Source organism: Polymorphobacter multimanifer (assembly GCF_014205635.1).
GTDB classification, from domain to species: domain Bacteria; phylum Pseudomonadota; class Alphaproteobacteria; order Sphingomonadales; family Sphingomonadaceae; genus Sandarakinorhabdus; species Sandarakinorhabdus multimanifer.
The window spans coordinates 110,736-167,106 of record NZ_JACIIV010000005.1 but is presented as its reverse complement, the minus strand read 5'-3'; the positions used below and the strand labels follow the sequence as shown (position 1 = coordinate 167,106).

Genomic DNA, 56,371 nt, shown 5'->3' with positions numbered 1-56,371 from the left:
CTCGGCCTGGCGCAGCTGCGCCTCGATGCCCTTGGCGTGCATCGCGAGCGTATCGCCGAACACGGTGGGGACGACGCCGACGGGGGTGCGATCGAACAGCCGCACGCCGAGCTCGTCTTCGAGGCTGCGCAGGCTTTTGGACAGGGCGGGCTGGGTGAGCAACAGCTTGTCGGCGGCCTGGCCGATGCTGCCGAGCTCGTAAACTGCCAGGAATTGCCGCAGACGCCGCGATTCAATCACACTTGCTCCCCTTTCGCCCAAGACTAGCGACGAGTTGCGGGCATAACAACAAGTCGCCCCGCAGTGTTGGCTATCTATGTGCGGCGCGCGCGTCGGCTGCGGCATGGTGGGCGCATGAAGATCGCACCCTATCAGTTCGAGGATGGCGTGCGCCTTGCGCGCATCGACGGCGAGCGGGCAATCGACACCGGCGTTGCTGCAGCGGGCTTCCCCGATCTTGCTGCGATTTCGCGCACATCGGGGCCGGCACATGCGCTCGACTTGGCACGGTTGCGGGCGTTTGTGCCGCCGCTGCTGCTGGGTGTGGGCCTCAACTATGCCGACCATGCGCGTGAGCAGGGGCGCGCGGTGCCGGAGACGCCGGCGCTGTTCGTGAAGCCGGCGACGAGCATTGCAGCGCCGTTCGGCACGGCGAGCAGCCCGCATCCGAGCTTCGATTATGAGGGCGAGCTGGCGGTGATGATCGGGCAGCGTTGCTGGCAGGTGGCTGAAGCCGATGCCGTGGCGCATGTGGCCGGCTATCTGATCGTCAACGACCTGACCGTGCGGACGGCGCTCAAGCCCGACAGCCTGATGCTGGGCAAGGGCGGGCCGGGCCATGCGCCGCTGGGGCCGTGGTTGACGACGGCGGACGAAATTGCCGATCCGCATGCGCTGGCGATCACCACGCATGTGAATGGCGTGGTGCGGCAGAATGGGAGCACGGCGGCGATGGTGCGGCGTGTGCCGTGGCTGATCGCCTGGCTGTCGAGCCATATGGTGCTGGAGCCGGGAACGGTGATTGCCACCGGATCGCCGCCGGGGGCCGGGGCGGGGATGGTGCCGCCGGAGTTTCTGGTGGCCGGCGATGAGGTGCGCGTGGGCATCGAAGGGCTGGGGCATATCGAGACGCGGATCGTGGCGGCATGATCGACGATTTCGTCAAGCGGCACCTGCCGGCGGTGGCGGCGCAGCCCGAGTTCCTGCTCGATTGTCTGGATTATCCCGAACAGCTGAATGCAGCCGTGGCGCTGATCGATGTGGCGGTGGCGACCGGGCATGGCGCGCAGACGGCGGTGCGCACCCAGGCCGGCGGTGCGATCAGCTATGCCGACCTCAAGGACAGGTCGGACCGGATCGCGCGGCTGCTGGTGGAAACGCACGGGCTGGTGGCTGGCAACCGCGTTCTGCTGTTCGGCGCCAATGGGATGATGCTGACCGCGGCGTGGCTCGGCATTTTGAAGGCCGGCGGGGTGGTGGTGTCGGCGATGCCGATCTTGCGCGGGGGCGAGATTGCGACGCTCATCGCCAAGGCGGCGATCAGCCATGCGATTGTCGATGCGGCGTGCCGGGCGGCGTTCGAGTCGGCGGCCAAGCCGGCGATGGCGGCGCTGTTCTTCGACGGTGATGCTGCGGACTGCCGCTTTGCGGCTGCGCTGGAGGAAATCGCTTCCGGGTTTGCAGCGGTGACGACCCGGGCCGATGACCCGGCGCTGATCGCCTTCACCAGCGGCACCACCGGGGCGCCCAAGGGCACTGTGCATTGTCATCGGGACATTCTCGCGGTTGCGGACACGTTTGCCGCGACCATCCTGGTACCTCGCACCGGGGAAGTCTGGTGCGGCACGCCGCCGATTGCCTTCACCTTCGGGCTGGGGGCGCTCGTCATCTTTCCGCTGCGCTTCCTGGGCACGGCGGTGACGCTGCACGACACCAGCCCGGCCGCCATGCTTGCAGCCATTGCCGAGCAGCGGGTCACGCACCTCTTCACCGCCCCGACCGCCTACAAGGCGCTGCTCGCGCACGGGGTGGCGGGTGCCGACATGTCGAGCCTGCGCAACTGCGTGTCGGCGGGCGAGCATCTGCCCGAAGCGATCTTTCATGGCTGGGAGGCGGCGACCGGGCTGCGGCTCGTCAACGGCATCGGCGCGACCGAAATGATGCACATCTTCATCAGCGCCAGTGGCGATGCGATCCGTCCCGGCAGCACCGGAAAGGTGGTGCCGGGCTACCGCGCCTGTGTGCTGGGCGAGGACGGCGTGCCGCTGGCGGAGGGGACCGGGCGGCTTGCGGTCAAGGGGCCGACCGGCTGCCGCTATCTCGATGATCCGCGGCAGGCGAGCTATGTGGTGAACGGCTGGAACGTGACCGGGGACACCTACCGCCTCGATGGCGAGGGCTATTTCTGGTATCTGGCGCGCGCCGACGACATGATCGTTTCGTCGGGCTACAATATTGCTCCGCCCGAAGTGGAAGCGGCACTGCTCGGCCATCCAGCGGTGGCCGAATGCGGCGTCATCGGCGTGGCCGATGATGCGCGCGGCATGATCGTATGCGCGCATGTGGTGCCCGCTTCCGGCCATGCGCCGTGCGAGAGCCTGGCCAAGGCGCTGCAGGAGCATGTGAAGGCCAGCATCGCGCCGTACAAATACCCCCGCCAGATCGTCTTTGCCGACAGCCTGCCGCGCACTGCGACCGGCAAGCTGCAACGCCACCGTCTTCGCTCCTGAAAGGTCTTGCCATGCGTATCCTGTTGCTTGCCGCACTTGTTGCCGCCCCGGCTGCTGCCGAGGACCTGACGGTCAATCTCGAAAGCCTGCGGGTACCGAAGGGCAAGATCGTGCTTTGCCTGTGGAACAGCGCCACCAAATTCCCCGATTGCGACGCCGGGCAGCCGGCGCAGCGGGTGACGATCGACGCTGCCGATGCCGACAAGCCGGTGGTGTTCAAGGATGTGCCGCCGGGCGTGATTGCGGTGTCGGCGTTCCATGATGAGAACGGCAATGGCAAGTTCGATACCAATTTCATCGGCTTGCCGCTCGAGGGGACGGCGGCTTCCAACAATGCCAAGCCGCGCATGGGGCCGCCGAGCTATAAGGCGGCAAGCTTTCGATTTGCCAGCAGCACGTCCATTCGCCTGCGCTTCTTCTATCTGTGAAGCCCTAACCTCGGGATATGCCTGCAGCCCCGCTTTTGCGCTTCAAGAAATGTTTCAAGCTTGTAGCGTTTGACTGAGCGGAAATTTCCGCACGGGGAATTGCATGATCCTGGTCACTGGCCCCAACGGCAATGTCGGCACCGAGCTGGTGGCGCAGCTGGCTGGCCAGTCGGCGCTGGCGTTCCGGGTGGCGGCACATTCGCCGGAAAAGATCGCGGCGAAATACGGCGATGCGGCACCGCATGTGCGGTTCGATTTCAATGATCGCAGCACATGGGGTGCAGCACTCGATGGCGTGACGGTGCTGTTCCTGCTGTTCCCGCTGCCGCACCCGCGCACGGCGAAGCAATGGATGGTGCCGTTCGTGGCGGCCGCCGCTGCGGCCGGCGTGCGCCATATCGTCTATCTGTCGGTGCCCGGCGCCGATACGACCAAGGCCGTGCCGCATCATGCGGTGGAGAAGGCCATTCGCGCCTCGGGGGTGCCCTTCACGATTTTGCGCGCCAGCTTCTTTTCGCAGAACATGTGCCGGGACATCACCACCCATGCCGTCGATGTGGCGAAGCATGACGAGATTTATGTGCCTGCTGGGCGTGGGCGCACCAGCTTCATCGACAGCCGCGATGTGGCCGAGGCGGCGATCCGGATCATGGCCGATCCAGCACCGCATGCGGGCCGGGCGTATCTGCTCAGCGGGCCGGAAGTGCTCGACTATTTCGAGGTGGCCGAGATCTTCGGCCAAGAGCTGGGCCGGCCGATCCGCTACGCCAACCCCTCGCTGATCGGCTTCTGGCGGCGTGTCGGCCCGCGGGTGACCTGGGACACACTGCTGTTCATGACAATCGTCTATTCGCTCACGCGGTTCGGCAGGAACGCGCCGATGTCCGACGATCTGCCCCGGCTTCTCGGCCGACCGGCACGGACGATGCGCGATTTCGTGGCGGACCATAAGGCCCGCTTCACCGGCGCCGATGCGGCGCGGAGCGTGAAGGTCGCCACGCCCGGGATTTCCAAAGCCATTGCCTGAACACTGCCGCGCCGGGGGGCGCGAGAACCACAAACGGGAGGGATATCCATGCTCGCACGCCACACCATCCTCGCCTCGCTGCTGCTCGGCAGCGCCAGTGCGGCACTCGCGCAAGCGCCGGTCGATGAGGGCGAGATCATCGTGACCGCACAGCGGCGCCAGCAGAATATCCAGGAGGTGCCGATTTCGGTGACGGCAATCAGCGCCGACACGCTGCGCGCGCGCTCGGCGAACAATGTGTCCGACGCGGTGCAATTTGCGCCCAATGTGTCGGTGACCGCGGGGCCGAACGGCGGCGACGATGGCGGTTTCTTCATTCGCGGCGTCGGCCAGCTCGACAACAGCATTGCCGTCGATCCCGGAGTCGGCGTCTATGTCGATGATGTCTACATCGCGCGGTTGCAGGCTTCGTCGGTCGAGCTGCTCGACCTGGCGCGGATCGAGGTGTTGCGCGGGCCGCAGGGGACGCTGTTCGGGCGCAACACCATCGGCGGCGCCATCAGCCTCGTCACCGCCCAGCCGAGCCTCGAGGCAATCGGCGTGCAGGCGCGCGCCATCTATGGCTCGCGTGACCGGATCGACGCTGCTGCGGCGATCAACGTGCCGCTCGGCGATACGGTGGCGCTCCGGGCCAGTGCGAGCACGCGCAACCAGCGCGGCTGGGGGCGCAACGTCTATACGGGCGACACATTCGGAGACATCGAGGACCTGTCGGGCCGCTTCAAGCTGCTGTTCCAGCCCAATGAAACCTTCAGTGCAACGCTGTCGGGCGATTATCTGCGCGGGCGGGGGTCGCCGTCGCACCAGGTGCTGCTCGGCTTCAACCCGGCCGCCGGAATCACCGTGCCGCGCCCGCCGTTTCTTGGCGGGCCGTTCTTCCGCCCCGGCGTGGGCCCCACCGGCGTGCCGTTTCCGGTCGGCGTGGGGGCCGATCGCTCGACCGACCGCAGCCTCAATTTCGCCTCCACGCCTGCGATCAACGATGTCGACAATGGCGGGGTGAGCCTCAACATCACCGGCGATCTCGGCGGGGTGACGCTCAAGTCCATCTCGGCGTGGCGGCGCTATGTCGAGACGACGTTCAACGATTTCGACGGCACCGGCTTCGTGCTCTATGACAATGCCAGCCGGCTGCGCCAGCAGCAGCTCAGCCAGGAGCTGCAGCTTTCGGGGAGCATCGGCAGCCGTGGCGAGTTTCTGGTCGGCGCCTTCTACTTCACCGAGGATGCCTTCAACGCTGTCGATCTTTGCGTCGGCTCGAATGCGCCGCGACTGGTCGATCGATGCATCCGCAGCCGCAACCAGATCTGGCTCGATGTGAGCAGCTTCGCCGGCTTCGGCCAGGCGAGCTACGACATCACCGATGCGATTTCGCTGGTGCTGGGAGCGCGCTGGACAACCGAAACCAAGCGCCAGGCGAACACCTCGGTGCTCGACAACCGCGATGGCATCATGTCGGTGCTGCCGCCCGTTGCCATTCCCGCCCCCGGCACGGCGCGCGACGCGCTGCCGTTCACGCAGGTGGAGCAGACCTTCACCGCCTTCACCCCGCGGGTGGGGGTGAATGTGCAGCTCGCTCCCCGCGTGCTGGCCTATGCGAGCTATGCCGAGGGTTTCAAATCGGGGGGCTTCAATGGGCGGCCATCGTCGGCGGCGATCATCGGCTATGATCCCGAGACGGTGCAGAGCTATGAGCTGGGGCTGAAGACCGAGTTCTTCGACCGGCTGCTGCGCATCAATGCCTCGGTGTTCCAGTCGGATTACACGAACCAGCAGCTGCTGGTGTTCACGGCGATCAGCGGCCTGTTCGAGACGCGCAATGCCGGTGACTCGCGCATCCGTGGCTTCGAGGTGGAGGCCGATGCCAATATCTCCGAGCGGCTGGCGTTGCGAGCGGCGGTGGGCCACCTCGATGCCGGCTACCGCACGCTGTCGCCGCAGGTGGCGGGCATCACGCTCGACACGCCGCTGCCGCTGACGCCGCGCTGGACCTATTCGCTTTCGGGAGAATATCGGCAGCCGCTGGGAGACCGGCTCGGCCAGCTGCGGCTGCGTGCCGATTGGCAATATCGGTCGAGGCTCTCCTACCAGCTCGAGGCGGATCCGCTCGAGGTGCAGCCGGGCTATGGGCTGCTCAACCTGCGCGCGACCTGGGCGCTGCCCGATGACCGCTGGCAGATTGCGGTGTTCGGCACCAACGTGACCGACACCGAATATCTGACCAATGCGCAGGACACGCTGGCGGGCAACGGCACGGCCTTCGGCGGCATCGGGCGCCCGGCCGAATGGGGCATCGAAGTGGGAGTGAAATTCTGATGACCAAGGCACCTGCCCGCTACCACCCCGCACTGGTGATGCTGCACTGGGTTGCCGGCCTCGGCCTGATCGGCATGCTGGCATTCGGCAAGCTGGTGCTGGAGGGGGTGGCGAATGCCGACCCTGCCAAGGCGGAGCTGCTGCGGCTGCACATGGCGGGCGGGCTGGGGCTGCTGCTGATCATGCTGGTGCGGCTGTTGGTGCGCTTCACCACGCGCCGCCCTGCCCCTGCACATGCCGGCGGGCCGCTTCGGCTGGCAGCGCGCGCCAGCCATCTGGGGCTTTATCTGTTCAGCTTCGCGATGCTGGTGACGGGGCTCGGCATGGCGCAATTGGGCGGGCTGTTCCCGCTGCTGCAGGGCCAGCCGGTGGCGCTGCCGGACTTCGACACGCTGCCGCCGCACGCCGGGCATGTGCTGTTCTCGTCGCTGCTGATCACGCTCATCGCCGTCCATGCCGGGGCAGCACTCTGGCATCATTTTGCAAGGCGCGACGGCGTGCTGGGCCGCATGGGCTTCGGCGCGCGCTGAAACGTTACCAGTGCGATTCCGGCGGGATGTGCGCCATGTAGGGCACGCCGAGGCGCGCGAAGCCGGCCTCGGTGCCATAGACGACATCGATCGCATCGGCGCGGATGACGAAATAGGCGAGGCCCGCCGGAGGCCCCGCCCAACCGGCGGGATCGGGGCCGGCGGCGATCTCGCCGACAAGGGCTGCGGCCTGGCCGGCATCGAGGGCGGCGAAATCGACGTCGTGGCGGATGCGCGCCAGGCCATCCACCGCTGCAAGCGCGCCGCTGTAGAAGCCGTCCCAGGGGGGTGGCACGTCGAGGTAGCGGATCATCAGCAGGTTTTCCGCCTGCCGCTTGGCGAGCTGGTCATCGACATAATGCGCGAGACCGAGTGCTGCGGCGCCGGACACCAGCGCCTCGCCGAAGGCGGCGAGGGTACGCGCCTGTGCCGGGGTGAGCCGCTTGAGCGGCAGCGCGGCGGCCTGCGCCTGCGCCGGCGTGAGCAGACGTTCGACGCCGCCGACCGTGGCGGCGATGAGCGCCAGACCCTTCAACAGCGTTCGCCGGTCGGTCATGCTGCAAATCTCCCGCGCTCGTCGATCATCGCCGCTGCCGTGCGGGCCGCGAGCGCCAGGACGGTGAACGTGGGGCTGACCGCGCCGATGCTCGGGAACAGCCCGCCGCCCGCCACCACGACATTCGCGGCGCCATGGATCTGGCCGATGTCGTTGGTGACGCTGGTGACCGGGTCACGCCCCATGATCGTGCCGCCCGAGACATGGCCGAGTGCGCGCTGGCGGCCGGACCAGACTTGTGTGGCACCAGCGGCGCGCAGGATCGTCTCGCCGTCCTGCAGCGCATGCTCCCAGAGTGCAGCGGAATCGGGGTGCAGCGTGTGGACGATCCGCGCCAGTGGCACGCCGAAGCGATCGGTTTCGGTCGCCAGCTCGATGCGGTTGTCGGCAACCGGCAGGTTTTCGCAGATGGCGTTGATGATGCCGATGTGGCGCGCGGCTTTTGCCATGAAGGCATGGAGGGCCGGGCCGAACAGATCGGCGCGGGTCATCGCCAGCCCGAGGAGATCATTGGGTTTGACCGCCGGCGCGATGCCCCAGGTGATGCTACCGCGCGGGCCGCTCTCGCGCTGTTTTCCATAATCGGCGAAGCTCATCAGCCCGCCGGCTGCGAGGCCCATGTGCGGCTCGGTCTGCTCGGTGAAAAGTCCGTGGACATTGCCGATGCTGTGGCAGTTGAACCAGCGTCCGACCTGGGCATGCGCGTTGCCGAAGCCGAGTGGATGCGCCGTGCTGCGGCTGGCGAGGAGAAGCCGGGCGTTCTGCACCGCTGCCCCTGCCAGCACGATCCGCGCCGCCGGTTGATGGGCGCGCTCGCCGGCGGCATCGACATAATCGAGCCCGGTGGCGCGGCCGGCGGCATCGGTTGCTATGGCCAATACATTTGCACGGGTGCGCAGAACTGCCCCCGCGGCGAGCGCGCGCGGCCAGTGGACCACGAGTGGGTTGGCGAGCGTGCCGGTGGGGCAGCCGGCGTCGCACCAGCCATCGTAGAGGCATTCAGGCCGGTCATCACGGTCCTCGGTCATCACCGCCATCGGGTTGGGGCAGACCGCGAACCCACGCGCCGCAAAGCCGCGCGCCAGCAGCCGGGCTTGCGCGAAGACCTTGACCGGCGGCAGCGGATAGGGCGCACCGTCCCGCCCTTCGGCTGCGGCATCGCCACTGATGAGCATTTCTGCCTGCACCCGGTCGTACCAGGGGGCGAGGGTGGCGGCGTCGATCGGCCAGTCCTGCCCGAGCCCTAGCGTGCTGCCGAGGCGGAAGTCTTGCGCCCGGAGCCGCGGCCAGCTCGCATAATGGTGGATCGCCGAGCCGCCCATGCCGCTGCCGACGGCGAAATTGTGCCCGAACGGGTGCGCACCGCCGGGAAGCACTGGTGCCCCGCCCCATTTCAGCCGCCGCGCCCAGATCTGCGACGACACAAGGTCCGAAAGCGCCCAGCCCTCGCCGGCTTCGAGCACGACGACCCGTTGGCCCGCGGCAGTGAGCCGGTCCGCAAACAGGGCGCCGGCCGCCCCTGCCCCCATGATGACGACATCGGCGGGGGCATCGCTGCGCATCAGCCGGAATCGCGCAAGGCGGCGCGCACGACGATCGGGGTCACCACCCATCCGAGCAGCACGCCATAGCCGATCTTGAAGACGAGCACCGTGGCGAACGACCAGTCGGCGCCCCAGACCAGCGCCAGTAACGCCACGCTGACCGGCACGAACAGCACCAGCATCAGCGCCCCCAGCATGAGCCCGCGCAGCAGCGGGTGGCGCGGCAGCCAGTTGCTGCCGTGCGCCGGCGGCGATCCCCTGCGGCGACGGTGGCGGACGAGCAGCGTCAGGCCGATCGTGGTCATCAGTGTGAGCATCAAGGTCGTGGGCAGCAGGTCGACCGCCAGCCCGGCCGGCCCCCAGAGCGGCACCGTCGGCTGGCCACCGAACAGCAGCCAGACGAACAGCGCAGAGATGACGGCGTTGGGGAGGGTGGAGACGAGCGTCTCCTTGCGCACCATGGCGCGCTCTTCGTCCAAGGTCATTCCGGCCTTCCTCCCCTGCATCGGGGCAGGATTGTCGAGGGCGGCGGGGCGGCGCTCATGCAAAGCCCGGCGCAAGCCCCAACCGGCGGGAATGAGGGTCAGTAGACCGAGAAGAACGCGTCCCACGCCTTTTCGTCGAGCGCCATGTGCCAGACTTCGGCGAGCTTGCCCGCTGCGTCGACGCGCCAGAGCAGGCATTCGAGGCAATCGAGCACCTTGTCTCCGCGCCGGGCATGGACCTTGGCGACGAGGACGACATGATCGTCCGACCCGAAATAGTCGAGCGGCCAGGCCCAATAGGCGTCGACGTTGGATTGGAGCGCGGCGAAGCTTCCGAGGATGGCGTCGCGGCCGATGAAATCGCCCGACAGCGCGTTGTTGCCGGGCATGTGCCACGCCATGTCATCGGCCATCAGCCCGAACAGCGCTTCGATATCGCCCTTCTGGAAGTTTTCGTGCGCATCCTTGAGCATTTTCGCGTTGGGATGGTCGCGGTCGGTGAAGGGGCGGAGCTTGGGCGCCTCGCCCTCCTGGGCCAGGGCGGCAGTGTAGGTCATGCAGCCCCCTTGACGTCGAAATCGACGTCGATGTTGCCGCGCGTCGCGTTGGAATAGGGGCAGACGGCGTGTGCCTTGGCGACGAGCGCTTCGGCCTCGGCTTGCGGCAGCCCGGGGAGGTGGACGCTGTGGCGGACGGCCAGCTTGAAGCCGGGGCCGGCGTCGTTCATTCCGATCGCGACATGGCCTTCCACGCTCGATCCGCCCGTATCGAGCTTGGCCTCGCGCGCCACGAACAGCATCGCCGAGTGGAAGCAGGCGGCATAGCCGGCGGCGAAGAGCTGCTCGGGGTTGGTGCCGGCGCCCGAGCCGCCCATCGCCTTGGGCGGAGCGAGTGCGAGATCGACATGGCCATCCTCGGACCAGACGCGGCCCTCGCGCCCGGCTTCGGCGCGCGCCTGCGCTTCGTACATTGTCTTCATGCCTTGCTCCTTTCCAAAAGTGCGGCAGCGAAATCGATATGACGGGTCGGCGGGCGACCGATGATCGCGGCACTCGCAGCCACCTCAGCCGGCGTGGCAACGCAACCGAGCGCCTGCGTTACCCGGAACATCTGCCCCAGATCGTCGCGCACCCAGCCCGCCGGCAGGCCGGTGGCGGTGAGGAAGGGCTCGACATCATCGCCGCCATAGACGACCGGCCGGCCGGTCACCGCCGCCCAATTGGCGGCGAGGCTGGCTCCGGTATGGCGCTCGGGACCGCACAGCGGCACATTCTGGCCGTCCCAGTCGCGCCGCGTGAGGGCGTTGGCCGCCGCCTCGCCGATATCGGCAGCGGCGATGCTCCACACGCCTACGTTGCCGACCGGCAGCGGATAGACGCCGGCACGCACGATGGCGCCGAGCAGCATCGCATCGTTGTCCATGAAGAAATTGGCACCGAGAACGACCGAGCGGCCATCGGCGAGCACTTCAGCCGCCACCGGGATCTTCGTCTCGAAATGCGGGATGGCGCGCATCGGCACGAGGTTCTGGATGGCGAGATAGACGATCTTCCCCACCCCCACACGGCGCAAGGCGCGGACGGCATCGACGCCGACCTCGCTTTCGTCGGGCCCCAGCGGCGTGAGCAGATAGACGGCCTCGAAGCCTGCCGCAGCCGCCTCGACGCTGGCGGGATCGCGCACATCGAGCGCCACGCCACCCTTGCCCCCGGCTCTATCGGGCGAGCGAGCGCCGACAACCGCGCCCACGCCCCGGGACCGCAGCGCCGTCACCGCCGCCGATCCGGTCTTGCCGGTGCCCCCGATCACGAGAATTCTCATGGGGCGGAGGCTAACCCGCCGCCATGGGCGCGTCACGCCCATTGTCTTGCAAGTTATCGCGACGCTTGCACTCGTCATGCCCCGGAGCGGAACCGCTGCGGCACTCTCCTGCCATGCCGATGCTGCTGCCCCCCGATGTCCGCGCCCGCCTGATCCCTGCCGAGCGACTGGCGCCGCTGCCGGTGCCGCCCCGGATCGTGTCGAATGGCGAATATCTGCCCCCGCGCCAATCGGCTGCGCTCAAGGGCTATGAGACGCGGATGCGAGCGCGCGCCGAGGCCGAGAGCCGCCGCCATGCGCTCAGCCCTGCCGCCTGGCTCGGCACACCGATGGCGATGGCGAGCGCCTTTGCCGAGCTGAACAAGAGTTTTGGCAGTGGCTTCACCGTCAGCCGCGACACGCCGCGCGACGCGGGTGCCGCCGATGCCGAGCGCAGCGCGCAGGCGGCGCAGTTCGTGTTCGACGACCAGGTGCATTTCCTGAAAGACGATGCCGACCCCGCGCTGTTCGTGCCGTTGACCGGACTCATCGAGCTTTCCGCCGAGATCCTCGGGCTTCCGCACGCCGGATGCTTCACCATCGAGCACATCAAGTTCGCGGCCTTCCTGCGCGATATCTTCCTCGCTTCGGACACGCGGGTGGCGCTGCTCTCCGGCGCCCCGTCGGACACCGACCAGGGCTGGATGCTGAGCAACAACCAGATGGCGGCGGCGCGGGCGGCGGTGAACGCGGTGGCGGGCGGGCGGCGGCTGTTGAGCCATGCCGTGATTGCACCCGGCCATGCCGGCTGGCTCGACGAGATCGACCGGGTGCATGCCGAGCTCAAGCCCGATGGCTGGAAGGGCTATACGGTGGGGGAGCCCTTCGGCCCCTCGGCGCATCGCTGGCGGCTCGATGATGAGGCGCTGATGTATCCGGCGTATGAGCGGCTGGTGAAGGCGGGGGTGCGCAACCTGTGCATCCACAAGGGGCTGCTGCCGGCCGACCCGAGCCTGATGCCGGGTGCCGAGCCCTTTGCGCGAATCGACGACCTGCCGCGTGCGGCGAAGGATTGGCCGCAGCTCAACTTCATCATCTATCACGCCGCCTATCGCACCATTCCGCAGCCGACCGATGCCGAACTGGCGCGCTTTGAAGCCGAGGGGAGGATCGACTGGGTGAGCGATCTCGCCGAGATTCCCGCACTTCACAGCGTGTCGAATGTCTATGCCGATATCGGCGCGAGCTTTGCCTTCACCGTGCTGACCCAGCCGCGGCTGGCAGCGGCGATGGTGGCGACGCTGGTCAGCGGGCTGGGAGCCGACAAGGTGCTGTGGGGCACCGACAGCGTCTGGTACGGCAGCCCGCAATGGCAGATCGAGGCGTTCCGGCGGCTGGAAACGCCGCCCGACCTGATCCAGCGCTTCGGCCTGCCCGACCTTGGCGGGTGGGACAGCCCGACCAAGGCGGCGATCCTCGGGCTCAACAGCGCGCGGCTGCACGGACTCGATCCGGCGGCCTATGGCGCGCAGGGGATAGAGGCAGGGCAGATCGAGGCGATCAACAGCGATTGGCGCGCACGTGGAGGGCTGCCGAGCAACCTCGCCTATGGCTGGGCAGCGGCGTGATGATGCTCGGCGGCAAGCATATTCTGGTGACGGGGGCGGCGAGCGGCATCGGGGCGGCGGCGGCGCGGGTGTTTACCGCGCATGGCGCGCGGGTGGCTTGCCTTGATATCAATGCGGATGGTGCGGCAGAGGTGGCAGCCGTACTGCCGGGTGCGATTTCGGCGCGGTGCGATGTGTCGGACCCTACCTCGGTCGCGGCGGCGATCGATGCGGTGATCGCGGCGTTCGGCCGGCTCGACGGCGCGTTCAACAATGCCGGCATCGAGCAATCGCGCGGACGGATGATGCCGCTCGAAACCATCCCGCTCGTCGATTTCGATGCGGTGATGGCGGTCAATTTGCGCGGGCTGTTCATCTGCCTGCAGGCCGAGCTGCCACGGCTGTCCCGGCCGGGGGCCATCGTCAACACCGGCAGCGTGATGTCGGCGGTCGCAGCACCGGGGCTGGCCGCCTATGCCGCCTCCAAGCATGGCGTGATGGGGCTGACGCGCGTTGCCGCCGTCGATCATGCGGCGCTTGGCATCCGGGTGAATGCCGTGCTGCCGGGGGCGGTGGCGACGCCGATGATCTTGGAGCGCGCCGAGGCGCATGCGCCGGGCTATGCGGCGGCAGCGGCAGGCTTCCATCCCATGGGGCGGGTGGCGGCGCCCGAGGAGATTGCCGAGGCGGCGGCGTGGCTGATTTCGGACCGGGCAAGTTTTGTGACGGGGGCGGCCCTGGCGGTGGATGGCGGGCTGACGGCGGTTTGAAGGCGAAAGAAGGGAAGGCCGCGGCAAAGCCGCGGCTGACGTCGGATCGGATCAGTCGGCATCCGCCGGCCGGGCACGGCGGCGAGTCTCGAAACAGCTTCGCTGTTTCTCGCCGCCTTGGCCTTGGCCTAGAATTTGAAGCCTGCCGTCACCCCGAACTCGCGCGGGCGGCCGATGTAGTTATAGGCAACCCCCTGCGCCTGCAGCGCGTTCTGGCCGAAGGTGAAGTATTTGGCGTCTGCCAGGTTCTCGCCATAGACCGCCAGGCTGAAGCGATCATCGGCGTCGGTGAGCGTGATGCGCGCGGCGAGCAGCCCATAGGGGTCCTGCTGTTCGAGCGGCAGGTTGAAGGCGGTGAAGAAGGTGCGGCTCTGGAAGCGCCAGTCGACGCGCGGGGTGAGCGCGAAATTGCCGAGGTCGACGCGATATTCGCCGCCGAGTGCCACCGTCCACTCCGGGCTGAACGGCAGGCGGTTGCCGTTGATGGGGCCGACATTGACGGGCACATCCTCGAAGCTGCTCGAGGTGTAGCCGATGCCGGCGTTGAAGCGCAGCCCGCGCACCGGGTTGAGCGCCACTTCCGCCTCGAAGCCGTAAAGCTCGGCATTGCCGGCGTTGGCGACCCGGAACTGCACCGCCGGATCGGAGATGGTCTGCTGGATGCCCTTGTATTTGCTGTAGAACGCCGTGATGTTGGTGCGCAGCACGCCGGGGACGATATCCGATTTGAAGCCAAGCTCGAAGGTGTCGTTGGTGTCGGGTGCATAGCTCGGCACGCTTGCCTGCGGGGCAATGATGCGGCCGTTGAAGCCGCCCGAGCGGAAGCCCTTGGCATAGCTTGCGAACACCAGCAGATCGCGGTTCGGGGCATATTCGAGCCCGATCTTGGGGGTGAATTTGCGGAAGCTGAGCGAGGACGCAAGATCGGTGACGATCGGCGCCGGGAAGCCCGGCACCACCATGCCAGGGGCCGCTTCGAAGCCGGCGGGGCGGAAATCGAACAGCTGGTTCGACACGATGTCCTTGTCTTCCCAGGTGTAGCGGCCGCCCAGCGTCAGCGAAAAGCCGCCTTCGGTCTTGTAGCGCGCCTGGCCGAAGACGGCATAGCTGTTGGTGATCTGCGCGTTGCCCTGCGTCCAGGTGTTGCACGCGTTGCCGCGTGCGGTGGGCAGCGGGGTGATCGGCGCGAAGCAGAGAAACAAGGTCTGATCGGCGTCTTCCCGGAAATAATAGGCGCCGAGCAGATATTCGAGCTTGTCGTCGAGAAGCGAGCCGGAAAGCTGCAGTTCCTGGCTGAACTGGTTTTGCACCGTGGTCGCCTGCTGATCGTAGAGGCGATAGCCGGTGCCGTCGGGATCCGAGGTCGAGAAGCTGTCGAGGTTGCGATAGGCAGTGATCGATTTCAGCGTGGCGCCGCCGAAATCATAGGCGATGGTGCCCGAGAAGCCGTAGATTTCGTTGCGTGCCTCGGGGCTGTTGGAAGCGAAGCTGCGGTAGAAATCATTGGGGTTGAACAGATCGGCACGCGCATCGGCGGGGAAGAAGGGCAGCGGCAGGATGTCGAGCAGCACCGCGGGTGCCGGGTTGGACTTGTCGAGCGAATAGTCGGCACTCAGCGTGACAGTGAGCGCTTCGGTGGCCTCGAACAGCAATGCTGCCTTGCCGCCGAGCCGCTCGGTGCGGCCGAAGACGACGCCGGTTCTGGGGTTGCGCGAGAAGCCATCCTGGTTGCGCGTGACGCCCGAGACGCGCAGCGCCGCCCTGTCTCCCAGCGGCACGTTGAGCGAGGCGTCGAGGTCGATCCGGTCCCGGCTGCCGTAGGTGGCGCGGCCCTGACCCGACAGCGCGCCGATTTCGGGCTGGCGGGTGGTGATCGAGATGGCGCCGCCCAGGGTGTTGCGGCCGAACAGCGTGCCTTGCGGGCCGCGCAGCACTTCCACCCGCGCAATATCCGAACTGTCGAGCAGCGCACCGACGGTGCGGCCGAGATAGACGCCATCGACATAGACCCCCACGCCAGGATCGTTGGTGATGATGAAATCGAACTGCCCGACGCCGCGCACGAAGAAGTTGGCGTCCGCCGAACCTTGCGGGCCGGTGGTGGAAGTGAGGTTGGGAACGGTTGCAGCAAGATCGCCGACCGTGCGCACGCCCTGGTTTTCGAGCTGGGCGGCACCGAGTGCGGTGATCGAGATCGGGGTTTCCTGCAGTCGGCTTTCGCGCCGCTCGGCAGTGACGACGATATCGGGGAGCAAATCATTGTCAGGCGCTGCTGCCACCTGCTGCGACCATGCGGGAGCGGCCATTGCGATCGCGGCGGCGCTGCCCAAGGCAGCTTTCAGAATGTTGCGCATGATCCCTCCCCATGGCAGCGCAGCCGCCGCCCATTTCTGACGACAATATTTCAACCTCAAAGCAGTTTTGCGAAATAACTATCGGTAGGGGGCCGATAGCTTGCGGTTCCGCTCCCCTTTCCCGGAGCCGCGTGGCGCGTCAGCCTTGCGGCATGACCGATATCCACAACCTGCTTGCTGCGCAGATCACCGCCATCTGGTCCGAGGGGCGCACCGAGCTCATCGACCGGCTCTACGCCGAGCATGTGATCGACCATATGCCGATCGCCGGCCAGGCTTCGGGGCGCGAGGGGCTGCACCTCGCGGTAGGCCTGTTCCGCTCGGCCATGCCCGACCTGACGATGCACCTCCACGGAACCCTTGCTTGCGGGCCGATCGGCGTGGATTGGTGGACGCTGGAAGGCACGCACACCGGCCCGCTGATGGGCGATGCGCCGACAGGCAAGCGGCTGCGCTTCAGCGGGATCGATTGGGTGCGGGTGGCGGACGGGCAAATCCGCGAGCTTTGGCACATCGAGGAGATGTTCCAGATGCAGCAGCAGCTTGGGGGTGGCAGCGCGAACTTCGGGGCGCCGGCGGCGGCGGTGGCGATCGTGCCTGCTGTTGCGGATGCACAGGCGGCGTGGACGCCTGACCCGGAGACACTCACAGATGCAGAGCGCAAGATGCTTTCCGTTGCCCGCCGTCATATCGAAGGGCTGTGGGCGGCTGGGGACCTGCGCGTGGCTGCGGAAGTTTATGCCGAAGACGTGATCGACATGAACCCCGCCCCCGGCCAGCGCCCCGGCATCCCCGGCATTCTCGATGTGCTCGGCTGGCTGCGCGAGGCGGCACCCGATTTGGAGATGACGATCGACGCCTATGCCGTGCAGGGCCGCTTCGCTGCCGACCGCTGGACGATGCACGGCACCCACAGCGGCGCCCCCCTGCTCGGCCATCCGGCAAGCGGACGGGCCTTCACCATGCAGGGCATGGACGTGGTGCGGCTGAACGATCAGGGCCGGATCGACCGGGTCTGGCATGTCGAGGATCTGGCGGCACTGGAGGCACAGATAAGGACATAGCGTGGAGCTATGGCCGCAGCCGCATTCGCCATCGTGACAGCACCGCTTCGCGCCGATATTTCAGGCTTGAAGGAGTTTGGCACGATGAACATGCATGCCCCGATCACAACTGACTGGCCGCGCTTTGCCTGGGAAGACCCGCTGCTGCTGCGCCAGGCGCTGACCGACGAGGAGCGGATGATCGAGGAAGGGGCGCGCAGCTTTTGCGACGCCGAATTGATGCCGCAAGTGAAGCTGGCGAACCGCCATGAGACGCACGACCCCGATCTCATGCGCAAGTTCGGCGCGGCCGGGCTGCTCGGGCCGACGATCGATGGCTATGGATGCGCGGGTGCGTCGTACGTGAGCTACGGCCTGATCGCGCGCGAAGTGGAGCGCGTCGACAGCGCCTATCGCTCGGCGATGAGCGTGCAGTCGAGCCTCGTGATGTATCCCATCCATGCCTATGGCTCCGAGGCGCAGCGGCAGAAGTGGCTGCCGGGGCTGGCCAGCGGCGAGGTCGTCGGCTGCTTCGGCCTCACCGAGCCCGATGCCGGCTCGGACCCCGGCGGCATGAAGACCCGCGCGCGCGCCGTGGCAGGCGGCTATACGCTGTCGGGGGCGAAGATGTGGATCACCAATTCGCCGATCGCCGATGTGGCGGTCGTCTGGGCCAAGTGCGATGACGAGAAGATCCGCGGCTTTCTGGTGGAGCGCGGCGACATCGGCTTTTCCACGCCCAAGATCGAAGGCAAGTTCGCGCTGCGGGCCGGCATCACCGGCGAGATCGTGCTCGCCGACGTCCACCTGCCCGCCGAGCGGCTGCTGCCCGGTGTGGAGGGGCTGAAGGGTCCGTTCGGCTGCCTCAACAATGCGCGCTACGGCATCGGCTGGGGGGCGATGGGGGCGGCGGAGTTCTGCTGGCATGCAGCCCGGCAGTACACGCTCGACCGCAAGCAGTTCGGGCGGCCGCTGGCGGCAACGCAGCTCGTGCAGAAGAAGCTGGCGGACATGCAGACCGAGATCACGCTGGGGCTGGTGCTGGCGCTGCAGGCGGGGCGGCTGATGGACGCGCACAAGCTGGCGCCGGAAGCCATCTCGATCCTGAAGCGCAACAATTGCGGCAAGGCGCTGGCAATTGCCCGCGAGGCGCGCGACATGCACGGCGGCAACGGGGTGTCGGATGAATATCATGTCATCCGCCACGCGATGAACCTCGAGGCGGTGAACACCTATGAGGGCACGCATGATGTGCATGCGCTCATCCTCGGGCGCGCGCAGACGGGGATCCAGGCGTTCGGCTGAGGCGGCTGCAAATAGCAGCGCTGTTTGCTGACTCGCCGCAAGCCCGGCCGGCCGGGCGGCGCGCGCTTGTCGCGCCGAACCGGTTCGACGTGAGGCGCGGCTTTGCCGCGCCTCTTTACTCTATGAGGCCTTGCAGCCTCAGCGCACGAGTGGCCGGTCGATCAATACCGCAAGCAGCAGCGCCGGGCCGCCGTGCGCCACCCAGGCATGGTTGGTGCCGCGCTGGATGACCACCTGCCCCGGCTTGATGCGCGTCTCGGTGCCTTCGAGCACCAGCGACACATCGCCCTGCAACAGGCAGATGATGTCGAGCGACTGCGTCTCGTGCATCGCCGAGGCGCGGGACTGGTCGATGATGTGGTGCGCGCCGCCGACAGTGGCGAAGGCCTCGCGGGTGGCGGCGTCGAGCGCCTCCTTGGGCACGCCCTCGGGAAGCGGCGCCACCACGAACCAGCGCACCTGCACATTGCCCGGTCGCGGGCCGAGGATCGCCTTGCTGTTGCCCAGGTCCGCATGGTCCTTCGGGTCGAGCGGCCCTTGCGCCGCATCCTCCCAGATCTCGAACAGCCCGCCGACATCGGCCTCACCCGCACTTGCCGAAGGGCCGCCATCGAGAATGATCACCGACCGGCCGTCCATGCCGTCCCCGGTGACGACACGGCGCATCGCTTGCGCAAAGGCGCTCAAGAAATGCGTTCCTTCACATAGCGGCCGGGGGCAGGCTCGATGACCTTGTATTTGCCTCTGGCCTTGCCGCTGCCGGGCACGCGCGGCTTGACCTTCTTCCCCGAACGCGGGGCCAGCCAGCCGATCCAGTCGGGCCACCAGCTGCCCTTCGTCTCGCTGGCGGTGGCGACGAAATCATCGAAGCGCTCGGGCAGCGTCTCGCTCGTCCAATACTGGTATTTGTTGGCGGACGGCGGGTTGACCACGCCGGCGATATGGCCCGAGCCGGCAAGGACATAGCGCTTGTCCCCGGTGAAGTGCTGGGTGAGCTTATAGGCCGAGCGCGCCGGGGCAATATGATCTTCCTTGCCGCCCTGGATGTAGCTGGGGGTCGAGACGGTGGACAGATCGACCGGCACGCCGAGGCAGGTCATGCCGCCGGGCACGACCAGCAGGTTGTCGCGGTAGATGTCTTCGAGATAACGGCGGTGCCAAAGGGCCGGCACATTGGTCGCGTCCGAATTCCAGTAGAGCAGGTCGAAAGGGAAATAGTCCTTCCCCAGCATGTAGTTGTTGACGACATAGCTCCAGATCAGGTCGTTCGAGCGCAGCATGTTGAAGGTGACCGCCATGTTGCGGCCATCGAGATACGGTTTTTCGGCGGTCATCCGGCCGAGCGTATCGAGCACGGCATCGTCGATGAACACCCCGAGCTCGCCGCATTCGCTCATGTCGACTTGCGCTGTGAAGAAGGTGGCGGACTTGACCTTGCCGGCCTCCCCGCGCGCTTCCATCACGGCAAGTGCCGCGGCGAGCGTGGTGCCCGCCACGCAATAGCCGATGGTGTGGACGCTCTCTGTCCCGCAGATTTCGCGCACCGTATCGATCGCGGTGAGCATGCCTTCGCCGACATAGCTGTCCATCGTCACATCGGCGAGGCTCTCGTCGGCGTTCTTCCAGCTGGCAACGAACACCGTGAGCCCCTGCTCCACCGCCCAGCGGATGAAGCTCTTCTCGGCGGTCAAGTCGAGGATGTAGAATTTGTTGATCCACGGCGGGAAGATCAGCAGCGGCGTTTCGTGCACGCTGTCGGTGGTCGGTGCATATTGGATGAGCTGCATGATGCGGTTTTCGAACACCACCGATCCCGGCGTGATGGCGACGTTGCGGCCGACCTCGAAGGCGTTTTCGTCGGTCATCTTCATCCGCCCGGCCTTCAGGTCCTCGAGCAGATGTTCGAGCCCCTTCATCAGGTTGGCGCCGCCGCTTGCCACCGTGGCAGTGAGCACCTCGGGGTTCAACGCGGCAAAGTTGGAGGGGCTCATAGCGTCGACGAACTGCTTGATGAGGAACTGGGCGCGCGCTTGTTCACGCGCATCGAGGCCATCGAGATCGTGGCTCGCCTCCATCCAGTAGTTGGCGGTGAGCAGGTAGCTCTGCCGCATGAAATCGAATGCCGGGGTCTCGTGCCACGCTTCGCCGGCGAAGCGCTTGTCCTTCTGGGTGGCGAGCTTCTCGATGGCCTCGGGCTTGGCGGAACCGGGGACGAGAAAACTCTGCCACAGCGCCATCGCGTCGGACACATAGCGGCCCTGCAATTCCATCAGCTTGGCGGGGTCGCTCATCCAGGCGCCCATGGCGCGCTGCCAGGTGGCGGCGAGGCCCAGCGGGTCGGCAGCGGGGAGCATCTCGGGATCGCGTGACCAGAATTCGAGCATCATCTGCTGGCCGCGGCCCATCAGCTCGGTCCATTTCTGCATGCGCTCGACGGCTTCGGTATCGAGAACGGAAATGGTCTTCTGGTCTGGTGTGATTGCGGCCATGGCAGCCTCCCGGGGATTTTTCCTGTCTTAGGCCGTGAGCGGCTGAATGGCACCCGTTTCCTTTGCGCGCCGCTGCTGCAACCGGTATGGGCGAGGTTCCAACCCTTGTGCGAGACGATCATGTCCGAAGAGTTCTACCGCATCAAACGCCTGCCGCCCTATGTCATCGCCGAAGTCAACGCGATGCGGGCAGCGGCGCGCGCGCGCGGAGACGACATCATCGATCTCGGCATGGGCAACCCCGATCTTCCACCGCCGCCCCATGTGATCGCCAAGCTCGCCGAAGTCGCTGCCAAGCCCGATGCGCATGGCTACTCGGCATCGAAGGGCATTCCCGGGCTGCGCAAGGCGCAGGCCGCATATTATGGCCGCCGCTTCGGAGTCGATCTCGACCCCGAGAATGAAGTGGTCGTTACGCTCGGGTCGAAGGAAGGGCTCGCCAATCTGGCGCAGGCGATCACCGCCCCCGGCGATGTCGTGCTGGCGCCCAACCCGAGCTACCCCATCCACACCTTCGGCTTCATCATTGCCGGTGCCACCATCCGCAGTGTGCCGACGACGCCCGATGAAGCCTATTTCGATGCGCTCGAACGCGCGGTGCGCTTTACCGTGCCACGGCCTTCGGTGCTGGTGATGGGCTATCCGAGCAACCCGACCGCCGAGACGGTCGACCTCGCCTTTTACGAGCGCGTGGTGGCGTTCGCGAAGAAGCACAATATCTGGGTGCTCTCCGATCTCGCCTATTCGGAAATCTATTTCGATGGCTGCCCCACGCCGTCGATCCTGCAGGTGCCGGGTGCCAAGGACGTGGCGATCGAGTTCACCTCGATGAGCAAGACCTACAGCATGGCCGGCTGGCGGATCGGCTTTGCGGTGGGCAACAGGACGCTGATCGGCGCGCTGACGCGGGTGAAATCCTATCTCGACTATGGCGCCTTCACCCCCATCCAGGCGGCGGCGGTGGCGGCACTCAACGGCCCGCAGGACATCGTCGCGGCCAACCGCGCGCTCTATCACCGCCGCCGCGATGTGCTGGTGGAAAGTTTTGGTCGCGCGGGTTGGGAGATCCCCGCACCGCGCGCGAGCATGTTCTGTTGGGCGCCGTTGCCGCCCGCCCTTGCGCATCTTGGCAGCCTCGAATTTTCCAAGCAGCTCCTCACCCATGCCGGCGTCGCGGTGGCGCCCGGCGTTGGCTATGGCGAGGACGGCGAGGGCTTTGTGCGGATCGCCATGGTCGAGAACGAGCAGCGGCTGCGGCAGGCGGCGCGCAACGTGCGGAAATATCTGCAATCGATGGGGGTCAACACCCCGGCCAAGGTTGCGGGCTGAGCCATGACGAAAACAGCGTTGCGCATCGGCCTGGCCGGGCTCGGCACCGTGGGTGCGGGTGTCATCCGGCTGCTGGCGGCCAATCAGGCGCTCATCGCCCGGCGCGCGGGGCGGCCGATCATCGTCACTGCGATTTCGGCGCGCGACCGGTCGCGCGATCGCGGGATCGACATGGCGGGGCTGACCTGGCTCGATGATGCCACCGAACTCGCCGCACATCCGGATGTCGATGTCGTCGTCGAGCTGATCGGGGGGTCGGATGGCCCTGCCCTCACGCTGGCGCGGCGCACGCTGGGTGCCGCCAAGCCGTTCGTCACCGCCAACAAGGCGCTGATCGCGCATCATGGCCGCGAGCTGGCGGCACTTGCCGAAGCCAATGGCGCGCCGCTGGCGTTCGAGGCGGCGGTGGCGGGCGGCATTCCGGTCCTCAAGGCGCTCGGCGAGGGAGCGGCGGCCAACCGCATCGTCTCGGTCTATGGCCTGCTCAACGGCACCTGCAACTATATCCTCAGCCGCATGGAATCGGACGGGCTGGATTTCGGCACCGTGCTTGCCGATGCCCAGGCGGCGGGCTTTGCCGAGGCCGATCCGAGCTTCGACATCGATGGCATCGACACCGCGCACAAGCTCGCCATCCTCGCCGGCCTGGCCTTTGGCGCCGCTCCGGATTTCGCGGGCGTCGCCACTGTCGGCATCCGTGCCATCGACAAGGCCGATATCGAGCAGGCCGCGGCGCTCGGCTTCCGCATCAAGCTCGTCGGGCTCGCCGAAACCGCCGATGGCGAGCTGTTCCAGCGCGTCCATCCAGCGCTTGTGGCGCAGGATCATCCGCTTGCGGCCACCAATGGCGCGCTCAATGCCGTGGTGATCGAAGCTGTTCCCGTTGGCCGGCTGTTCCTGCAGGGGCGCGGTGCCGGGGAAGGCCCGACCGCCAGCGCGGTGGTGGCCGATCTCATCGACATTGCGCAGCGCCGCACCGGCCTGCCCTTCGGGATGCCGGTGGCCGAACTCGCCAGCCTGCCGCGCGCCGACAGCGCGACCCGCGAGGGCCGCTATTATCTGCGACTGAGCGTCGCCGACCGTCCGGGCGTGCTGGCGGAGCTGACGGCAGCATTGCGCGACCATGGCGTGTCGATCGAGAGCCTAATCCAGCGTCCGCACGCCGACAGCAGCGCTGCCACGGTGGTGATGGTCACCCACACCACGACCGAAGCCGCCCTGCAGGCAAGCCTCGAAGCCATGGCCGCCAGCCCGAGCGTCAGCGGCCGGCCGGTGATGATGCACATTCTTGACCTTTAGGTGCTTCCAAGCCCCCTTCCAAGCCGGGAACAATCGGCCTAGACCGCGCCCAACCCAACAGCTGGACACAAACTCCCATGGTTACCCGCTCCTCGCTTCTCGACCGCGTCCTGGTGCTTGAAATGGTCCGCGTGACCGAGGCCGCCGCCATTGCCTGCTCGAAGCTGATCGGCCGCGGTGACGAGAAGGCGGCCGACGCCGCTGCCGTGGAAGCGATGCGCGCCGCGCTCAACGAGCTGGATTTCGAAGGCACGGTCGTGATCGGCGAGGGCGAGCGCGACGAGGCACCGATGCTCTACATCGGCGAGAAGGTCGGCAAGATGGGCGGGCCGCAGATCGACATCGCGCTCGATCCGCTCGAAGGCACCACCATCACCGCCAAGGCCGGCCCCAATGCGCTCGCCGTGCTCGCCATCGCCGAAAAGGGCGGGCTGCTCAACGCACCCGATGTCTACATGGACAAGATCGCGGTTGGCCCCGGCTATCCCGAAGGCGTGATCGACCTGTCGAAATCCGCCACCGCCAATGTGCAGGCCGTTGCGGCCGCCAAGGGCTGCGATGCGTCGGACCTGATCGTCTGCGTGCTCGACCGGCCGCGCCACACAGCGCTGATCGCCGAGCTGCGCGGGCTGGGTTGCGGCATCCAGCTCATCCCCGATGGCGATGTGGCGGGCGTGATCGCCACCGCCGATCCCGACACCGGCATCGACATCTACATGGGCTCGGGCGGGGCGCCGGAAGGCGTGCTGGCGGCGGCTGCACTGCGCTGCGTCGGCGGCCAGCTGCAGGGCCGGCTGCTGTTCCGCAACGACGACGAGCGCGGCCGCGCGCGGCGCTGGGGAATCACCGATCTCGATCGCATCTATGCGCTGTCCGACCTGGCACAGGGCGATGTGATCTTCGCCGCCACCGGCGTCACCGATGGCTCGCTGCTCAAGGGCGTCAAGCGCCGCCGCGATGGCACGATCACCACCGAGAGCGTGGTGATGCGTGCGTCCTCGGGCACCGTGCGCCGCGTCTCCACCCAGCGGCGCAGTGCACCGATCACTTGATCGAGCTGCCGGCGGTTCTCGGTGTCCAGCAGTCGGTGCTCGGCAATCGCTGGGTCTGGCGCGGCGGGCGCTTGCCCGGCGATGGCTTGAATGGCGGCCTTGATGGCCGGGGCGCCGATGATCTGCTCCACCAGCTCTGTCACGCGCGCGGCGCCGACCCGGTCGATTTCGCACGGCTGAAGGCGCCGACGCTGCGCGACTGGCTGCCCGACCCCAGCCGCTTTCTCGACATGGACGTTGCCGCCGCCCGGCTGGCGCGCGCCATCACGGCGCAGGAAAATATCGTCATCTTCGGTGATTATGACGTCGATGGTGCCACATCGGCGGCGGTGCTGATCCGCTTCCTCCGGCTCGTCGGCGCCCACGCCGGCCATTACATCCCCGACCGGCTGCTCGAAGGCTATGGGCCTTCGGCGCCGGCACTGGTGGCGCTCAAGGATGCGGGGGCCGATCTCGTCATCACCGTCGATTGCGGCACGCAGGGGTTCGAGGCGCTCGAAGCGGCGCGCGCGGCGAACCTAGAAGTCATCGTCGTCGATCATCACAAGGCTGCCACAGCACTTCCGCCCGCACTGGCGCTGGTCAATCCCAACCGGCTCGATGAAGCGCCCGATGCCGCCGCGCATGGCCATCTGGCGGCAGTGGGGCTCGCCTTCCTGCTGGCGGTCGCCACCCAGCGCACGTTGCGGCTGCAGGGCTGGTTCAGCGGCCGCGAGGAGCCCAAACTCACGCAGTTGCTCGATCTGGTGGCGCTCGGCACGGTCGCCGATGTGGCACCGCTCACCGGGCTCAACCGCGCCTTCGTGGCACAGGGGCTCAAGGTCATGCGCCAGCGCCACAACCGCGGGCTCGCCGCCCTCCTCGATGTCGGCGGCGTGACGAAGCCGCCGGTGGCACGTGATCTCGGCTTTGCGCTCGGCCCGCGCGTCAACGCCGGTGGCCGGGTGGGCGCAGCCGATCTCGGCGTGCGGCTGCTTGTCACCGAAGACGCGCACGAAGCGACCGCACTCGCCGCCGAGCTCGATCGGCTGAACCAGGAGCGCAAGGCCATCGAACAGGCGGTGACCGACGAGGCAATGGCCATCGCCCGGGCGCTTCCCGAAGGCCCGGTGGCGGTGGTGGCCGGGCACGGCTGGCACCCCGGCGTCATCGGCATCGTCGCCGCGCGGGTCAAGGAGCGGCTGCACCGCCCCGCACTCGTCATCGCCATCGGCGAGGACGGCATTGCCAAGGGCTCGGGCCGCAGCCTTGCCGGCGTCGATCTGGGTGCAGCGATTCTTGCCGCCAAGGACCATGGCCTGCTCCTCGCTGGCGGCGGCCATGCCATGGCAGCGGGGGTGACGCTCCACGCCGATGGCATCGCTGCCCTCACCGCGTTTCTGGGCGCGCACCTGGCGCGCGAGGTCGGGGTCGCCACTGCCATCCGCCGGCTGTCGATCGACGCGGCTCTGAGCCCGCGCGCGATGGACCTGGCGCTCCACGAGGCGCTGGAGGCCGCCGGACCCTATGGCCAGGGCTGGCCCGCCCCGCGCCTCGCCAGCGGGCCGTGGCGGGCTGTGGACACGCGCATCGTCGGGGAGAACCATGTCCGCGTCATCCTGTCGGGCGCCGATGGCGGGCGGCTGAAGGCCATCGCCTTCCGTCAGGCCGAGACCGACCTGGGGGCGGCGCTGTTCGGCGCCGGTGCCCGCAGCTTCCACATCGCCGGCCGGCTCACCCGCGACGATTGGGGCAGCCAGCCGCAGCCGCAGGTGGAAATCGAGGATCTGGCGTTCGTCTGAACCACATCAGCCCTTGACGCGAAGCCCGGCGCCCTCTAGCCAGCCGCTTCCGCCGATGGTCCCTTCGTCTAGCGGTCTAGGACGTCGCCCTTTCACGGCGAAAACACGGGTTCGATTCCCGTAGGGATCACCACTTCGGAAAATTTTACAATTCAGTGTATTTAAACGCCGGTTAACTCGGGCGAAAAAATAACATTGTCTTCCGCAGACTTTGCAGTATCGCTGTAATGGCAATATTGTGATTTATTGTTGTTATTAATTTTACAATGTATTACATTTACAGTTTGCTACTGCCCCAGTGTTTCTGCCGTAGAAACCCCGTAGTATAAGCCGATGGTTGAGTGTTTTCCCCAATAGAGCGATCTTAAGGCTGAAGTTGGCTTAAGGGGGGTAACTTCATCGGCCGCAAGGCCTCCCCTTTCGACCCGCTTCGAGCGTGATCACCAAGTGCCGGCGAACAACCGGCACCGACAAAGGGGAGCATTTCGAGTGAACACCACTGTCATGACAGTCGATGATGCTGCCAAGGGCTCGCGAGCCAGCAAGCAGCGCCTCGGCACGATCATCGAAACCAATGGCCCGTTGGTGCGTCGCATTGCACGATCGGTCCATGCCAGCGTTTCGGGCGCGGTTGAGCTTGAAGATCTTGTCCAGGTCGGTCTCGCGGCCCTCGTCGAAGCATCGGGCACCTATGTGGATCGCGGCGAAGCCACGTTTGCCACCTTCGCGAGCATGCGCGTCCGCGGTGCCATGATCGACGAGACCCGCAAGCTCTCCACGCTTTCGCGCCGCGAACTGCGCCGCCGCCGGGACCTGCAGCTGCTGCGCCGCCGCCTTCACAGCGAAATGGGCCGCGCACCCACCAATGAGGAAATTGCCGCGTCGGCCGGCATGACCGCCGGGCAATATGCGCGCGCCGTCGATGCGCATCAGGGCATCTGCTTCGGGTCTCTCGATGATTCCTATTCGGACCGCAATTCCAGCTTCGCCGATCCTGCACCCGGGGCCTATTCCCAGCTCGAAACCAGCCGCTCGGCCGATGCGCTCGCCGCCGCCATCAAGCTGCTCCCCGAACGCCAGCAGCTGGTGCTGCAGCTGTGCTTCGTCGAGGGATTGACCCTCACCGCGATCGGCGAGACGCTCGGCGTCTGTTCGGCGCGGGTCTGCCAGATCAAGAAGGCAGCCCTCGACCGGCTTCGCGTCCAGCTCGGCGGCTGGGCATGATGGCGCCGCATCCCATGCGCCAGGCTGCCCGCCGATGATCGCGATGATGGACAGGGTCAGGCTCGATGACGAGGAAGGCCGGCTTGCGGCGCTCACGCGCTATGACGTTCTCGACAGCGTCGCCGAGCCGCAGTTCGACCGCATTACCGCGCTCATCTGCTCGGCCCTTGATGTCCCGATGGCAGCGGTTTCGCTGATCGATCGGGATCGGCAATGGTTCAAGTCTTCCCAGGGGCTGAACCTCACGGAGACCGAGCGCGACATCGCCTTTTGCGATCACGCGATCCGCCGGCCGACGGCCCTTGTGGTGAACGATGCCCGGCAGGATCCGCGCTTCGCCAGCAATCCGCTCGTCACCGGCGCGCCGCATCTCCTGAGCTATGCCGGGGTGCCGCTGCAGACGCCCGATGGGTATAATGTCGGCACCATCTGTGCGCTGGACACCCGCGCCCGCAACTTCAGCAAGCCACAGATGGAGATGCTCGCCAATCTTGCCGCCGTCACTGTCGACGCGCTCGAGGTGCGGATGATCGCCAACTTCGATCATCTGACCGGGTCTTTCAGCCGCCGCGCCTTTCTGAGCCAACTCGATCTAGAGATCAGCCGGCGCTCGTCGCGTCGCTATGTGGCGGCACTGGTGCTGTTCGATCTCGATCATTTCAAGTTGATCAACGACCGTTATGGCCATGGCGCCGGCGATTCCGTGCTGCGCGCGGTAGGCCGGCTGTGCCGGGTCACGCTGCGCCGCAAGGACGTGGTCGGCCGGATCGGCGGCGAGGAATTCGGCATTCTGCTTCCCGACACCGACGCCGAGATGGCGATCGATGTCGCCGAGCGGATGCGTGCCGCCATTGCCGACATGGAGATTCCCGGTCTGCCGGGTGTGCGGGTGACGGCCAGCTTCGGCATCGCCGGCCTCACCCCCGCGGTCACCAGCAACAGCCAGTGGCTGGCAATGGCCGACGCACCGCTCTATTCCGCCAAGCAGAAGGGTCGCAACTGCTGCGAACATATCCACACCCGCGGCATCCTCGGCCCCGAAGGCCAGCGATCGCGGATGAATCCGCTCGAATGGTATGAAAAATCGTTAAGACCCGCCTGAAAAACGTCGCAGGCTGGGCATTAACGAGGTATGTATAGGCATCTGCAGGTTGTTGACACTGCAACCCGATGGGGTCATCCGTGACTGGTGACAACAGGCGTAACCATCGCGCGGGTTGCAGAGCGCGCAGTTTTCGTCGTCGACGACGATCCGCTGGTCCGTGAATCCACCGATATGTGGCTGACAAGTGCGGGTTATCAGGTCGAGCAGTTCGAGGACCCAGGCGCTTTTCTCGAAGCATTGCCCGATCTGGAGCCCGGCTGTGTGCTGCTGGACATGCGCATGCCCGGACTTGATGGCCTTGCAGTCCTCGAAAAGGCGCAGCCGTGGCTTTCTGCCCATCCGGTGATCGTGATGACCGGGCATGGCGATGTGGCGCTGGCGGTGCGCGTCATGAAGCTCGGGGCTGCAGACTTCATCGAAAAGCCGTTCCGCCGGCCCGATCTGCTGGCAACGCTCGACCAGGCCTTCCAGGAGCTGGAAGGCAAGCCGGGCAATACCGCCGAGCGGCAGGAGGCGGTGCGGTTGATCGGCGGGCTGACCCCGCGCGAGAGCGATGTGCTGCAAGGATTGATGGAAGGCTTGTCGAACAAGTCCCTGGCGCAGCGTCTCGATCTCAGTCCGCGCACCGTGGAGATGCACCGGGCGAACATGATGAAAAGGCTCGGGGTGCGCAGCCTTTCCGAAGCGCTCAAGCTGGGGCTGGTTGCCGATCTCCGGTCGAAAGGCTGATCGCGTGGGCGGCAGCGCGGTCGTTCCCGAGCCTTCGATCACCTTGGCGGATCAGAACCTTTCCCGGATCATCGACGCTGTCAGCGATGCCGTCATCGTCACCGATGGCCTGGCGCGGATCCTCGTCTTCAACAGCGCTGCCGAAGCCTTGTTCGGAACCACGCGTGACGCGCAGCGCGGCTGTGCCGTGCAAGCGCTGCTCCCGCACTTCGCCGATGTGGCCATCGATGCCCCCCCGGCGTTGTGCAAGGTCGAGGCGGCCGATGGTCGGTTGCTCGATGTGGAGATCACACGGCGGGTCCTCTATCCGGATGCCCGTCCGCTGCACACGATCACGCTGCGCAACCTGACCGAGACGCTGCACACCAAGGCCTTGCTGGCGCGGCTCAACCGCATCTACGCAGCGCGGGTGCGCATCCACCGCGCCATTGTCGACGGCAAGGGTCGCCATGCGCTGTTGCGCGCCGTCTGCCGGGCACTCGTCGAGGATGGCGGCTTCAGCCTCGCCTGGATCGGCTGGCATGTGCCGGAAACATTGGCCATCGTCCCGGTGGCGGACTTTGGTGACACGACCAACTATCTGGTCGATATCCGCGTCTCGACCGATGCCGGTCATCCGGAAGGCCGCGGCCCCTGCGGCTTCGCGTTTCGGGACAACAAGGTTGTCGTCAGCAACGATCTGCTCAGCGAAATGGCTTCACTCCCCTGGTTGGAGAGCGCCCGGGAGAGCGGCTTTCGCGCGGTCACGGTGTTCCCGATCTGCGCAGCCGGGTGCCCGATAGGCACGCTGGCGGTCTATGCATCGCAGCGCGATTTTTTCCAGGCCGATGAGGTCGCGCTGCTGGCGGCCGCCGCGGCGGACATCTCGATGGCGATCGACCGTTTCCAGCAGGAAGATGCCCGCGCCACCGCCGAAGCGCAGCGCGACCGCGAGCGCAAGTTTTCCAAGGCGATGATCGAGAGCATGCCGGGCATCGTCTACCTGTTCAACGAGGACGGGCGGTTCTTGCGCTGGAACCGCAATTTCAGCGATGTGACCGGTTATGCCGACGCCGAGATCGCAACGTTGCTCGCCGAAGACCTGATCGAGGAAACCGAACGGCCGGTGCAGCGCAGTGTGGTGGCGCGTGTCTTCGACGGCGGTGTCGCCTCGCTGGAAGGCAATCTCGTCACGCGCGATGGCCGCACGATCCCTTATCTCTTCACCGGCCAGCGGCTGACCTTCGCCGGCGAGCCTTGCCTTGTCGGTGTCGGCGTCGATCTGTCGGAGGTGCGTGCCGCGCGCGCTGCGCTTGAAGCGAGCGAGCGACGCAATCGCGCCACGCTCGATGCCATTCTCGAAGGCTGCCAGCTTGTCGGATTCGACGAGCGCTATCTCTATCTCAACCACGCAGCCGAGGTGCAGAACCGCCGCCCCGCCTCGGAGCTTCTCGGCCAGCGCTTCACCGAATGCTGGCCGGGCATCGAGGATCATGAGCTGTGCACGATGCTGCGCCACTGCCTCGATCGGCGCGAGCCGGTGCAGCGCGAACTCGATTTCACCCTTCCCGATGGCAATACCAGACGCTTCGACGTGCGGATGCTCCCCGATCCCGAAGGCGTCTTCCTGCTCTCGCTCGACGTGACCGAGCAGCGGGCGGCACGGCAGTCGCTGCTGCAGATCAATGCCGAGCTCGAGGTGCGCGTGGCCGATCGGACGCACGATCTGCAGGCGGCGCTGGCCCGCGCCGAAACTTCGGACCGGACCAAGTCCACCTTCCTCGCCACCATGTCGCACGAATTGCGCACGCCGCTCAACTCGATCATCGGCTTTTCGGGCATCATGAGCCAGGGCCTTGCCGGCCCGCTCACGCCCGAGCAGGCCAAGCAGCTCGGCATGGTGCGCGGCAGTGCGCGCCACCTGCTCGAACTGGTGAACGATGTGCTCGACATTTCCAAGATCGAGGCCGGCGAACTGGAGATCTACCCGCGGCCCTTCGATCTTCGCGACGCCGTCGGCAGGGTCATCAAGCTGCTTGGCCCGGCCGCCGAGCTGAAGAACCTGCCGCTCACGGTGGCGTGGCGCCTCGACGACAGCATGATGGAGAGCGACCAGCGCCGCATCGAGCAGGTGCTCATCAACATCATCAACAACGCCATCAAGTTCACCGACCATGGTTCGGTGCATGTCGAGATCGGCAGCGAAGCGGCGGACATCATCACCGTGTGCGTGATCGATACCGGCATCGGCATCGATGCTCAGGACATCGACACGCTGTTCAAGCCGTTCCGCCAGATCGACTCAGGCCTGGCACGCAGCCATGAAGGTACCGGGCTGGGGCTGGCGATCACCCGCCGGCTGCTCGACCATCTCGGCGGAAGCGTCGCGGTGGAGAGCCGCATCGGCGATGGAACCAGCTTTTTCATCAGGCTGCAGCGGCGGCCTCGACGTGGTGAACGAATGAACCAGGGTGCCGTTACAGCTCCGGGGGGAATCGAATGACCGCAAATGTCCTGCTGATCGAAGACAATGAGCAGAACCGCTATCTGGCCACATTCCTGCTGGAAAAACATGGCTATTCGGTCGAAGCAGCTCTCGATGGCGTGAGCGGTGTGGAAAAGGCGACGGTGGCCGCGCCCGATATCGTGTCGCTCGACATCCAGTTGCCGGGGATGGACGGATATCAGGTGGCGCAGGCGCTTCGCCGCATCGGTGCCATGGCCAGCGTGCCGATCGTTGCGGTCACCTCCTATGCCATGCCGCTGGACCGCGAGAAGGCGCTTGCAGCCGGCTGCAACGGCTATATCGAAAAGCCCATCGATCCCGACAGCTTCGTGCAGGAGATCTCGCGCTTCCTGCCCAGCCCGGCACCGGCCTCACCATGAAAGGCTCCATTGTTGTCGTCGACGACAAGCCGGACAATCTCTACCTGCTGCAGTCGCTGCTGACCGCACACGGCTATGCCGTGGAAACCGCGCATCACGGCGCCGAAGCCCTTGCCATCGCCCGGCTGCGCAAGCCGGCACTCTGCATCACCGACCTGCTGATGCCGGTGATGGACGGCTATTCGCTGATCCGCAACTGGAAGGCCGATCCACGCCTGCAGGACGTGCCGATCATGGTCTATACCGCCACATATACCGATCCCGACGACGAGCGGCTTGCCAACGAGATGGGCGCGGATGGCTTTCTGGTGAAGCCGACCGAGCCCGAGGCCTTGCTGGCGGCAATACAGGCCGTTCTCAAGCGCCACGCGAATATTGTCACAGCCAGCAATCCGATCGACGAAGCTCTCATGCTCGAGCAGTACAACGCTGCCCTTGTGCGCAAGCTCGAGGAAAAATCCATCGAGCTCGAAACCAGCAACCTCCTGCTCCGCGAAGAGGCTCGTGCCCGCCAGCGGCTGCTCACCATGCGCGATGCCATTCTCGATTCGCTGCCGGCGCAAGTTGCGCTGATCGACCATGAGGGGATCGTGGTTGCGGTGAACAGCAGCTGGGAAGCGTTCCTTGCCGCGCGCGGACGCCTCACCCCGAACATGGTCGTGGGCGGCAATTATCTGGTCGCCTGCCGAAATCTGGATGTGGTGCTCGCGGAAGTCGGCCTGAGCACGCTCAAGGGCGTCGAGGATGTGCTCGCCGGACGCATGCCGGTGTTCGAACTCGAATACCCCTTCCCCGAGGAAGCGGGCAAACCGCCGATGTGGATCCGCATCGTCATCACGCCGATCATGCACAACGACCGGACGGGCGCCGTGATCTCCCGCTTCGATGTCACCGATCGGCGCCAGGTCGAGGAGGAGAGACGCGAAACCGCCGAGCGGCTGTCGCTCGCCGTCGATGCTGCCGACATCGGCATCTGGGAACTGCTCGATGATGGCACCCTCACCTGGAACCGGGTGATGCGCGACATCTATGCCCTTCCGGACGATGTCGTGCCCACGATCAAGCTCTGGCGGTCGATGGCGGATCCGATCGAGCGGCAGACGGCGGATGCCGCAGTAAGAACGCTGGTCAAGGAAGGTGGGCGCATGGAGCGCCAGTTCGTGATGCGCTGTCATGATGGCGTCGAGCGCCACATTCTCGGCGTGGCCAAGGCCTTGCCCGCAGCCGGTGGCACGCCGGGCAAGCTGATCGGCACCAACATCGACATTTCCGAACGCCACCGCCAGGCCATGGCGCTGCAGGCGGTCAATTCGCGCCTCGAAACCCTGGTCTCCCAGGCGCGCATAGGCATCGTGGTGCAGCGCGAATTCAAGGCTTTGCTGGCCAATGACGCGCTCGCGCACATTTTCGGGCTTCCGGACCGGCACGCGGTTCTCGCCCTGCCCGATTACAGCCAGTTCTTTCCGCTCGACCAGCGGTTGAAGATCGTTGACCAGTTCAATGCGCTGCTTGCCGATGAACCGGCAACCGACATCGTGATGATGCAGGGCAAGCGTGCCGATGGTCAGCCGCTCGACATCGAAGTGCGCGCCTTCGGGATCGACTGGGACGGCGGCCGCGCCGTCTGCGCGATGATCACCGATGTCACCGGGCAACGCGCGGTCGAGGCGCAGCTTCGCCAGGCGCAGCGGCTCGAGGCAGTGGGACAGCTCACCGGCGGCGTCGCGCATGATTTCAACAACCTGCTCACCGTCATCCTCGGCAATGCCGAGCTGCTCGAGGAAGGTCTCGAGCAGGATCCGTTCAAGCATCGTCTTGCCGGCATGATCGTGCGTGCCGCCGAGCGGGGCGCGGATCTTGCGCGGCATCTGCTCGCCTTTTCCCGCCGGCAGCGGCTCGAACCGGGGAGCGTGGACATCAACGCCATGCTGTGCAGCCTCAAGGATTTTCTCGGCCGCGCTGTCGGCCCGATGGTGAGATTGGAGGTTGACCTCGCCCCGGGCCTCTGGTCGGCAATGGTCGATCTGGCGCAGCTCGAGAATGCGTTGCTCAACCTTGCGGTCAACGCGCGCGATGCCATGCCCGGCGGCGGCAAGCTGGTCATCACCACCCATAATGTCCCCATGCAGGATGCGCATGTCGACCGGCCATCCGATCTGGCCGCCGGCCCGCAGGTCATGATCTCGGTCAGCGACACCGGCTCGGGCATGGACGAGGCGACCCGGCTTCGCGCCTTCGAGCCGTTCTTCACGACCAAGGAAGTCGGCAAGGGCAGCGGGCTCGGGCTTTCGATGGTCTATGGGTTCGTCAAGCAGTCCAATGGTGCGGTGCAGATCCGGTCGGCGCCCGGCAAGGGCACCGTCGTCGAGCTCTGGCTGCCGAAGTCGACCATTGCGCCACACCAGGCGTCGGCACGCGGCGACAGGGAGCCGTTGCCCGGCGGTTCGGAACATGTGCTCGTGGCGGAAGACGATCCCATGGTGCGAGCGCAGGTGGTGGCACAGCTGGAAATGCTCGGCTACTTGGTCACCAGCGCCGACAATGGCATGGATGCGCTGGCACTGCTGCAGGAGGACACCGATTTCGACCTGCTGTTTACCGACATCGTGATGCCCGGCGGCCTCAATGGCCATGAGCTTGTGGCCGAGGCGCTGGTGCTGCGACCGAGCCTTCCCGTCCTGCTGACCTCAGGCCTTGCCGATCGCGCCGAACGACCCGCCAGCTCCGACCTTCATCGCTTCTCGATGCTCGCCAAGCCGTATCATCGCGAAGAGCTGGCGCTGAAGGTGCGCGACGCCATCGACTCGGCAGCGCGCGGCATCAGGACCGGCTGAGCTTCAGCCCGCCGCCAGCGCCTGGCGTACCTTGGTGGCCAGCTCGGCCTTGCGGTACGGCTTCTGCAGGAACTGCAACCCGGAATCGAGATGGCCATTGTGGACAATCGCATTCTCGGCATAGCCCGAGGTGTAGAGCACCGGCAGCTGCGGGCGCAGCGCCCGTGCGGCTTCGGCAAGCTGGCGGCCGTTCATGCCCCCCGGCATCATCACATCGGTGAACAGCAGGTCGAAGCCGGCTTCGTGCTCCAGCACCGCCAGCGCCTCCGGGCCGTTGCCGACGCAGTGCACCACGTAACCGAGCTGGGTGAGCAGGTTGGATGCATGCGCACGCACCATCACATCATCCTCCACCACGAGGATCCGCTCCTGGCCGCCGACAACCTTGGTCCCCGGCCGCGGCGGCAGTGCGGCAACGGCGGCGTCGGTGCGCGGCAGGAACAGCTGCACCGAAGTGCCATGGCCGATCTCTGAATAGAGGCGCACATGGCCACGCGACTGCTTGGCAAAGCCATAGACCATCGACAATCCCAGCCCGCTTCCCTTGCCGGCAGCCTTGGTCGTGAAGAACGGCTCGAAGGCCCGCGACAGCGTGTCGGCATCCATCCCGGTGCCGACATCGCTCACCGACATCAGCGCATATTCGCCCGGCGCCACATCGGGGTGCAGGCTGCAATAGGCTTCGTCGAGGGACACGTTGCTCGCTTCGATGACGATGCGGCCGCCATCGGGCATTGCATCGCGGGCATTGATGCACAGGTTGAGCAGCACATTCTCGAGCTGCGACGGGTCGACCTTGACCTTTCCCAGTTCGGGAACGAAGTGGGTGACGATCTCGATATCGGTCCCGATGGTCCGGTGAAGAAGCGGCTCGATCTCGCTGACCAGCGCAGCGATATCCACCACTTGCGGATCGAGCGGCTGCCGGCGCGCGAACGACAGCAGCCGGCTGGTCAGCTCGCTGCCACGCTCGGCAGCGCCGCGAGACATGGTCGCCAGGGCCTGCAGCCGCGGCTGGCTCGCCAGCGCATCCTCCAGCAGCTCCGAATTGCCGAGGATCACCGTCAGCAGGTTGTTGAAGTCGTGCGCGATGCCACCGGTGAGCTGGCCCACGGCTTCCAGCTTCTGCGCGGTGCGCAGCTTGGCTTCGAGCATCCGCTGGTCGGTCACGTCGACGATGCTGCCCACCACGCGCACGACCTGGCCGTCCGCGTCCCGAACCAGCCGCGCCAGGATGTTCACATGCGCGGTTCCGCCATCGGCCTTCAGCACGCGATAGGCGCCGGCCCATTCAACGCCGCTGCCACTCATCGCCGCCGTGAGGCTCTCTGTCACGGCCGCACGGTCTTCCTGGTGGATGGTGCCGGCCCAGCGATCGATGCTGACGGTTCCCTCTTCCATGTTGTAGCCGAAGCGGGCCGGTTCGCGGTCGGTCCACCATATGCTGCCGCTGGTCACGTCCCAGTCCCAGATGATGTCCGCGGACACATCGGCAACCATGCGGAAGCGCTCCTCGCTCTCGCGCAGCGCCAGTTCGTCCTTCACCAGCCGGGTGATGTCGAGCATCGTGCCGGTGAAGTTGACGCCGTCCCCGGGGCCGACCGGCTCGGAAATCTGCTGCACATGGCGCACCTCGCCATCGGGGCGCAGCAGCCTGAAGTTCGTGGTGTGCCGCTGCGGATCCTCGCGGATCAACTGCCGCAGCGCCTTGATCTTCGGCTGGTCCTCGGGATGGACGAGCTTCAGAAAGCCTTCGCTATCATGCGTGAAATCCTCGGGCGCGATGCCGAACATGGTGTATAGCTGCTGCGTCCATGTCAGCCGGTCGGTGTCGAACGCATAGCTCCAGCTGCCCATGTTGCCGATCCGCTGCGCCTCCTCGAGCTGGGCGGTACGCTCGGCCAGCATCTGTTCCTGGGCAGCACGCGCCATCTCCATGGCCTTCGAATGCGTGATGTCCTGCAGCACGCCGACGACCTGGACGACGTCGCCGTTCTCGTCATATTCGGGCGTGCCCGCCACGCGCGCCCAGATCGGCCGACCCAGGGCCGTATGGCCCTGGACTTCGAGATTGAACGCAATGCCGTCCTCGATACACGCGCGGACTGCTTCTTCGGCCCTGCCGCGATACTCGGGGTCATAGAAGTCGAATATCTTGTCGAGAGGCGGTTCCTCGGCCTGCTCCCAGTCGAGCACCCGTCGAACGCCCTGGGACCAGATGACCTTGTTGGTGGCTGGCGAGGCGATCCACCCGCCGATCTCGCCCAATCGTTCGGACAATGATGTCAACTGCGCCTGCTGGCGGTCGCTTTCTTCCTGCCGCTTGCGCGCGGTCACATCGCGCTCGATCGTTACCCGATGGGTCACCTCGCCATCAGCACGCACCAGCGGCATGATCTCGAGCTCGACCCAATACTCGCGGCCGGCCTTGGTGTAGTAGATCAGCTCGGCGCGCACCGGCTGTCGCGCGTCGAGCGCGGCGCGAATCCGGTCGAGCGTCTTTTGTTGCGTGCGCGGGCCATGCAGGATCTGCTTTGGCTGCCCCATCAGCTCTTCTCTCGAATAGCCTGTCAGTCGCTCGAAGGCATCGTTGACATAGACGAGGTGCCAGTCGGAGTCGTCTTGCCCTACCTCGGTGATCAGCACCATGTCGTCGACACGATTGATCGCGGTCTGCAGCAGTTGCAGCTGTTCCTGCTGTGCCGCCGTGGCTGCATCGCTGCGCTTGCGGCTGGTCACGTCGCGCAGTGCACCCTGTAGCACCTTGCGCCCGGTCCGGTGGTCGATGGCGACTTCGCCGATCGCCCGCAGCCAGGCGATATCGCCGGACCGCGTATTGACCTCGAATTCGGTATCGAAGCCTTCGCCGGTCCGCAGCGCATGCGCCACGAGTCCGACCACCCGCTCGGCATCCGCCGAGCAAAAGCGACCAAGCAGCTCGTCGGCCTTCAGGACCCCGTCGGGGGCCAGGCGCAGCATGGCCTTGAGTTCGTCGGTCAGCGTCAGTTCGCGCGTCTCCGGGTCGAGTTGCCAACTGCCGAAGCGCGCCAGCTTGCCGCCGATCACCAGCAGATCCTGGGCGTCCTTGAGCGCCGCGGTCACGGTGTGCAGCTCGCGCTCGCGCCTGTAGAGCATCGCATATTGGTGGGTGGCGATCCGCACCGCCAGCCCGGTCACCAACAACGCCACCAAGGTCGTCAACCGGTTCATGATGAAGTGCGGTTCCGGAATGGCGGGCAGCACCGCACCTGCAAGCCCCAGCAGGATGCTTCCGGCAGTCACGCCGGTGATCAGCGATACATTGCCCGTGAACCCGGCACTCAGGATGACCAGCATGTAGAGCAATGCGTGCAGATAGCCCGGCGGCGTCGCGACATCGGCCACGAAGATGGCGGCGCACGCGAAGCTGCACCCTATCACCCACTCGCGCATCGGCCGTGCCACGGCGCGCGCGATGAAGCGCTCGGTGGAAGACATCACTTGCGTTTCGGGCAGATGCAGGTGTGTGAGGGGCATTTCAAACAGGCTCCGAGGAGCAGAGACGCCGCGGCACGGGAGCCACGCCGCCACATTGTGCCCCAAAGCCGCTGCCCTGACAGACAAAAATGATAAAATACTTCATCAGGAGGTTTAACGGCGGCAATGACGGCCCGTTAACAAGATACATCGCAAAACTTGTCGGTTATACTGCCAACGAACATCAGAGGGTGTCGCGATCATCCAACCGACCGGCAACTCCTTGGCCTCGCCTGCACGTCACCTGCTCGTGCTCGATGATGATGCCAGCATCGGCACGACCATCGCCTATATCGGGGAGCAGGTCGGCATGATCGTGAGCACTGTGCAGACACCCGAGGCGTTCGAAACCGCACTCGACGCCTTTGGTGCCGATGTCATCATCCTCGATCTGCTGATGCCCGGCTGCGACGGCATCGAGATGCTGCACCGCCTCCATGCGCGTGGATGCACTGCGGACATCATCGTCAACAGCGGCGTCGAGCACAGGGTCCTCGAAGCTGCCGGCCGCACCGCGCGCGAACTCGGGCTCAACCTGCTCGGCATCCTGCCAAAGCCATTTTCACCGCGCACCCTGCGCGCCATGCTGCGGAGCAGCGAGACTGCCAGCGCGCCCGAGCAAGCTCCACGCCCGCGCGGGGCGACGGCGCCCCACCTGGGCATCATGCTCCCTTGCGTCGCCGAGATCGACGCCGGCCTGCTTGCCCACCAGTTCCACCTCCACTACCAGCCAAAGATCCATTGCGCCTCGGGCGAGCTCGAAGGCTTCGAAGCATTGGTGCGCTGGGACCATCCGATGCTCGGCATGCTGACGCCGGAGAAATTTCTGGCGCTTGTCGAATCGACACAGCGCATCGACGAGCTCACCAGCCAGGTCATCGACCAGGCCCTTGCCTGGCTCGCCGCGCTGGCTGACAAGCGCCCGCTCGGCATGGCGATCAACCTTTCGCCGCGCTCGCTCGGCAACATCGAGCTTGCCGACCTCATCGAGGCCAAGTGCGTCGAAGCCGGAATCGATCCGGCCCGAATCACCCTCGAGATCACCGAGGCGAGTGCCATGGAGGATCCCATTGCCGGGCTCGCGGTCACCACCCGCTTCTGCATGAAGGCCTTCAAGCTCGCGATCGACGATTTCGGCGTCGGCTATTCCTCGCTCGTCCAGCTCGCCCGCCTGCCCTTTGCCGAGCTGAAGATCGACCGCCAGTTCGTTCAGGACCTGCCCGACTCCGCCGACAGCCGTGCCATTGTGGAGGCGATCGTCCTGCTCGCCCATCGGCTCGGGCTGGCCGTCACCGCCGAAGGCGTCGAAAACACCGCGACGCTCAAATATCTCGCTGCCATCGGCTGCGACACCGCGCAAGGCTTCGCCATCGCCCGCCCGATGGACGGCAACAGCGCGCGCGCCTGGGTGGAAGCCCATGGCCCGGCAGAACCCTGGCCCGAGCGTGCAAGCGCCTAGGCGCATGCACGCTCGGGCAATCGTCCTGCTGGCAAGCGCCTCGGCGCCGCGCTATGGGCGCGTGATGTCGCTGCGCGCAATCTGATGTCACACAAGAACCCGCCGGAGCCCGCGAGCAGCGACCCTGCCGCGATGTTCAGGCGGACGATGATCGTCATGGCTGCCGCGGCGCTGGCGATCCTGCTCTGGCAGCTGCAGGGGCTGCTGTTGCTGGTGTTCGCGGCGATGCTCGCCGCGCAGATGTTCCACGGACTGGCCGTGCTGATCCAGCAGCGGATGCGCCTGCCCTTCGGCATGGCGCTGGCGCTTGCGGTGCTGCTGCCGCTCGTGCTGATCACCATCGTCTTCGGCCTGTTCGGCACGCTGATGGCTGCCCAGTTCACCCAGCTGGCCTTGCAGCTGCCGATCGCTGCGGAAGCCGTGCAGGCATGGCTGGCGAAGTCCTCGGCAGGCCTTGCGGTGCTCCGGGCCATCGCCAGCTATGCCCCGACAGTCGATACGGTAGTGACCATCGTGCAGATGGGGCTGGCGAACCTCGGCTCGGGCATTTCCCAGCTCGTCATCGTGCTGGTGGCGGGCGTCTATCTCGCCGCCCAGCCGCGGCTCTACATCAATGGCTTCGTCCATACCGCGACACGCGTCGGCATCGCCAGCGCCGCCAGCCTGCTCGCCGCCATCCATTCGGCGCTTGGCGCATGGCTCAAGGCGCAGGCGGTGTCGATGGCCTTTGTCGCGGTCGGCACCGGCGTCGGGCTGAGCATCGTCGGCCTGCCCTCGGCCATCGCCATCGGGCTGGTGGCCGGGCTCTGCGAGTTCGTGCCCTATCTCGGCGTGCTGCTGGTTTCGGTGCCCGCCACGGTCATCGGCTTCTCGATGGGCATGGAAACCGGCATCTTCACCGTCATCACGCTGGTTGTCGTCCAGCAGGTGCAGGGCAATGTCGTCACCCCGATGGCGCAAGGCAAGTTTGCCGATCTGCCGCCCGCCCTTACCTTGTTCAGCCTCATCGCCGCGGGGCTTTTGATGGGGCCGCTCGGCGTCATCCTCGCGGTGCCGCTCACCGTGGTCGGCATGGTGCTGTTCCGCCATGCCATGATCGATCCGCCGCTCAGCCCCGCGGCGTTGCCAGCGCCTCGGCAAACGCTGCAACCCCCGCCCCCGGTCCCGCCGGATGGTCCCACACCGCCCGAACCACCGCGATGAAGTCGGCCCCCGCCGCCACCAGCGGGGCCGCATATTCCGGAAAGATGCCGCCGATCGCCACGCACGGCAGCTGGCTCAGCGTCGTCCACCAGCCCAGGATCGGCGGCGTCGGCCGATAGTGGCTGGGCTTGGTGGTGGTGTCGTAGAACGCGCCGAACGCCACATAGTCCGCACCCTGCTCGCCGGCTTCCATCGCCAGGTGCCGGCTGTCGTGGCAGGTGCGCCCGATCGTCGAGCCCGCTCCCAGAAGCTTGCGCGCCTCGGCGATGCTGCCATCGGACTGGCCGAGATGCACCCCGTCCACGCCCGCCTTGGCCGCAAGATCGGCACGGTCGTTGAGCAGGAATGCCACGTCCGCCGCTGCGCAAACCGGCAGCAGCGCCTCGCAGGCGCGCAGCACGTCATCGTCGGCCACGTCCTTCAACCGCAGCTGGAACGCGGCCACCGGCCCGCCGTCGAACGCCGCCTTTGCTGCCTCGACGAAATCGGCGAGCACGATTGCCGGCGGCGACACGACATAGAGCTGGCACGGCGGCCGGAACCCCTGATCGAAGCGGGTCGCGAATTCGTCGGGCAGCGGGATGGTTTCGTCGGCGTCCAAGCTCATTCCTGCCCGAGATAGATGGACACGATCTTGTCGAGCATCGCCAGCGCCTCGTCACGCGGCCGCTGGAAGGTGTTGCGGCCGATGATCGAGCCATTGCCGCCGCCATCACGGATGTCGCGCGCATCCTGATAGACCGCGTCGGCGCCCTTGGTGGCGCCGCCCGAGAACACCACGATTCGGCGGCCGCTGAAGCACGCCTGCCGCACATGCGCCACGCGCTTGGCCTGGGTCGACCAGTCGCCGCCCTCATAGCTCTTCACGGCGTCCTTCTGCTCGATATGCGCGGTGGGCAGCTTGACCTTGATGATGTGCGCGCCGGCAAGCGCCGCCATGTGCGCCGCATAGGCGCCCACATCGAGCGCCAGCTCGCCATCCTTCGAAATCTTGCCCCCGCGCGGATAGGACCAGATGACCGTGGCAATGCCCACGCTCTTGGCCTCGGCGGACATTTCGCGGATCTCTTCCATCAGCTCGAAGATGTCGTCGGAACCCGGATAGATGGTGAAGCCGATCGCCGAACAGCCGAGCCGCAACGCATCATCGACGGTGCCGGTCACCGCCTGGTTGATCGCGCTGGCCCAGCTGTTCGAGGAGTTGACCTTGAGGATGGTCGGGATCTGCCCGGCGAAGGTGTCGGCCCCCGCCTCGATCATGCCCAGCGGCGCCGCATAGGCCGACAGCCCTGCATCGATGGCAAGCTGGAAATGGTAATGCGGGTCATAGGCCGCAGGGTTGGGCGCGAAGCTGCGCGCCGGGCCATGCTCGAAGCCCTGGTCCACGGGAAGGATCACCATCTTGCCGGTACCGCCGAGCCGGCCCTGCATCAGCATCCGCACCAGATTGGCCTTGGTGCCGGGATTGTCGCTCTCGTAATTGGCGAGGATGGCTTTGACGGCAGGGGTCATATCGGTCTCCGTTGAGAATTCGGCGGTCTGGTGTTCAGTTATCCACGCGGCTCAACAACGCAAGCATCAGTCGCGTTCCAGTGCTGCAACACCGGGAAGCACCCGGCCTTCCATCCATTCGAGAAACGCGCCGCCCGCGGTCGAGACGAAGGTGAAGTCATCCGCCACGCCGGCATGGTTGAGTGCCGCCACCGTGTCGCCGCCGCCGGCCACGCTCAGCAGCTGCCCGCTCGCGGTCAACCCCGCCGCCACCCGCGCCAGCGCCACGGTGCCGGCATCGAAGGGCGCCATCTCGAACGCGCCCATCGGCCCGTTCCACACACAGGTGGCGCAGGTCTTGAGCGCATCGGCAAATGCCTCGACCGCCGCCGGGCCAATGTCGAGGATCATCTCGTCGTCGGCCACCTCGAACACATTCACCAGCCGGTGCGGCGCGTGTGTGGCAAATTCCTTCGCCACCACGACCTCATAGGGCAGATGCACCGTGCACCCGGCCTTTTCGGCGCGCGCCAGAATGTCGAGCGCCACATCGGCCAGCCCGGGCTCGGCGAGCGACTTGCCGACACTCACCCCCTTGGCGACCAGAAAGGTATTGGCCATCGCCCCGCCGATCATCAGATGCTCGACGCGGGCCACCAGGTGCAGCAGCACATCGAGCTTGGACGAGACCTTGGCACCGCCCACCACCGCCGCCACCGGCTTGACCGGCTTGCCCAGCGCCTTTTCCAGCGCGTCGAGCTCGGCCTGCATCGAGCGGCCGGCAAAGGCCGGCAGCACATGCGCCAGCCCCTCGGTCGAGGCATGGGCGCGGTGCGATACCGAAAAGGCATCGTTGACGTAGAAATCTCCCAGCCGCGCCAGCGCCGCGACGAAATCCGGCGCATTGCCTTCTTCGCCGGCATGGAAGCGGGCATTCTCCAGCACCAGGATCGACCCCGGTGCCATCGCCGCCACGGCTGCCTCGGCCTCCGGGCCGATGCATTCTCCCACGAAACCCACCGGCCGCCCCATCACGTCGCTGAGTGCGGGTGCAATCGCCGCCAGGCTCAGCGACCGGTCACCCGGCTTGGGCCGGCCGAAATGCGACAGCACCAGCACCTTGGCCCCGCGGTCGGCGAGCGTCGCCAGCGTCGGCACGGCCGCCGAAAGCCGGGTGGCGTCGGTCACCCGCCCATCGTCGATCGGCACGTTGAGGTCGGCACGGACGATCACCGTCTTGCCAGCCAGGTCGGGCATGTCGTCTAGGCTGCAGAAGGGGAGGCTGCGGAACGCCATGGGTCAGAGCAACTTGCCCATCACCACGGCGGTATCCGCCATGCGATTCGAAAAGCCCCATTCATTGTCGTACCAGGAAACGACGCGCACCAGATTGCCGCCGATCACCGCGGTCTCCAGGCTGTCGACCGTCGAGCTCGCCGGGGCATGGTTGAGGTCGATCGACACGAGCGGCTCGTCGGTGAAGTCGAGCACCCCGGCCAGTTCGCCTTCCGCTGCTGCCTTCAGGGCGGCGTTCACCTCGTCCTTCGTCACGTCGCGGCCGGCCAGGAAGGTCAGGTCGACCATCGAGACATTCGGCGTCGGCACGCGCACCGCCGAGCCATCGAGCTTGCCCTTCAGCTGCGGCAGCACCTCGGCCACGGCGCGCGCCGCACCGGTGGTGGTCGGAATCATCGACAGCGCAGCCGCGCGCGAGCGGCGCGGGTCCTCATGCACCTGGTCGAGGATGCGCTGGTCGTTGGTGTAGGCGTGGATCGTCGTCATCAACCCCTTCACAATGCCGAACTCGCGGTCGAGCACCATTGCCACGGGTGCGAGGCAGTTGGTCGTGCACGAGGCGTTGGACACGATCTTGTGTTCTGCGGTCAGCTTGTCGTGGTTGACGCCATAGACCACTGTCAGGTCGGCACCCTTGGCCGGGGCGGACACGAGCACGCGCTTGGCGCCGGCCGCAAGATGCAGCCCCGCCTTGTCGGCGGCGGTGAAGAAGCCGGTGCACTCAAGTGCCACATCGACCCCCATCTCGCCGTGCGGCAGCTTGGCCGGATCGCGCTCGGCGGTCACCCGGATGCGCTGGCCATTCACCACGATATGGTCCCCATCGACCTCGACCGTGCCGGGGAAGCGGCCGTGCACCGAATCGCGCTTGAGCAGCCGTGCATTGGCATCGGCGTCGGCGAGATCGTTGATCGCCACCACGACGATATCGGTCCGCCCGCTCTCGGCAATGGCGCGCAGCACATTGCGGCCGATCCGTCCGAACCCGTTGATTGCTACCTTGATGGCCATGTTCAAATTCCTCTCAACCCAGATGCGCGATCACCCGCGCCGCCACAGCGTCGCCGGTCAACCCGAAATGCTTGTACAAATCACCCGCCGGACCCGACGCGCCGAAGCTGTCGATGCCGATCACCAGCCCGTCATCGCCGGTCCAGCGCTCCCAGCCGAGCGTCACCCCGGCCTCGACGGCGACGCGGGTCACGTTCGCAGGCAGCAGCTCGCGACGATAGTCCAGCGGCTGTTCGGCAAACCGCTCCCAGCACGGCATCGACACCACATCGGCGCCGATCCCTCGGGATTCGAGCACTGCCGCTGCCGCGAGCGTCACCTCGACCTCGGAGCCGGTGCCGATCAGCACCACGCGCCGCGCGGCTTCGGCGGCCTTCAGCCGATACGCACCACGCGCGGTCATGTTGCCATCGAGGCCATCGCCGCTGCGCCGCACCGCCGGCAGGTTCTGGCGGGAAAGTGCGAGCACCGAAGGCCGGTGGGCATCTTCGAGCGCCAGCGCCCAGGCCTCGGCGGTCTCCACCGCATCGGCGGGCCGATAGACGGCAAGGCCGGGGATCAGCCGCAGGCTCATCACATGCTCGATCGGCTGGTGCGTCGGGCCATCCTCGCCCACCCCGATCGAATCATGGGTGAACACATAGACGGCGCGCGCCGTCTGGATCGCCGAAAGCCGGATCGCGGCGCGTGCATAGTCCGAAAACACCAGGAAGGTGCCGCCATAGGGGATGATGCCGCCATGCAGCGCCATGCCGTTCATCGCCGCCGCCATGCCGAACTCGCGGATTCCGTAATGCACATGCCGCCCGGCATAATCGGGAGCGCCAAACACGCCCTGCCCGCCCGTACGCGTGAAGTTGGAGCCGGTCAGGTCGGCCGAGCCACCGAGCAGTGCCGGCACCAGCGGGTTGAGCACGCCCAGCACCATCTCGCTCGCCTTGCGTGTCGCCACCTTGGGCGCATCGGCACGGAGCTGCACGGCATGGGAGGCGAGCGCATCGGCAGCGCCCGCCGGCAGGTCGCCCGCCATCCGCGCGTCGAATTCTTGCTGCTTGCCCGATGCTGCCAGCCGCGCCTCCCATTCGGCGCGAGCAGCAGCACCCCGGCCACCGGCCGCGCGCCAGGAAGCGCGGATATCCTCGGGCACCTCGAAAGCGCCATGCGGCCAGCCGAGTGCCGCCTTGACCGCCTCGACATCGGCCGCACCCAGCGCGCCATGCGCTGCCGCAGTGCCGCCCTTGGCCGCCGAGCCATAGCCGATCGTCGTCTTGCACGCGACGAGCGACGGCCGCGCATCGGCCATGGCTTCGGCCAGCGCTGCCGCCACGGCTTCGGAATCATGGCCGTCGCAGCTCACGACATGCCAGCCGGCTGCAACGAATCGCGCGCGCACGTCTTCGTTGGAGGACAGGCTCACCGGCCCGTCGATCGAGATGCCGTTATCGTCCCACAGCACATTGAGCCGGCGGAGCTGCAGATGGCCCGCCAGCCCGATCGCCTCATGGCTGATCCCTTCCATCAGGCAGCCATCCCCCGCCACCACCCAGGTGCGATGATCGACGAGTCCATCGCCATAGACGCTGTTGAGCGCGCGCTCGGCCATCGCCATGCCCACGGCGGTCGCCAGCCCCTGCCCCAGCGGGCCGGTGGTCGTCTCCACGCCTTCGAGCTCATGCACCTCGGGGTGCCCGGCACAGGGCGAGCCCAGCTGGCGGAAGGCCTTGATATCGTCCAATGTGGGCCGCGCATAGCCGGTCAGGTGCAACAGCGCATAGATAAGCATCGAGCCATGCCCGGCGGACAGCACGAAGCGATCGCGGTCCGCCCAATGCGGGGCGGCGGGATCGTACTTCAGATAGCGGGTGAAGAGCACCGTCGCGGCATCGGCCATGCCCATCGGCATGCCCGAATGGCCCGAATTGGCGGCAACCACCGCATCCATTGCCAGCGCCCGCACGGCATTGGCCATGGCTCGCATTTCGCTCATCGCTGCCCGATCATGGTAAAGTGAACATCCTCAAAGACTTGGGGTGCGAACCGCCGAATCGTGGCGGACAATGGCCACAGCCTCCTGCAGGCGTCAACCGCAGGTGCAGCATCCGTACGGCACGTTCTGGCGCAACACCGGCCAGCCACCGATTGACGCACTCTCAACGGGCCTGTTATGCGACCGCTGCAACCTTCTGTTTTTGGACGATTAACATTTCCGATTTGGTTCCCCTCGCTGCCCGCCTTGAAGCCGCCCTCGACAGGATCGAGGCCGCTGCCGCCGCTGCGCGCGAAGAAGCGGCACGCCATCACGCGATCGAGGCTGCCGCCCGCGAGGCGCTTGCCACCCTCGACACGCTGCTCGCGGACGAACGCTGATGGCACAGGTCTCCGCCCATATCGCCGGCCGCAACTATCCGCTCGCCTGCCGCGACGGCGATGAGCCGCACCTGCTGGCGCTGGTCGCCGGGCTCGAAGCCAAGGCGCAGGCGCTCACCGCGCAGCTCGGCACCATGGCGGAACAGCGGCTGCTGCTGATGGTGGCGCTGATGGTCGCCGATGAGCTGCACGAGGAGCGGACGGCAAAGGAGGCCCCGCTGGCAGCCGCCGCCATCGGCACCGATCCGGCGCTTGTTGCCTGGCTCGAAGCGATGACCGCGCGCGTCGAGGCACTGGCTGGCACGCTCGAATCCGCAGGACATAAAACCACCGCTTGAGAATTGGCCGGCGCCGCCCTATCTTGGGGGTGGCGGGTACTGCCCGGCACGAGCGACGAGCATCCCTGAGGCGATTAACATCCTAAGGGAGCTGGCTCTGGGCAGATCCTGGTCTGTCCTACCCGGCGCCCACCTGACGTACCTGGCGTCAGAGGATCTTCATGCAAACGACCCACGGTGGTCCCGCCACTCTTTCATCCGACAGCAAACGCGCCGCGCGGCAACTCTACCGGGACCGCCGGCAGGCCTTCGTCGCCAGCCTGTCCCCGGCAGCGCGCGAAGCGTCCGACCGCCAGCTTGCCACCATGGCCACCCCGCTGCTCACCCGGCCCGAGGCCGCCTTGCCCGTCGCGAGCTACGCTTCGATCGGCGACGAGATCGACCCGCAGTTCGTGGAACGGCTGTTCGCCGCGCACGGCTTCCCCCGCATCACCGGGCGCGACCTGAGCTTCCACCTTGCCGACTGGAAGGATCTGGTGCCCGGTCCCCTCGGCATCCCCCAGCCCGCCCCCACGGCACCCATCTTCACCCCCCGCCTGCTGCTGGTGCCGCTCATTGCCGCCACGCTGGAAGGCGTCCGCCTCGGCCAGGGCGGCGGCTATTACGACCGCACTCTCGCCCGGCTTCGCACGCTTGGTCCGGTGGTGGCGGTCGGCCTCGCCTGGGAATGCCAGATCGCCGAGCTGCTGCCGCACGAACCGCATGACCAGCGCCTCGACTGGATTGCGACGCCGCAGCGTCTGGTCGATTGCGCCGCAAACCGCTAGGGCAAGCCGCATGGTCCCAGTAACAGAACCCTCGTGGCGCAAGCCGGTCGGCGTCCTCGCCATCCTCGCCTGGCTCATCGTCTATGCCCTCATTGTCGTCACCATGGCGGACACGCTCAACGCGCTGCCGACCGTCTTCAAGGTCGCGGCCTATCTGGTCTTCGGCCTCGCCTGGGTGCTGCCGTTGAAGCCATTGTTCATCTGGATGAACACCGGCCGCTGGCGGGCAACGAAATGATCGTGAAGCCCGGCCCCGACTGCGAGACCATGGCCGAGGTGCGCGCCGGCGTCGACGCGCTCGACCGCGAACTGGTGGCGCTGCTCGCCCGCCGCTTCGCCTATATGGATGCCGCGGCTCGCATCAAGCCGGCGCGAAACCAGGTGCGGGACGAGGCGCGCAAGGCGCAGGTCATCGCAAATGCCGCCGCCGCTGCCGGAGCGGCCGGCCTCCCCGATGGCCTTGCCGAAGCGCTGTGGGAGCTTCTGGTCGAAACCTCGATCGCGCATGAAATGGACCGCTGGGAAGCCCTGAGGGCCGAAACCGCCACCCGGTAAAAGGGGGTGGCGCGAGTGACGGGGCTCGAACCCGCGACCTCCGGCGTGACAGGCCGGCGCTCTAACCAACTGAGCTACACCCGCATAACCGCTGCGGAAGGTGCGCGATAGAGAGCGGCCTCCCCCCTGTCAACTGTCTCTCTCATGGAGGACTGTTCGGGAGTGTCGACGGAAGCCTTCCCGCCCGCTAGGGAGCGGACATGAACAGCCCCGACCTCGCCGCCCCCGACCTCGCAAGCAGCGTCACCCGCCTCATCGAGCTTCTCGACATCGAGGAGCTCGATACCGATCTTTATCGCGGCGCCACCCGCGACGAGGGCTGGAAGCGCGTCTACGGCGGCCAGGTCGTGGCGCAAGCGCTCGTCGCCGCCTCGCGCACCGTGCCGGCCGAACGGCTCTGCCATTCGCTCCACGCCTATTTCATCCGCGCCGGAGATCCCGCCCACCCCATCGTCTACAAGGTCGAGCGCGACCGCGATGGCGGCAGCTTCACCACCCGGCGTGTCGTGGCGCTGCAACAGGGCAAGCCGATCTTCAACATGGCCGCGAGCTTCCAGACCGAGGAGGCCGGGCTTTCCCATGCCAGTTCGATGCCGGCGGCCCCTGCGCCCGAAACGCTTCTGAACGAGGCAGAACTGACGCTTCGCCACGCCGAACAGACGCCCGAGCCCTATCGCAGCATGTGGCTGGCACGCGAACGGCCAATCGAATTCAAGCCTGCCGTGGTCTTCGACGTGTTCAACCCCATCGCGGCACCGCCGTTCAGCCAGAACTGGTGCCGCCTCGCCGCCCCGCTGGCAGACATCGACCCGGCGCTGGCGCGCGCGCTGTTCGCCTACGCCTCGGACATGACGATGCTCGACATCTGCCTGCAGCCGCACGCCGTCGCCTGGACCAACCCGCGCCTGCAGGCCGCCTCGCTCGATCATGCCATCTGGTTCTACGCGACGCCGAACATGAACGACTGGCTGCTGTTCGATGGTGACAGCCCGGTCGCGGGCGGCGGCCGCGGCCTCAACCGCGCGCTCGTTTATGGTGCGGATGGCACTTTGGTCGCCGCCGTGCAGCAGGAAGGGTTGATCCGCTACCGCCCCAAGGCCTGATCCACCGTCACGGCCGCTCGGGCGCTGGCGGAAATGACTGATTCTTGCCGAGGTTCTTGCGGAGCACGCGCGTCAGGACATCGACTGCGTCCATCAGATCGTCATGCACATTGCGCGCCTGCTCATGCGCCGTGCGCAGCCGCGGATGCGCCTGCAAGACGGCCCCGGCGCCGGCCGTATCGGTTCCGTGCACGCGCAATTCCTGCCCATGCTGGTCGAAACCGGTGTCGTGCCGCTTGAGCGATGCCGCCACCTCCTCCAGCCGCCGCGCCGCCGCCATATGCTCGGCATTCCAGCGCGCATGTTCATCGATCCACACCTGTCGGTCCGCCGCCTGCTCGGGAGACAGCGTCGTCGCAGGCCCTGAAGCCGCTTTTCGCGCCTGTGGCCCCATCTGTGCTCCCGCTTGTGCGGACTGCACCGCCAGCGCCGCGACCAACAATGGCAAGATATATCTTTTCATCAAAGGCTCCCCATGCGGCTCTGGCCGCCGCCCGAAGATGGGATACGAGGCACGAATTTCAAGGAAGCGCCGACGCTTTGTCATCGGGCGCGAAAGGTCGCGCCAACGCCTCCAAAAGGCCGGGCGCCGCCCCGATCTGGCCCGCGATGCCGATCGGCACATCGGGCCGAGCGTCTGAGAAGCTGCCGAACATCCGGTCCCAAACGCTCAGGCCGCTCGAATAATTGGCGTCGGTCGCGGCCGCATCGGCCCGGTGATGAATGTCGTGCATCCCCGGCGACGTGAACAGCCACGCCAGTTGCCGGTCGAACGGCAGCTTCAGATTGGCATGGTGGAAGGCGACATTGGCGAAGAACCAGGCGCCATAGATCTCCAGCGCCCGCGGGCTCACCCCGAGCAGCCGCACCTCGACCATCCGCACCGGCACCGAGATCGCCATGTCGGCGGCATGGAAGCGCAGCGCCGTCGTCCAGTCCATGTCGCGGTCGGCATGGTGGACGGCGTGCAGCCGCCACAGCAGCGGCACCCGGTGCGTCGCCACATGCCAGTGGTAGGTGGCGAAATCGAGCAGCACCACGCCGGCCAGGTCGCGCACCCACGCCGGCGCCGGCAGCATCTGCGCCAGCCCCAGTCGACCCGCCTCCACCCGCGCCGCCACTCGCCCCGCCAGCGGCCGCTCGGCCAGCGCCACCACCGTCAGGCTCATCGCGCCGAGCCCCAGATTGACCGGCAGCCGATCCAGCGGCCGCTCGCGCGGGATCCGCCGCGGCCAGCGCCGCTCGGCCCACCACAGCAGCCCGACTCCCAGAAGGCCAACTCCCAAGAGCCCTGCTCCCAGCATATGCGCTGCGCCAATCGTCCGCTCTTGTGTCATCGCGCTCAAGGTCTAGTCTGCGGGCAAAGAGCGCAAGCCCCTGCGAAGGATTCCGTGATGCCCGACCTGCCCCCCGCAACGCTGCCCGACGATTATGCGCTCACCCGCCGCGGGGCCGCTGCCGCCATCGCCGCCGGCTATGCCGTGCTCGCCACCGCCGCCGAAGCCGATCCGATCGTCACCCCCACCACCGGCCTCATCATCGAGGATGTGACGATGCCCGGCGGCCTTCCCGGCCATGTCGCACGCCCGGCCAAGGCCGGCACCTATCCGGCGGTGATCGTCGTTTCGGAAATCTTCGGCGTCCACCAGTGGATCAAGGACGTCTGCCGCCGCTTCGCCCAGGCCGGTTATGTCGCGGTGGCACCGGGCTTCTTCCACCGCGCCGATCCCGAGAACAAGATCGTCACCCTCACCGAAATGTCGGCGGTGCGCGAGATCGTCAACACCGCCGGGCTCGACCAGCAGATGGGCGATGTGAAGACCACGGTCGACTGGCTTGCCGACCAGCTTTTCGCCGCCCGCGGCCGCACCGCCATCACCGGCTTCTGCTGGGGCGGCTCCGTCACCTGGATGGCGGCAGCGCAGGTGCCCGGCCTCAGGGCCGGCGGCGCCTGGTACGGGCGGCTTTCGGGCGGCACCGACACCTCGCGCCCCTATCCGCTCACCTCGGTGGACAAGCTCGGCGCGCCGGTGCTGGGTCTTTATGGCGCCAGGGACAAGGGCATTCCGGTGACCGATGTCGAAGCGATGAACGCCGCCCTCAAGGGCTCAACAAACCCGAACGCCAGGGCAAGCAGGATCGAGCTCTATGCCGATGCCGACCATGGCTTCCTCGCCGATTATCGCCCGAGCTTCAACGAGGCCGCCGCCAAGGACGCGTGGGGCAAGATGATGGCGCATTTCAAGCAGCATGTCTGATCTTCTCGAAGCAGCAGTTGCGCTGTCCGGCGATCTGACAACATTGCGCCGAGCCATCCATGCCGAGCCCGAAATCGGCCTTCACAACCCGCTCACCGCCGCGAAGATCCGCGATGCCCTCGCCGGCCTGCCGCCCGAATGGCGCTCCGGCCCCAGCACCACCGGGCTGGTCGCGCACCTTCGCGGCCCCCAGAACGGCCGCACCGTGCTGCTGCGCGGGGACACCGACGCCCTGCCGATGCCCGAGGACACCGGCCTCGCCTTCGCCTCCACCACCCCCAACACGATGCACGCCTGCGGCCACGACAGCCATGTGGCGATGCTGGTGGGCGCCGCCAAACTCCTCTGCGCCCGGCGCGAGCAGCTCGCCGGGTCGGTCATGTTCATGTTCCAGCCCGGCGAGGAAGGGCATCATGGTGCGCGCTTCATGCTCGAGGATGGCCTGCTCGATCCGCTCCCCGATGCCGCCTTCGCGCTCCACATCATGCCCAACGGCCGCCACGGCGTCTTCGCCGGCCGGCCGGGACCGCTGCTCGCCTCGTCGGACCGGCTTTTCATCACCGTCCATGGCCGCGGCGGCCATGCCTCGATGCCGCACGACGCGCTCGATCCGATGCCGATCGCCTGCGAGATCGTGCTCGCCATCCAGAGCCATGTCACCCGCGCCGTTCCGATCTTCGATCCGGCCATCGTCACCATCGGCAAGCTCGTCGCCGGCACCACCGACAATGTCATCCCGGCACAGGCGCTGATGGTCGGCACCGTCCGCACCCTCTCCCCCGAGCGCCGTTCCGCGATGCAGGCGGGCCTCACCCGCCTCGTCACCGGCATTGCCGCAGCACATGGTGCATCAGCCGACGTGCGCTTCGAGCCCGGCTTCCCGGTCGCCCTGTGCGACGCACGCGCCGTGGCACTCGGCCGCAGCGTCACGCAGGATCTGTTTGGCGCCGACCGCTGGGAAGATCTCGCCCATCCGATCATGGGCGCCGAAGATTTCGCCTATGTCCTCGAAAAGGTGCCAGGTGCCATGTTCTTCCTCGGTGCCGCCGCCGAAGGCTCGGACTGGCGGCAGTGCTGCGGCCTCCACAGCAACCGCATGACGCTCGACGAGGCGGTCATGCCCGCTGGCGCCGCACTCCATGCAGCGATTGCGGAACGCTTCCTTTCAGCGGGATTCACGAACGGCTGATCCCGAGACAACCAGCCTCCTGACCAGGTGGGGAACCAGCGTGGAAGACGCAGGTTGCCTTTTCACAGCCACAATTCAGGAGATTTCAACATGAACATCATCACCAAGCGTTCCAGCCCCGCTCGTCTGCTGCTGGCCATCCCCCTCGCCTTCGCCGCCGCTGCATGCGGCGAGCGTGCCGAACCGACCGGCACCACCGAGGCCGATGTGGCCATCCCCGCCGACACGGCGCCCGCCACCGGCGGCGTCGACGGCATGGGCGGCACCGGCACCATGGACGGCACCGGCACGATGGGCGGCACGGGCGCCATGGATGGCACCGGCACGATGGACGGCGGAACGATGCCGGGTGGAACCGTGCCACCTGCAAGCGTGGAGCCCAACACGACTGACCCGATGGGGACGTCGATGGAGCCCGGCGCTACTGGCACTGGCACCGGAAACACCAACACCGATAGTGGCAGCACGCGTTAAGCCACAGTAATCGTCATGCCAGGCAACGACTGCAAAGAATATCTTTGCCTGGCAAGCGACAGAATAAAGTGAGGAGCCAAACGCAGATTGGTTACTTGTACACACAGACCATGACGGTCGTGGGAGAACAGACATGAACATGAAAATGATTATTGGTGCCGCTTCCGCTGGACTGCTCGTCGGCTCGATTGCCGTTGCGCAGACTGGCCAGATGGGCACGACCCAGCCGGGTACTGCGCAGGGCATGAACCAGGGCACGGGTGCGAACCCGGGCATGGGTACCAATCAGGGCATGGGCGCCACCGGCCAGCCCGGCACGATGAGCCCCGGTACGACCAACCCCGGCACGATGACCCCCGGCACGACGACCCCCGGCACGACGACCCCCGGCACGATGAACAACGACATGAACCGCACCACGGGCACCGGAACCAACCAGATGGGCAGCGATCGCGCCGGCACCACCGGTTCGGCTTCGGGCATGGGCACCACCGGCACCGATACCTACGGTACGGCAACCCAGCGCGCCGGCGAGCGCGGCTGACCACTGTCGGCAAGCGGATCGAACCGACCGTGCGCCGGCATCGCCTGCACCCCGGATCGTGGCACGCCACGGTCCGGGTTTTGCTGTGCGGCATGGCGCTCGCGGCCTGCCAACCGACACCTGATCGTGGCCCGAAAGTGGCTGCACCCGCAGCCCTGTTCACGGCACCCGCATCGCTCGGCTCACGTCCGGCGGTGTTGCTCGCAGCCTTCGAAAACAGTGCGGCGCACAACCGGGATGCGGCCGACTATGCCACGCCCGACCTGATCGCTGCCATCGAGGCTGCTCGATCGGAAGACCCGCAGAGCCTGCGCGCCGCCGATGCACGGCTCACGCAAGCCTTTCTGTCCTGGGCGCATGATCTTGCCACGCCGCGCGGGGCGGTGCCTGTCGTCACCGATCCCGAAGCAGCGAACCCTCCCTTCGACGCCGATGCCGCCCTTCAGGCCGCCGCCGCAGCACCAGACCTTGCTGCACACCTGCAGGCGCTGCAGGCCCGTCATCCCCTCTATGAAGCGCTTGTCGCGCGGTTCGATGAAGCCATCGCCGCAGGTGAGGATCGCTCGCTTCTCGCCGCCAATCTCGAACGCGCCCGGGCGCTGCCGCCCGCGCCCGAACACAAGCATATCGTCGTCGATGCGGCGGGGGCGCGGCTCTGGATGTTCGAGGGCCGGCGTCAGGTCGGCACCATGAAGACCGTCATCGGCCGCCCGGACATGCCCACACCGCTGATGTCGGGGATGATCCGCCATGTCGTCTCCCGCCCCTATTGGAACCTGCCCGAAGACATCGTGCGCGACAGTGTAGCGCCGGCCGTGCTCCGCCGGGGCCTGGCCGAAGTGCGTGCGCGCGATCTCGAGATCATGAGCGACTGGTCCCCCGAGGCCACGCCGCTCGATGCCAGCGATGTCGACTGGCAAAGGGTTGCAAGCGGGGACCAGTCGCTTCGCGTCCGCCAGCGGCCGGGACCGCGCAACATGATGGGCCGCGTCAAGTTCATGCTGCCCAACGAGCTCGGCATCTATCTGCACGACACCCCCAAGCGCAGCGACTTCGCACTGGCGCGGCGCGCACGAAGCTCGGGCTGCGTACGCCTCGAAGACGCCGCCCGGCTTGCCACCTGGCTATTCGACGGCAACGATCCGCTCGCGACGCCGGGGACCGACAGGATCGTCCCGCTGCCCGCTCCGGTGCCGGTGCATATCAGCTATTTCACGCTGGCACCCACCGCGACAGGCCTGGCGCGCAACCCGGACATCTATCGCCGTGATGCCGCGATGATGCTGGCGGCCCGCTGAACCATCGGGTCTTGCGGGCTGGTGCGGGCGGTCGGGCTCGAACCGACACTCCTTGCGGAACGGGATTTTGAGTCCCGCGCGTCTACCAGTTTCACCACGCCCGCGCGCTGCATGCCCTAGCCCGAAGTCGCCCCGGCATGCAACCAGCCTTGCAACCGTGCTGGACAAGTCGTGTGACAGCCCGCACTGAACGCCCATGCGCCCGCCAAAAAAGCCATCGGACTCCGATCGTCCCGCCCCCCGGAGCGCCACACGCCCCGCTACACGAACCGGCAGCAGCCGGCCGCCGCGGCCGCCGCGC

Annotated in this window: 52 protein-coding genes and 3 tRNA genes (2 of these 55 only partly in view); 35 read left to right on the top strand and 20 right to left on the bottom strand. The window is 66.7% G+C overall.

Features of this window, described 5'->3' with window-relative positions:
* Positions 1-240, bottom strand: partial view of a LysR family transcriptional regulator gene (locus FHS79_RS04650; RefSeq protein WP_184196089.1) — the start only. The gene continues 672 nt to the left of window position 1, outside the view; 240 of the gene's 912 nt are visible here — the first part of the coding sequence; its start codon is at positions 238-240; its stop codon lies off the left edge, out of view.
* A gap of 114 nt (positions 241-354) precedes the next feature.
* Between FHS79_RS04650 and FHS79_RS04645 the strand changes: the two genes are divergently transcribed.
* The 6 genes from FHS79_RS04645 to FHS79_RS04620 all read left to right on the top strand — a co-directional run bounded on the left by FHS79_RS04645 (position 355) and on the right by FHS79_RS04620 (position 7,030).
* On the top strand, positions 355-1,149 hold the full coding sequence (locus FHS79_RS04645) for a fumarylacetoacetate hydrolase family protein (RefSeq protein ID WP_184196086.1): 795 nt from the start codon (positions 355-357) through the stop codon (positions 1,147-1,149).
* A complete protein-coding gene (locus FHS79_RS04640) occupies positions 1,146-2,729 on the top strand; it encodes an AMP-binding protein (RefSeq protein WP_184196083.1) in 1,584 nt (527 codons plus the stop codon). The genes FHS79_RS04645 and FHS79_RS04640 overlap by 4 nt, the downstream gene beginning before the upstream one ends.
* 11 nt (positions 2,730-2,740) lie before the next feature.
* Complete coding sequence (locus FHS79_RS04635; RefSeq protein ID WP_184196080.1) at positions 2,741-3,157, top strand: DUF2141 domain-containing protein; 417 nt, start codon at positions 2,741-2,743, stop codon at positions 3,155-3,157.
* Positions 3,158-3,260: 103 nt separating this feature from the next.
* Positions 3,261-4,184, top strand: a complete 924-nt coding sequence (locus FHS79_RS04630) for an NmrA family NAD(P)-binding protein (RefSeq protein ID WP_184196077.1) — start codon at positions 3,261-3,263, stop codon at positions 4,182-4,184.
* A gap of 48 nt (positions 4,185-4,232) precedes the next feature.
* On the top strand, positions 4,233-6,500 hold the full coding sequence (locus tag FHS79_RS04625) for a TonB-dependent receptor (RefSeq protein ID WP_184196075.1): 2,268 nt from the start codon (positions 4,233-4,235) through the stop codon (positions 6,498-6,500).
* Positions 6,500-7,030, top strand: coding sequence for a cytochrome b (locus tag FHS79_RS04620; protein WP_184196072.1), 531 nt, complete (start codon positions 6,500-6,502; stop codon positions 7,028-7,030). The genes FHS79_RS04625 and FHS79_RS04620 overlap by 1 nt, the downstream gene beginning before the upstream one ends.
* Before the next feature lie 4 nt (positions 7,031-7,034).
* Here FHS79_RS04620 and FHS79_RS04615 read toward each other — a convergent pair whose 3' ends face one another.
* The 6 genes from FHS79_RS04615 to FHS79_RS04590 form a co-directional block, all read right to left on the bottom strand.
* The gene (locus tag FHS79_RS04615) at positions 7,035-7,586 is read right to left on the bottom strand and encodes a gluconate 2-dehydrogenase subunit 3 family protein (protein ID WP_184196069.1); all 552 of its coding nucleotides are present in this window, start codon (positions 7,584-7,586) and stop codon (positions 7,035-7,037) included.
* The gene (locus FHS79_RS04610; RefSeq protein WP_184196066.1) at positions 7,583-9,148 is read right to left on the bottom strand and encodes a GMC oxidoreductase; all 1,566 of its coding nucleotides are present in this window, start codon (positions 9,146-9,148) and stop codon (positions 7,583-7,585) included. Before FHS79_RS04610 ends, FHS79_RS04615 begins: the two co-directional genes overlap by 4 nt.
* Entirely contained in the window at positions 9,148-9,615 is a 468-nt protein-coding gene (locus tag FHS79_RS04605; RefSeq protein ID WP_184196063.1) for a hypothetical protein, read from the bottom strand. The genes FHS79_RS04610 and FHS79_RS04605 overlap by 1 nt, the downstream gene beginning before the upstream one ends.
* Before the next feature lie 98 nt (positions 9,616-9,713).
* Positions 9,714-10,172: a nuclear transport factor 2 family protein gene (locus tag FHS79_RS04600; RefSeq protein WP_184196060.1), complete on the bottom strand. Its 459-nt coding sequence runs from the start codon at positions 10,170-10,172 to the stop codon at positions 9,714-9,716.
* Positions 10,169-10,594: an organic hydroperoxide resistance protein gene (locus tag FHS79_RS04595; RefSeq protein ID WP_184196057.1), complete on the bottom strand. Its 426-nt coding sequence runs from the start codon at positions 10,592-10,594 to the stop codon at positions 10,169-10,171. The genes FHS79_RS04600 and FHS79_RS04595 overlap by 4 nt, the downstream gene beginning before the upstream one ends.
* Positions 10,591-11,436: an SDR family oxidoreductase gene (locus FHS79_RS04590; protein WP_184196054.1), complete on the bottom strand. Its 846-nt coding sequence runs from the start codon at positions 11,434-11,436 to the stop codon at positions 10,591-10,593. Before FHS79_RS04590 ends, FHS79_RS04595 begins: the two co-directional genes overlap by 4 nt.
* Positions 11,437-11,549: 113 nt before the next feature.
* Between FHS79_RS04590 and FHS79_RS04585 the strand changes: the two genes are divergently transcribed.
* Both FHS79_RS04585 and FHS79_RS04580 read left to right on the top strand, forming a co-directional pair.
* Complete coding sequence (locus tag FHS79_RS04585) at positions 11,550-13,043, top strand: amidohydrolase family protein (RefSeq protein ID WP_184196051.1); 1,494 nt, start codon at positions 11,550-11,552, stop codon at positions 13,041-13,043.
* Entirely contained in the window at positions 13,043-13,792 is a 750-nt protein-coding gene (locus FHS79_RS04580; RefSeq protein ID WP_184196154.1) for an SDR family NAD(P)-dependent oxidoreductase, read from the top strand. The genes FHS79_RS04585 and FHS79_RS04580 overlap by 1 nt, the downstream gene beginning before the upstream one ends.
* Before the next feature lie 128 nt (positions 13,793-13,920).
* Here FHS79_RS04580 and FHS79_RS04575 read toward each other — a convergent pair whose 3' ends face one another.
* Positions 13,921-16,146 (bottom strand): TonB-dependent receptor, encoded by a 2,226-nt coding sequence (locus FHS79_RS04575; protein WP_184196048.1) that lies wholly within the window; start codon positions 16,144-16,146, stop codon positions 13,921-13,923.
* A 152-nt stretch (positions 16,147-16,298) separates the two neighbouring features.
* On the opposite strand from FHS79_RS04575, the gene FHS79_RS04570 reads away from it, so the two are divergent.
* Both FHS79_RS04570 and FHS79_RS04565 read left to right on the top strand, forming a co-directional pair.
* Positions 16,299-17,210, top strand: a complete 912-nt coding sequence (locus FHS79_RS04570; RefSeq protein ID WP_184196045.1) for an ester cyclase — start codon at positions 16,299-16,301, stop codon at positions 17,208-17,210.
* A gap of 84 nt (positions 17,211-17,294) precedes the next feature.
* Positions 17,295-18,494: an acyl-CoA dehydrogenase gene (locus FHS79_RS04565; protein ID WP_243452648.1), complete on the top strand. Its 1,200-nt coding sequence runs from the start codon at positions 17,295-17,297 to the stop codon at positions 18,492-18,494.
* Between the two features lie 138 nt (positions 18,495-18,632).
* On the opposite strand, the gene FHS79_RS04560 is transcribed toward FHS79_RS04565, so the two are convergent.
* Together FHS79_RS04560 and FHS79_RS04555 are read right to left on the bottom strand one after the other, a co-directional pair.
* Complete coding sequence (locus FHS79_RS04560) at positions 18,633-19,181, bottom strand: cupin domain-containing protein (RefSeq protein ID WP_207792215.1); 549 nt, start codon at positions 19,179-19,181, stop codon at positions 18,633-18,635.
* Positions 19,178-20,983: a PHA/PHB synthase family protein gene (locus FHS79_RS04555; protein ID WP_184196042.1), complete on the bottom strand. Its 1,806-nt coding sequence runs from the start codon at positions 20,981-20,983 to the stop codon at positions 19,178-19,180. Before FHS79_RS04555 ends, FHS79_RS04560 begins: the two co-directional genes overlap by 4 nt.
* 120 nt (positions 20,984-21,103) lie before the next feature.
* Between FHS79_RS04555 and FHS79_RS04550 the strand changes: the two genes are divergently transcribed.
* From FHS79_RS04550 to FHS79_RS04500, 11 genes are all read left to right on the top strand, one after another.
* Positions 21,104-22,312 carry an LL-diaminopimelate aminotransferase gene (locus FHS79_RS04550; protein ID WP_184196038.1) on the top strand — a complete coding sequence of 403 codons (1,209 nt, stop codon included), beginning with the start codon at positions 21,104-21,106 and terminating at the stop codon, positions 22,310-22,312.
* A 3-nt stretch (positions 22,313-22,315) separates the two neighbouring features.
* Positions 22,316-23,611 (top strand): homoserine dehydrogenase, encoded by a 1,296-nt coding sequence (locus FHS79_RS04545; RefSeq protein ID WP_184196035.1) that lies wholly within the window; start codon positions 22,316-22,318, stop codon positions 23,609-23,611.
* A gap of 77 nt (positions 23,612-23,688) precedes the next feature.
* Complete coding sequence (gene glpX, locus FHS79_RS04540; RefSeq protein ID WP_184196032.1) at positions 23,689-24,663, top strand: class II fructose-bisphosphatase; 975 nt, start codon at positions 23,689-23,691, stop codon at positions 24,661-24,663.
* Positions 24,664-24,668: 5 nt separating this feature from the next.
* Positions 24,669-26,444: a single-stranded-DNA-specific exonuclease RecJ gene (gene recJ / locus FHS79_RS04535; RefSeq protein ID WP_184196122.1), complete on the top strand. Its 1,776-nt coding sequence runs from the start codon at positions 24,669-24,671 to the stop codon at positions 26,442-26,444.
* A 57-nt stretch (positions 26,445-26,501) separates the two neighbouring features.
* Positions 26,502-26,577 (top strand) — tRNA-Glu (locus FHS79_RS04530).
* Between the two features lie 356 nt (positions 26,578-26,933).
* A complete protein-coding gene (locus FHS79_RS04525) occupies positions 26,934-27,668 on the top strand; it encodes a sigma-70 family RNA polymerase sigma factor (protein ID WP_184196030.1) in 735 nt (244 codons plus the stop codon).
* A 34-nt stretch (positions 27,669-27,702) separates the two neighbouring features.
* Positions 27,703-28,770 carry a sensor domain-containing diguanylate cyclase gene (locus FHS79_RS04520; RefSeq protein ID WP_243452647.1) on the top strand — a complete coding sequence of 356 codons (1,068 nt, stop codon included), beginning with the start codon at positions 27,703-27,705 and terminating at the stop codon, positions 28,768-28,770.
* 87 nt (positions 28,771-28,857) lie between these two features.
* Entirely contained in the window at positions 28,858-29,502 is a 645-nt protein-coding gene (locus tag FHS79_RS04515) for a response regulator transcription factor (protein WP_184196027.1), read from the top strand.
* Between the two features lie 4 nt (positions 29,503-29,506).
* Positions 29,507-31,984 carry an ATP-binding protein gene (locus FHS79_RS04510; RefSeq protein ID WP_184196024.1) on the top strand — a complete coding sequence of 826 codons (2,478 nt, stop codon included), beginning with the start codon at positions 29,507-29,509 and terminating at the stop codon, positions 31,982-31,984.
* Positions 31,981-32,367, top strand: a complete 387-nt coding sequence (locus FHS79_RS04505) for a response regulator (RefSeq protein ID WP_184196021.1) — start codon at positions 31,981-31,983, stop codon at positions 32,365-32,367. The genes FHS79_RS04510 and FHS79_RS04505 overlap by 4 nt, the downstream gene beginning before the upstream one ends.
* Entirely contained in the window at positions 32,364-35,201 is a 2,838-nt protein-coding gene (locus FHS79_RS04500; protein WP_184196018.1) for a response regulator, read from the top strand. Before FHS79_RS04505 ends, FHS79_RS04500 begins: the two co-directional genes overlap by 4 nt.
* Before the next feature lie 3 nt (positions 35,202-35,204).
* On the opposite strand, the gene FHS79_RS04495 is transcribed toward FHS79_RS04500, so the two are convergent.
* The gene (locus FHS79_RS04495; RefSeq protein WP_184196015.1) at positions 35,205-38,717 is read right to left on the bottom strand and encodes a PAS domain-containing protein; all 3,513 of its coding nucleotides are present in this window, start codon (positions 38,715-38,717) and stop codon (positions 35,205-35,207) included.
* Positions 38,718-38,940: 223 nt separating this feature from the next.
* On the opposite strand from FHS79_RS04495, the gene FHS79_RS04490 reads away from it, so the two are divergent.
* Both FHS79_RS04490 and FHS79_RS04485 read left to right on the top strand, forming a co-directional pair.
* The gene (locus FHS79_RS04490; RefSeq protein WP_184196013.1) at positions 38,941-40,176 is read left to right on the top strand and encodes an EAL domain-containing response regulator; all 1,236 of its coding nucleotides are present in this window, start codon (positions 38,941-38,943) and stop codon (positions 40,174-40,176) included.
* Between the two features lie 84 nt (positions 40,177-40,260).
* Positions 40,261-41,379 (top strand): AI-2E family transporter, encoded by a 1,119-nt coding sequence (locus FHS79_RS04485; RefSeq protein WP_184196010.1) that lies wholly within the window; start codon positions 40,261-40,263, stop codon positions 41,377-41,379.
* On the opposite strand, the gene thiE is transcribed toward FHS79_RS04485, so the two are convergent.
* The 5 genes from thiE to tkt all read right to left on the bottom strand — a co-directional run bounded on the left by thiE (position 41,285) and on the right by tkt (position 47,164).
* Positions 41,285-41,986: a thiamine phosphate synthase gene (thiE, locus tag FHS79_RS04480; RefSeq protein WP_184196007.1), complete on the bottom strand. Its 702-nt coding sequence runs from the start codon at positions 41,984-41,986 to the stop codon at positions 41,285-41,287. The two genes, FHS79_RS04485 and thiE, sit on opposite strands and share 95 nt — an antisense overlap.
* Positions 41,983-42,891 carry a class I fructose-bisphosphate aldolase gene (locus FHS79_RS04475; RefSeq protein WP_184196005.1) on the bottom strand — a complete coding sequence of 303 codons (909 nt, stop codon included), beginning with the start codon at positions 42,889-42,891 and terminating at the stop codon, positions 41,983-41,985. Before FHS79_RS04475 ends, thiE begins: the two co-directional genes overlap by 4 nt.
* Before the next feature lie 66 nt (positions 42,892-42,957).
* Positions 42,958-44,166, bottom strand: a complete 1,209-nt coding sequence (locus FHS79_RS04470) for a phosphoglycerate kinase (protein WP_184196002.1) — start codon at positions 44,164-44,166, stop codon at positions 42,958-42,960.
* A gap of 3 nt (positions 44,167-44,169) precedes the next feature.
* Positions 44,170-45,177, bottom strand: coding sequence for a type I glyceraldehyde-3-phosphate dehydrogenase (gene gap / locus FHS79_RS04465; RefSeq protein WP_184195999.1), 1,008 nt, complete (start codon positions 45,175-45,177; stop codon positions 44,170-44,172).
* A 13-nt stretch (positions 45,178-45,190) separates the two neighbouring features.
* Positions 45,191-47,164, bottom strand: coding sequence for a transketolase (gene tkt, locus FHS79_RS04460; protein WP_184195996.1), 1,974 nt, complete (start codon positions 47,162-47,164; stop codon positions 45,191-45,193).
* Between the two features lie 224 nt (positions 47,165-47,388).
* Here tkt and FHS79_RS04455 point away from each other — a divergent pair, with 224 nt between their 5' ends.
* From FHS79_RS04455 to FHS79_RS04435, 5 genes are all read left to right on the top strand, one after another.
* Complete coding sequence (locus FHS79_RS04455) at positions 47,389-47,544, top strand: hypothetical protein (RefSeq protein WP_184195993.1); 156 nt, start codon at positions 47,389-47,391, stop codon at positions 47,542-47,544.
* Entirely contained in the window at positions 47,544-47,882 is a 339-nt protein-coding gene (locus FHS79_RS04450) for a cell division protein ZapA (protein WP_184195990.1), read from the top strand. The genes FHS79_RS04455 and FHS79_RS04450 overlap by 1 nt, the downstream gene beginning before the upstream one ends.
* A gap of 161 nt (positions 47,883-48,043) precedes the next feature.
* The gene (locus FHS79_RS04445) at positions 48,044-48,649 is read left to right on the top strand and encodes a 5-formyltetrahydrofolate cyclo-ligase (RefSeq protein ID WP_184195987.1); all 606 of its coding nucleotides are present in this window, start codon (positions 48,044-48,046) and stop codon (positions 48,647-48,649) included.
* Between the two features lie 10 nt (positions 48,650-48,659).
* Positions 48,660-48,887, top strand: coding sequence for a DUF2842 domain-containing protein (locus FHS79_RS04440; protein WP_243452646.1), 228 nt, complete (start codon positions 48,660-48,662; stop codon positions 48,885-48,887).
* The gene (locus FHS79_RS04435; protein ID WP_184195981.1) at positions 48,884-49,204 is read left to right on the top strand and encodes a chorismate mutase; all 321 of its coding nucleotides are present in this window, start codon (positions 48,884-48,886) and stop codon (positions 49,202-49,204) included. Before FHS79_RS04440 ends, FHS79_RS04435 begins: the two co-directional genes overlap by 4 nt.
* 7 nt (positions 49,205-49,211) lie before the next feature.
* Here the strand turns inward: FHS79_RS04435 and FHS79_RS04430 are convergent.
* A tRNA-Asp gene (locus FHS79_RS04430) sits at positions 49,212-49,288 on the bottom strand.
* Between the two features lie 116 nt (positions 49,289-49,404).
* Between FHS79_RS04430 and FHS79_RS04425 the strand changes: the two genes are divergently transcribed.
* The gene (locus FHS79_RS04425) at positions 49,405-50,307 is read left to right on the top strand and encodes an acyl-CoA thioesterase (protein WP_184195978.1); all 903 of its coding nucleotides are present in this window, start codon (positions 49,405-49,407) and stop codon (positions 50,305-50,307) included.
* A 7-nt stretch (positions 50,308-50,314) separates the two neighbouring features.
* Here FHS79_RS04425 and FHS79_RS04420 read toward each other — a convergent pair whose 3' ends face one another.
* Positions 50,315-50,770 (bottom strand): hypothetical protein, encoded by a 456-nt coding sequence (locus FHS79_RS04420; RefSeq protein ID WP_184195976.1) that lies wholly within the window; start codon positions 50,768-50,770, stop codon positions 50,315-50,317.
* Positions 50,771-50,828: 58 nt separating this feature from the next.
* Entirely contained in the window at positions 50,829-51,644 is an 816-nt protein-coding gene (locus tag FHS79_RS04415; RefSeq protein ID WP_184195973.1) for a sterol desaturase family protein, read from the bottom strand.
* Positions 51,645-51,701: 57 nt separating this feature from the next.
* Here FHS79_RS04415 and FHS79_RS04410 point away from each other — a divergent pair, with 57 nt between their 5' ends.
* The 5 genes from FHS79_RS04410 (at position 51,702) to FHS79_RS04390 (ending at position 56,070) form a co-directional block, all read left to right on the top strand.
* The gene (locus tag FHS79_RS04410; RefSeq protein ID WP_184195970.1) at positions 51,702-52,565 is read left to right on the top strand and encodes a dienelactone hydrolase family protein; all 864 of its coding nucleotides are present in this window, start codon (positions 51,702-51,704) and stop codon (positions 52,563-52,565) included.
* Complete coding sequence (locus FHS79_RS04405) at positions 52,558-53,754, top strand: M20 metallopeptidase family protein (RefSeq protein ID WP_184195967.1); 1,197 nt, start codon at positions 52,558-52,560, stop codon at positions 53,752-53,754. The genes FHS79_RS04410 and FHS79_RS04405 overlap by 8 nt, the downstream gene beginning before the upstream one ends.
* Positions 53,755-53,844: 90 nt before the next feature.
* The gene (locus FHS79_RS04400; RefSeq protein ID WP_184195964.1) at positions 53,845-54,228 is read left to right on the top strand and encodes a hypothetical protein; all 384 of its coding nucleotides are present in this window, start codon (positions 53,845-53,847) and stop codon (positions 54,226-54,228) included.
* A gap of 133 nt (positions 54,229-54,361) precedes the next feature.
* Complete coding sequence (locus FHS79_RS04395) at positions 54,362-54,772, top strand: hypothetical protein (protein WP_184195961.1); 411 nt, start codon at positions 54,362-54,364, stop codon at positions 54,770-54,772.
* Positions 54,773-54,909: 137 nt separating this feature from the next.
* Positions 54,910-56,070, top strand: coding sequence for a L,D-transpeptidase family protein (locus FHS79_RS04390; protein ID WP_184195958.1), 1,161 nt, complete (start codon positions 54,910-54,912; stop codon positions 56,068-56,070).
* A 19-nt stretch (positions 56,071-56,089) separates the two neighbouring features.
* Here FHS79_RS04390 and FHS79_RS04385 read toward each other — a convergent pair.
* Positions 56,090-56,174 (bottom strand) — tRNA-Leu (locus tag FHS79_RS04385).
* A 92-nt stretch (positions 56,175-56,266) separates the two neighbouring features.
* On the opposite strand from FHS79_RS04385, the gene FHS79_RS04380 reads away from it, so the two are divergent.
* On the top strand, positions 56,267-56,371 hold the 5' portion of the coding sequence (locus tag FHS79_RS04380; protein ID WP_184195956.1) for a pseudouridine synthase. 1,269 nt of this gene lie beyond the right edge of the window; the window shows 105 of its 1,374 coding nt (coding positions 1-105); its start codon is at positions 56,267-56,269; its stop codon lies off the right edge, out of view.

What these genes read in the sequence shown, in the direction of transcription:
- FHS79_RS04645 (WP_184196086.1), top strand. Translation starts at nt 355, where the DNA reads ATGAAGATCGCACCCTATCAGTTCGAGGATGGCGTGCGCCTTGCGCGC.
- FHS79_RS04640 (WP_184196083.1), top strand. Translation starts at nt 1,146, where the DNA reads ATGATCGACGATTTCGTCAAGCGGCACCTGCCGGCGGTGGCGGCGCAG.
- FHS79_RS04635 (WP_184196080.1), top strand. Translation starts at nt 2,741, where the DNA reads ATGCGTATCCTGTTGCTTGCCGCACTTGTTGCCGCCCCGGCTGCTGCC.
- FHS79_RS04630 (WP_184196077.1), top strand. Translation starts at nt 3,261, where the DNA reads ATGATCCTGGTCACTGGCCCCAACGGCAATGTCGGCACCGAGCTGGTG.
- FHS79_RS04625 (WP_184196075.1), top strand. Translation starts at nt 4,233, where the DNA reads ATGCTCGCACGCCACACCATCCTCGCCTCGCTGCTGCTCGGCAGCGCC.
- FHS79_RS04620 (WP_184196072.1), top strand. Translation starts at nt 6,500, where the DNA reads ATGACCAAGGCACCTGCCCGCTACCACCCCGCACTGGTGATGCTGCAC.
- FHS79_RS04615 (WP_184196069.1), bottom strand. Translation starts at nt 7,586, where the DNA reads ATGACCGACCGGCGAACGCTGTTGAAGGGTCTGGCGCTCATCGCCGCC.
- FHS79_RS04610 (WP_184196066.1), bottom strand. Translation starts at nt 9,148, where the DNA reads ATGCGCAGCGATGCCCCCGCCGATGTCGTCATCATGGGGGCAGGGGCG.
- FHS79_RS04605 (WP_184196063.1), bottom strand. Translation starts at nt 9,615, where the DNA reads ATGACCTTGGACGAAGAGCGCGCCATGGTGCGCAAGGAGACGCTCGTC.
- FHS79_RS04600 (WP_184196060.1), bottom strand. Translation starts at nt 10,172, where the DNA reads ATGACCTACACTGCCGCCCTGGCCCAGGAGGGCGAGGCGCCCAAGCTC.
- FHS79_RS04595 (WP_184196057.1), bottom strand. Translation starts at nt 10,594, where the DNA reads ATGAAGACAATGTACGAAGCGCAGGCGCGCGCCGAAGCCGGGCGCGAG.
- FHS79_RS04590 (WP_184196054.1), bottom strand. Translation starts at nt 11,436, where the DNA reads ATGAGAATTCTCGTGATCGGGGGCACCGGCAAGACCGGATCGGCGGCG.
- FHS79_RS04585 (WP_184196051.1), top strand. Translation starts at nt 11,550, where the DNA reads ATGCCGATGCTGCTGCCCCCCGATGTCCGCGCCCGCCTGATCCCTGCC.
- FHS79_RS04580 (WP_184196154.1), top strand. Translation starts at nt 13,043, where the DNA reads ATGATGCTCGGCGGCAAGCATATTCTGGTGACGGGGGCGGCGAGCGGC.
- FHS79_RS04575 (WP_184196048.1), bottom strand. Translation starts at nt 16,146, where the DNA reads ATGCGCAACATTCTGAAAGCTGCCTTGGGCAGCGCCGCCGCGATCGCA.
- FHS79_RS04570 (WP_184196045.1), top strand. Translation starts at nt 16,299, where the DNA reads ATGACCGATATCCACAACCTGCTTGCTGCGCAGATCACCGCCATCTGG.
- FHS79_RS04565 (WP_243452648.1), top strand. Translation starts at nt 17,295, where the DNA reads ATGAACATGCATGCCCCGATCACAACTGACTGGCCGCGCTTTGCCTGG.
- FHS79_RS04555 (WP_184196042.1), bottom strand. Translation starts at nt 20,983, where the DNA reads ATGGCCGCAATCACACCAGACCAGAAGACCATTTCCGTTCTCGATACC.
- FHS79_RS04550 (WP_184196038.1), top strand. Translation starts at nt 21,104, where the DNA reads ATGTCCGAAGAGTTCTACCGCATCAAACGCCTGCCGCCCTATGTCATC.
- FHS79_RS04545 (WP_184196035.1), top strand. Translation starts at nt 22,316, where the DNA reads ATGACGAAAACAGCGTTGCGCATCGGCCTGGCCGGGCTCGGCACCGTG.
- glpX (WP_184196032.1), top strand. Translation starts at nt 23,689, where the DNA reads ATGGTTACCCGCTCCTCGCTTCTCGACCGCGTCCTGGTGCTTGAAATG.
- FHS79_RS04520 (WP_243452647.1), top strand. Translation starts at nt 27,703, where the DNA reads ATGATCGCGATGATGGACAGGGTCAGGCTCGATGACGAGGAAGGCCGG.
- FHS79_RS04505 (WP_184196021.1), top strand. Translation starts at nt 31,981, where the DNA reads ATGACCGCAAATGTCCTGCTGATCGAAGACAATGAGCAGAACCGCTAT.
- FHS79_RS04500 (WP_184196018.1), top strand. Translation starts at nt 32,364, where the DNA reads ATGAAAGGCTCCATTGTTGTCGTCGACGACAAGCCGGACAATCTCTAC.
- FHS79_RS04495 (WP_184196015.1), bottom strand. Translation starts at nt 38,717, where the DNA reads ATGCCCCTCACACACCTGCATCTGCCCGAAACGCAAGTGATGTCTTCC.
- FHS79_RS04485 (WP_184196010.1), top strand. Translation starts at nt 40,261, where the DNA reads ATGTCACACAAGAACCCGCCGGAGCCCGCGAGCAGCGACCCTGCCGCG.
- thiE (WP_184196007.1), bottom strand. Translation starts at nt 41,986, where the DNA reads ATGAGCTTGGACGCCGACGAAACCATCCCGCTGCCCGACGAATTCGCG.
- FHS79_RS04475 (WP_184196005.1), bottom strand. Translation starts at nt 42,891, where the DNA reads ATGACCCCTGCCGTCAAAGCCATCCTCGCCAATTACGAGAGCGACAAT.
- FHS79_RS04470 (WP_184196002.1), bottom strand. Translation starts at nt 44,166, where the DNA reads ATGGCGTTCCGCAGCCTCCCCTTCTGCAGCCTAGACGACATGCCCGAC.
- gap (WP_184195999.1), bottom strand. Translation starts at nt 45,177, where the DNA reads ATGGCCATCAAGGTAGCAATCAACGGGTTCGGACGGATCGGCCGCAAT.
- tkt (WP_184195996.1), bottom strand. Translation starts at nt 47,164, where the DNA reads ATGAGCGAAATGCGAGCCATGGCCAATGCCGTGCGGGCGCTGGCAATG.
- FHS79_RS04450 (WP_184195990.1), top strand. Translation starts at nt 47,544, where the DNA reads ATGGCACAGGTCTCCGCCCATATCGCCGGCCGCAACTATCCGCTCGCC.
- FHS79_RS04445 (WP_184195987.1), top strand. Translation starts at nt 48,044, where the DNA reads ATGCAAACGACCCACGGTGGTCCCGCCACTCTTTCATCCGACAGCAAA.
- FHS79_RS04440 (WP_243452646.1), top strand. Translation starts at nt 48,660, where the DNA reads ATGGTCCCAGTAACAGAACCCTCGTGGCGCAAGCCGGTCGGCGTCCTC.
- FHS79_RS04435 (WP_184195981.1), top strand. Translation starts at nt 48,884, where the DNA reads ATGATCGTGAAGCCCGGCCCCGACTGCGAGACCATGGCCGAGGTGCGC.
- FHS79_RS04425 (WP_184195978.1), top strand. Translation starts at nt 49,405, where the DNA reads ATGAACAGCCCCGACCTCGCCGCCCCCGACCTCGCAAGCAGCGTCACC.
- FHS79_RS04420 (WP_184195976.1), bottom strand. Translation starts at nt 50,770, where the DNA reads ATGAAAAGATATATCTTGCCATTGTTGGTCGCGGCGCTGGCGGTGCAG.
- FHS79_RS04415 (WP_184195973.1), bottom strand. Translation starts at nt 51,644, where the DNA reads ATGACACAAGAGCGGACGATTGGCGCAGCGCATATGCTGGGAGCAGGG.
- FHS79_RS04410 (WP_184195970.1), top strand. Translation starts at nt 51,702, where the DNA reads ATGCCCGACCTGCCCCCCGCAACGCTGCCCGACGATTATGCGCTCACC.
- FHS79_RS04405 (WP_184195967.1), top strand. Translation starts at nt 52,558, where the DNA reads ATGTCTGATCTTCTCGAAGCAGCAGTTGCGCTGTCCGGCGATCTGACA.
- FHS79_RS04400 (WP_184195964.1), top strand. Translation starts at nt 53,845, where the DNA reads ATGAACATCATCACCAAGCGTTCCAGCCCCGCTCGTCTGCTGCTGGCC.
- FHS79_RS04395 (WP_184195961.1), top strand. Translation starts at nt 54,362, where the DNA reads ATGAACATGAAAATGATTATTGGTGCCGCTTCCGCTGGACTGCTCGTC.